The 55,851-nt window shown below is 60.1% G+C and carries 56 protein-coding genes (2 of these 56 only partly in view); 33 read left to right on the top strand and 23 right to left on the bottom strand.

Annotation, left to right across the window (positions count from 1 at the left end; translation table 11 throughout):
- A protein-coding gene (locus GA0061101_RS14640; RefSeq protein WP_037202444.1) for an HAD family hydrolase crosses the window boundary here: on the top strand, positions 1-606 show its 3' portion. It extends 69 nt beyond the left edge of the window; the window shows 606 of its 675 coding nt (coding positions 70-675); the start codon falls outside the window, past its left edge; the stop codon is at positions 604-606.
- Between the two features lie 176 nt (positions 607-782).
- A complete protein-coding gene (locus GA0061101_RS14645) occupies positions 783-1,952 on the top strand; it encodes a retroviral-like aspartic protease family protein (protein ID WP_051964409.1) in 1,170 nt (389 codons plus the stop codon).
- A 103-nt stretch (positions 1,953-2,055) separates the two neighbouring features.
- Here the strand turns inward: GA0061101_RS14645 and GA0061101_RS14650 are convergent, their stop codons facing one another.
- Positions 2,056-3,945, bottom strand: coding sequence for a L,D-transpeptidase family protein (locus GA0061101_RS14650; RefSeq protein WP_037202445.1), 1,890 nt, complete (start codon positions 3,943-3,945; stop codon positions 2,056-2,058).
- 197 nt (positions 3,946-4,142) lie between these two features.
- On the bottom strand, positions 4,143-4,268 hold the full coding sequence (locus GA0061101_RS40760) for a hypothetical protein (protein ID WP_280951429.1): 126 nt from the start codon (positions 4,266-4,268) through the stop codon (positions 4,143-4,145).
- A gap of 84 nt (positions 4,269-4,352) precedes the next feature.
- Between GA0061101_RS40760 and fumC the strand changes: the two genes are divergently transcribed.
- From fumC to GA0061101_RS14665, 3 genes are all read left to right on the top strand, one after another.
- Complete coding sequence (fumC, locus tag GA0061101_RS14655; protein WP_047556772.1) at positions 4,353-5,744, top strand: class II fumarate hydratase; 1,392 nt, start codon at positions 4,353-4,355, stop codon at positions 5,742-5,744.
- Between the two features lie 373 nt (positions 5,745-6,117).
- Complete coding sequence (locus tag GA0061101_RS14660; protein WP_037202453.1) at positions 6,118-7,725, top strand: fumarate hydratase; 1,608 nt, start codon at positions 6,118-6,120, stop codon at positions 7,723-7,725.
- Positions 7,726-7,917: 192 nt separating this feature from the next.
- The gene (locus GA0061101_RS14665) at positions 7,918-8,985 is read left to right on the top strand and encodes a GGDEF domain-containing protein (RefSeq protein WP_092573822.1); all 1,068 of its coding nucleotides are present in this window, start codon (positions 7,918-7,920) and stop codon (positions 8,983-8,985) included.
- Between the two features lie 103 nt (positions 8,986-9,088).
- Here the strand turns inward: GA0061101_RS14665 and GA0061101_RS14670 are convergent, their stop codons facing one another.
- Positions 9,089-10,054, bottom strand: coding sequence for an alpha/beta hydrolase (locus tag GA0061101_RS14670; RefSeq protein WP_092573823.1), 966 nt, complete (start codon positions 10,052-10,054; stop codon positions 9,089-9,091).
- Between the two features lie 45 nt (positions 10,055-10,099).
- On the opposite strand from GA0061101_RS14670, the gene GA0061101_RS14675 reads away from it, so the two are divergent.
- Positions 10,100-10,585, top strand: a complete 486-nt coding sequence (locus tag GA0061101_RS14675; RefSeq protein ID WP_092573824.1) for a MarR family winged helix-turn-helix transcriptional regulator — start codon at positions 10,100-10,102, stop codon at positions 10,583-10,585.
- Here GA0061101_RS14675 and GA0061101_RS14680 read toward each other — a convergent pair.
- Both GA0061101_RS14680 and GA0061101_RS14685 read right to left on the bottom strand, forming a co-directional pair.
- On the bottom strand, positions 10,579-11,778 hold the full coding sequence (locus GA0061101_RS14680) for a low temperature requirement protein A (RefSeq protein ID WP_037202463.1): 1,200 nt from the start codon (positions 11,776-11,778) through the stop codon (positions 10,579-10,581). The two genes, GA0061101_RS14675 and GA0061101_RS14680, sit on opposite strands and share 7 nt — an antisense overlap.
- 36 nt (positions 11,779-11,814) lie before the next feature.
- On the bottom strand, positions 11,815-12,189 hold the full coding sequence (locus GA0061101_RS14685; protein WP_037202465.1) for a gamma-butyrobetaine hydroxylase family protein: 375 nt from the start codon (positions 12,187-12,189) through the stop codon (positions 11,815-11,817).
- 132 nt (positions 12,190-12,321) lie between these two features.
- Here GA0061101_RS14685 and moaA point away from each other — a divergent pair, with 132 nt between their 5' ends.
- Both moaA and GA0061101_RS14695 read left to right on the top strand, forming a co-directional pair.
- Positions 12,322-13,371: a GTP 3',8-cyclase MoaA gene (gene moaA, locus GA0061101_RS14690; protein ID WP_037202467.1), complete on the top strand. Its 1,050-nt coding sequence runs from the start codon at positions 12,322-12,324 to the stop codon at positions 13,369-13,371.
- A gap of 21 nt (positions 13,372-13,392) precedes the next feature.
- The gene (locus GA0061101_RS14695) at positions 13,393-14,175 is read left to right on the top strand and encodes an MBL fold metallo-hydrolase (RefSeq protein WP_037202469.1); all 783 of its coding nucleotides are present in this window, start codon (positions 13,393-13,395) and stop codon (positions 14,173-14,175) included.
- Here GA0061101_RS14695 and GA0061101_RS14700 read toward each other — a convergent pair.
- Positions 14,172-14,570, bottom strand: coding sequence for a VOC family protein (locus tag GA0061101_RS14700; protein WP_037202471.1), 399 nt, complete (start codon positions 14,568-14,570; stop codon positions 14,172-14,174). The genes GA0061101_RS14695 and GA0061101_RS14700 overlap by 4 nt on opposite strands.
- 100 nt (positions 14,571-14,670) lie before the next feature.
- Between GA0061101_RS14700 and GA0061101_RS14705 the strand changes: the two genes are divergently transcribed.
- Positions 14,671-15,378, top strand: a complete 708-nt coding sequence (locus GA0061101_RS14705; RefSeq protein WP_037202473.1) for a helix-turn-helix transcriptional regulator — start codon at positions 14,671-14,673, stop codon at positions 15,376-15,378.
- Positions 15,379-15,472: 94 nt separating this feature from the next.
- On the opposite strand, the gene GA0061101_RS14710 is transcribed toward GA0061101_RS14705, so the two are convergent.
- Entirely contained in the window at positions 15,473-18,025 is a 2,553-nt protein-coding gene (locus GA0061101_RS14710; RefSeq protein ID WP_037202475.1) for a methyl-accepting chemotaxis protein, read from the bottom strand.
- A 334-nt stretch (positions 18,026-18,359) separates the two neighbouring features.
- Here GA0061101_RS14710 and GA0061101_RS14715 point away from each other — a divergent pair, with 334 nt between their 5' ends.
- Genes GA0061101_RS14715 through mobB form a run of 3 tightly spaced genes read left to right on the top strand, consistent with a single transcriptional unit; the run spans position 18,360 to position 20,459 of the window.
- Positions 18,360-19,271: a DMT family transporter gene (locus tag GA0061101_RS14715; RefSeq protein WP_037202851.1), complete on the top strand. Its 912-nt coding sequence runs from the start codon at positions 18,360-18,362 to the stop codon at positions 19,269-19,271.
- Between the two features lie 10 nt (positions 19,272-19,281).
- Positions 19,282-19,932: a molybdenum cofactor guanylyltransferase MobA gene (gene mobA / locus GA0061101_RS14720; RefSeq protein WP_037202477.1), complete on the top strand. Its 651-nt coding sequence runs from the start codon at positions 19,282-19,284 to the stop codon at positions 19,930-19,932.
- Positions 19,929-20,459, top strand: a complete 531-nt coding sequence (mobB, locus tag GA0061101_RS14725) for a molybdopterin-guanine dinucleotide biosynthesis protein B (RefSeq protein ID WP_037202479.1) — start codon at positions 19,929-19,931, stop codon at positions 20,457-20,459. The genes mobA and mobB overlap by 4 nt, the downstream gene beginning before the upstream one ends.
- Before the next feature lie 47 nt (positions 20,460-20,506).
- On the opposite strand, the gene GA0061101_RS14730 is transcribed toward mobB, so the two are convergent.
- Positions 20,507-22,936: an OmpA family protein gene (locus GA0061101_RS14730; protein ID WP_037202480.1), complete on the bottom strand. Its 2,430-nt coding sequence runs from the start codon at positions 22,934-22,936 to the stop codon at positions 20,507-20,509.
- 370 nt (positions 22,937-23,306) lie between these two features.
- On the opposite strand from GA0061101_RS14730, the gene GA0061101_RS14735 reads away from it, so the two are divergent.
- The 4 genes from GA0061101_RS14735 to GA0061101_RS14750 all read left to right on the top strand — a co-directional run bounded on the left by GA0061101_RS14735 (position 23,307) and on the right by GA0061101_RS14750 (position 26,297).
- On the top strand, positions 23,307-24,089 hold the full coding sequence (locus tag GA0061101_RS14735; protein ID WP_092573825.1) for an ABC transporter substrate-binding protein: 783 nt from the start codon (positions 23,307-23,309) through the stop codon (positions 24,087-24,089).
- A 118-nt stretch (positions 24,090-24,207) separates the two neighbouring features.
- Positions 24,208-25,011 (top strand): ABC transporter permease, encoded by an 804-nt coding sequence (locus tag GA0061101_RS14740; protein WP_037202482.1) that lies wholly within the window; start codon positions 24,208-24,210, stop codon positions 25,009-25,011.
- A complete protein-coding gene (locus GA0061101_RS14745; protein ID WP_037202483.1) occupies positions 25,008-25,838 on the top strand; it encodes an ABC transporter permease in 831 nt (276 codons plus the stop codon). The genes GA0061101_RS14740 and GA0061101_RS14745 overlap by 4 nt, the downstream gene beginning before the upstream one ends.
- Positions 25,839-26,030: 192 nt before the next feature.
- Positions 26,031-26,297 (top strand): usg protein, encoded by a 267-nt coding sequence (locus tag GA0061101_RS14750; RefSeq protein WP_092573826.1) that lies wholly within the window; start codon positions 26,031-26,033, stop codon positions 26,295-26,297.
- An 18-nt stretch (positions 26,298-26,315) separates the two neighbouring features.
- Here the strand turns inward: GA0061101_RS14750 and GA0061101_RS14755 are convergent, their stop codons facing one another.
- Positions 26,316-27,041: a DUF2270 domain-containing protein gene (locus tag GA0061101_RS14755; protein ID WP_092573827.1), complete on the bottom strand. Its 726-nt coding sequence runs from the start codon at positions 27,039-27,041 to the stop codon at positions 26,316-26,318.
- A 145-nt stretch (positions 27,042-27,186) separates the two neighbouring features.
- Between GA0061101_RS14755 and GA0061101_RS14760 the strand changes: the two genes are divergently transcribed.
- The 4 genes from GA0061101_RS14760 (at position 27,187) to GA0061101_RS14775 (ending at position 29,644) form a co-directional block, all read left to right on the top strand.
- Entirely contained in the window at positions 27,187-28,011 is an 825-nt protein-coding gene (locus GA0061101_RS14760) for a class I SAM-dependent methyltransferase (protein ID WP_037202485.1), read from the top strand.
- Between the two features lie 130 nt (positions 28,012-28,141).
- On the top strand, positions 28,142-28,834 hold the full coding sequence (locus GA0061101_RS14765; RefSeq protein ID WP_092573828.1) for a glutathione S-transferase family protein: 693 nt from the start codon (positions 28,142-28,144) through the stop codon (positions 28,832-28,834).
- Entirely contained in the window at positions 28,827-29,171 is a 345-nt protein-coding gene (locus GA0061101_RS14770; protein WP_037202487.1) for an ArsR/SmtB family transcription factor, read from the top strand. The genes GA0061101_RS14765 and GA0061101_RS14770 overlap by 8 nt, the downstream gene beginning before the upstream one ends.
- Complete coding sequence (locus tag GA0061101_RS14775; RefSeq protein ID WP_047556529.1) at positions 29,168-29,644, top strand: SRPBCC family protein; 477 nt, start codon at positions 29,168-29,170, stop codon at positions 29,642-29,644. The genes GA0061101_RS14770 and GA0061101_RS14775 overlap by 4 nt, the downstream gene beginning before the upstream one ends.
- A 91-nt stretch (positions 29,645-29,735) precedes the next feature.
- On the opposite strand, the gene GA0061101_RS14780 is transcribed toward GA0061101_RS14775, so the two are convergent.
- From GA0061101_RS14780 to GA0061101_RS14795, 4 genes are all read right to left on the bottom strand, one after another.
- Positions 29,736-30,539, bottom strand: coding sequence for an ABC transporter ATP-binding protein (locus GA0061101_RS14780; protein ID WP_037202489.1), 804 nt, complete (start codon positions 30,537-30,539; stop codon positions 29,736-29,738).
- A gap of 10 nt (positions 30,540-30,549) precedes the next feature.
- Complete coding sequence (gene ssuC / locus GA0061101_RS14785; RefSeq protein ID WP_037202490.1) at positions 30,550-31,386, bottom strand: aliphatic sulfonate ABC transporter permease SsuC; 837 nt, start codon at positions 31,384-31,386, stop codon at positions 30,550-30,552.
- A gap of 23 nt (positions 31,387-31,409) precedes the next feature.
- Positions 31,410-32,585, bottom strand: coding sequence for an FMNH2-dependent alkanesulfonate monooxygenase (gene ssuD, locus GA0061101_RS14790; RefSeq protein ID WP_037202492.1), 1,176 nt, complete (start codon positions 32,583-32,585; stop codon positions 31,410-31,412).
- Between the two features lie 202 nt (positions 32,586-32,787).
- On the bottom strand, positions 32,788-33,756 hold the full coding sequence (locus tag GA0061101_RS14795) for an aliphatic sulfonate ABC transporter substrate-binding protein (RefSeq protein WP_092573829.1): 969 nt from the start codon (positions 33,754-33,756) through the stop codon (positions 32,788-32,790).
- A 268-nt stretch (positions 33,757-34,024) separates the two neighbouring features.
- Between GA0061101_RS14795 and GA0061101_RS14800 the strand changes: the two genes are divergently transcribed.
- Entirely contained in the window at positions 34,025-34,897 is an 873-nt protein-coding gene (locus tag GA0061101_RS14800) for an NAD(P)-dependent oxidoreductase (protein ID WP_047638285.1), read from the top strand.
- Between the two features lie 55 nt (positions 34,898-34,952).
- Here GA0061101_RS14800 and GA0061101_RS14805 read toward each other — a convergent pair whose 3' ends face one another.
- The 3 genes from GA0061101_RS14805 to GA0061101_RS14815 form a co-directional block, all read right to left on the bottom strand.
- Positions 34,953-35,441: an Lrp/AsnC family transcriptional regulator gene (locus GA0061101_RS14805; protein WP_037202496.1), complete on the bottom strand. Its 489-nt coding sequence runs from the start codon at positions 35,439-35,441 to the stop codon at positions 34,953-34,955.
- A 65-nt stretch (positions 35,442-35,506) separates the two neighbouring features.
- Positions 35,507-36,139, bottom strand: coding sequence for a uracil-DNA glycosylase family protein (locus GA0061101_RS14810; RefSeq protein ID WP_092573830.1), 633 nt, complete (start codon positions 36,137-36,139; stop codon positions 35,507-35,509).
- On the bottom strand, positions 36,136-36,711 hold the full coding sequence (locus tag GA0061101_RS14815) for a thermonuclease family protein (RefSeq protein ID WP_092573831.1): 576 nt from the start codon (positions 36,709-36,711) through the stop codon (positions 36,136-36,138). Before GA0061101_RS14815 ends, GA0061101_RS14810 begins: the two co-directional genes overlap by 4 nt.
- A gap of 123 nt (positions 36,712-36,834) precedes the next feature.
- Here GA0061101_RS14815 and GA0061101_RS14820 point away from each other — a divergent pair, with 123 nt between their 5' ends.
- Positions 36,835-38,364 carry a sensor histidine kinase gene (locus GA0061101_RS14820; protein ID WP_047638289.1) on the top strand — a complete coding sequence of 510 codons (1,530 nt, stop codon included), beginning with the start codon at positions 36,835-36,837 and terminating at the stop codon, positions 38,362-38,364.
- Between the two features lie 17 nt (positions 38,365-38,381).
- Here the strand turns inward: GA0061101_RS14820 and GA0061101_RS14825 are convergent, their stop codons facing one another.
- On the bottom strand, positions 38,382-38,774 hold the full coding sequence (locus GA0061101_RS14825) for a diacylglycerol kinase (RefSeq protein WP_037202502.1): 393 nt from the start codon (positions 38,772-38,774) through the stop codon (positions 38,382-38,384).
- Between the two features lie 186 nt (positions 38,775-38,960).
- Complete coding sequence (gene cobT / locus GA0061101_RS14830; protein WP_092573832.1) at positions 38,961-39,977, bottom strand: nicotinate-nucleotide--dimethylbenzimidazole phosphoribosyltransferase; 1,017 nt, start codon at positions 39,975-39,977, stop codon at positions 38,961-38,963.
- Between the two features lie 128 nt (positions 39,978-40,105).
- Here cobT and GA0061101_RS14835 point away from each other — a divergent pair, with 128 nt between their 5' ends.
- The 4 genes from GA0061101_RS14835 (at position 40,106) to GA0061101_RS14850 (ending at position 42,830) form a co-directional block, all read left to right on the top strand.
- Positions 40,106-40,882 (top strand): adenosylcobinamide-GDP ribazoletransferase, encoded by a 777-nt coding sequence (locus GA0061101_RS14835; RefSeq protein WP_092573833.1) that lies wholly within the window; start codon positions 40,106-40,108, stop codon positions 40,880-40,882.
- Positions 40,883-40,901: 19 nt separating this feature from the next.
- Entirely contained in the window at positions 40,902-41,123 is a 222-nt protein-coding gene (locus GA0061101_RS14840; RefSeq protein WP_092573834.1) for a DUF1289 domain-containing protein, read from the top strand.
- Positions 41,120-41,821, top strand: a complete 702-nt coding sequence (locus GA0061101_RS14845; protein WP_092573835.1) for a TIGR02281 family clan AA aspartic protease — start codon at positions 41,120-41,122, stop codon at positions 41,819-41,821. The genes GA0061101_RS14840 and GA0061101_RS14845 overlap by 4 nt, the downstream gene beginning before the upstream one ends.
- A gap of 106 nt (positions 41,822-41,927) precedes the next feature.
- Positions 41,928-42,830: a DMT family transporter gene (locus GA0061101_RS14850; protein ID WP_092573836.1), complete on the top strand. Its 903-nt coding sequence runs from the start codon at positions 41,928-41,930 to the stop codon at positions 42,828-42,830.
- Between the two features lie 134 nt (positions 42,831-42,964).
- Here GA0061101_RS14850 and GA0061101_RS14855 read toward each other — a convergent pair whose 3' ends face one another.
- The 4 genes from GA0061101_RS14855 to GA0061101_RS14870 all read right to left on the bottom strand — a co-directional run bounded on the left by GA0061101_RS14855 (position 42,965) and on the right by GA0061101_RS14870 (position 46,583).
- Positions 42,965-43,726, bottom strand: a complete 762-nt coding sequence (locus tag GA0061101_RS14855; protein ID WP_037202510.1) for an ABC transporter permease — start codon at positions 43,724-43,726, stop codon at positions 42,965-42,967.
- Positions 43,723-44,649, bottom strand: coding sequence for an ABC transporter ATP-binding protein (locus GA0061101_RS14860; protein WP_047556510.1), 927 nt, complete (start codon positions 44,647-44,649; stop codon positions 43,723-43,725). Before GA0061101_RS14860 ends, GA0061101_RS14855 begins: the two co-directional genes overlap by 4 nt.
- 386 nt (positions 44,650-45,035) lie before the next feature.
- A complete protein-coding gene (locus tag GA0061101_RS14865) occupies positions 45,036-45,290 on the bottom strand; it encodes a hypothetical protein (RefSeq protein ID WP_092573837.1) in 255 nt (84 codons plus the stop codon).
- Between the two features lie 105 nt (positions 45,291-45,395).
- Positions 45,396-46,583, bottom strand: coding sequence for an extensin family protein (locus GA0061101_RS14870; RefSeq protein ID WP_092573838.1), 1,188 nt, complete (start codon positions 46,581-46,583; stop codon positions 45,396-45,398).
- Positions 46,584-46,828: 245 nt separating this feature from the next.
- Between GA0061101_RS14870 and GA0061101_RS14875 the strand changes: the two genes are divergently transcribed.
- From GA0061101_RS14875 to GA0061101_RS14900, 6 genes are all read left to right on the top strand, one after another.
- A complete protein-coding gene (locus tag GA0061101_RS14875) occupies positions 46,829-47,218 on the top strand; it encodes an acyl-CoA thioesterase (RefSeq protein WP_037202516.1) in 390 nt (129 codons plus the stop codon).
- 4 nt (positions 47,219-47,222) lie between these two features.
- Positions 47,223-47,813 carry a hypothetical protein gene (locus tag GA0061101_RS14880; protein ID WP_037202517.1) on the top strand — a complete coding sequence of 197 codons (591 nt, stop codon included), beginning with the start codon at positions 47,223-47,225 and terminating at the stop codon, positions 47,811-47,813.
- 120 nt (positions 47,814-47,933) lie between these two features.
- Positions 47,934-49,526, top strand: coding sequence for an SEL1-like repeat protein (locus GA0061101_RS14885; RefSeq protein ID WP_092573839.1), 1,593 nt, complete (start codon positions 47,934-47,936; stop codon positions 49,524-49,526).
- Between the two features lie 57 nt (positions 49,527-49,583).
- On the top strand, positions 49,584-50,654 hold the full coding sequence (locus tag GA0061101_RS14890; RefSeq protein WP_092573840.1) for an SEL1-like repeat protein: 1,071 nt from the start codon (positions 49,584-49,586) through the stop codon (positions 50,652-50,654).
- A 182-nt stretch (positions 50,655-50,836) separates the two neighbouring features.
- The gene (locus GA0061101_RS14895; RefSeq protein ID WP_167669549.1) at positions 50,837-51,646 is read left to right on the top strand and encodes an RDD family protein; all 810 of its coding nucleotides are present in this window, start codon (positions 50,837-50,839) and stop codon (positions 51,644-51,646) included.
- Between the two features lie 118 nt (positions 51,647-51,764).
- Entirely contained in the window at positions 51,765-52,280 is a 516-nt protein-coding gene (locus GA0061101_RS14900; RefSeq protein ID WP_092573842.1) for a hypothetical protein, read from the top strand.
- A 53-nt stretch (positions 52,281-52,333) separates the two neighbouring features.
- On the opposite strand, the gene GA0061101_RS14905 is transcribed toward GA0061101_RS14900, so the two are convergent.
- Positions 52,334-53,584 carry an MFS transporter gene (locus GA0061101_RS14905; protein ID WP_092573843.1) on the bottom strand — a complete coding sequence of 417 codons (1,251 nt, stop codon included), beginning with the start codon at positions 53,582-53,584 and terminating at the stop codon, positions 52,334-52,336.
- Between the two features lie 283 nt (positions 53,585-53,867).
- On the opposite strand from GA0061101_RS14905, the gene uvrB reads away from it, so the two are divergent.
- Positions 53,868-55,851, top strand: the 5' portion of a protein-coding gene (uvrB, locus tag GA0061101_RS14910; RefSeq protein WP_092573874.1) for an excinuclease ABC subunit UvrB. Its footprint extends 860 nt past the window's final position; 1,984 of the gene's 2,844 nt are visible here — the first part of the coding sequence; its start codon is at positions 53,868-53,870; the stop codon falls past the right edge of the window.

The following is a 55,851-nucleotide window of genomic DNA, read 5'->3' on the forward strand; positions in this document are numbered from 1 at the left end:
AGCCTGAACCACACGATCGCCGCGCTCAAGCTTCCACCGGTCAGCTATGACGACGTGACGCACCTCGTCGGCTATGGCGCGCAGGTGATGATCGAACGGGCCTGCAAGCTGCATGGCTATACGCTGACCTCGGAGGAATTGCCCACCCTGATGCAGCGCTTCATTACCCATTATTCAGAGACGATGCCGGGCGTCACGCAACCCTATCCCGGGCTCGTGGCTGCACTCGGCGCGCTGAAGAGCAAGGGCTACAAGCTGGCCGTCTGCACGAACAAGATGGAATCCCTCGCACGCACGCTTCTCGATAGGCTCGATCTCACGCATTATTTCGAAACCATCACCGGCGGCGACACGTTCGCCGTGCGCAAGCCTAATGCCGAGCACCTGATCGGCACCGTCGAGCGCGCCGGCGGCGATATCGGCCGCACCGTCATGATCGGCGACAGCGTCAACGATATTCTTGTCGCCCGCAACGCCGGCGTCCCCTCGATCGCCGTCCCCTTCGGCTATTCCGATGTTGGTATCGAAACGCTCGGCCCGAGCCGCATCATCTACCACTACGACGAACTCACGCCCGAACTCGTCGAGGGGCTGCTCGCCGCCTGAGACTATCAAAATCCCTGTTGGTTCAGTTCGCGAGGTTGCAGAGGGCCTTGCGGGATTCGCGCGATTGCGACACAACTTAGCGACGTTTCGCTGCCTGCTCCAAGACCGCCGGAATGAAAACGCTCACCCGGGATTGGCGTCAAGGCAGGAAGGTAATTCGTTGTTGGAGTGCCCGCTTGCTCACAGCAGATCCCGAAGACCGCAATGGCGGCAGGTTGCCAACCCGCAGGGGATGGCTTGCTCCAATTGTCCGGACACTCATTATTTTCGCCGCATTATGCGCGGGAATTTGGTTCTACATCTATGGTGACCGCATCATCGGCTACGTCGATAACGCGACTTACGCCGCACCCGATCCGGCGCTTCTGGCCGTCTACCAACATTTCGGCATCGATCCCCTGCCGAACGTCGTCGCCGGTCGAGCGACAATGGCAAACTATCTCGATATGCTGCGCCGCGAGCATTGCGACTGGAATGCCGTTTACAAATTTGCAGATGAACTGCAGAAACAAGGTTACCGCCGCGAGGCAGCCAAGGTCTTCATTGCCTTCTCCAACAAGTGCAAGCCCTCTAATGTCGCCCTGAGCGCCGCAGTCAAAATACTTGGCGACCTCAGCGATTTCGACGAAGCGTTGAAGATCTCGAATGACTTGATAGCAATGTCACCGGGAATGCCCGGATATTATTTTCAGCGTGCGCAGATTCGCGAAAGTGCAAAGAAATATCGTGACGCCATCGACGACTACTATTCGGTCATCGGTCTAACTGACAATATCGCGATATTGAATGGCACCGTATTCGAGGGAATCTCGAACAGTTATCGCGAACTTGGCCAGTACTGCGAGGCGATCAGTCCACTTCAGCTCTGGGTATCCACCAATCCCGACCGCAATGACACGGCGGTCGTGCATGGCATTATCAAGGAATACGAAAACAAGGGTAAATGCGCCTCGACCTACGCCACCGGCAGCGATCGGTTCCCGACACAAGGCAAGAACGTTATCCTTGCCAAGGTCTCGATCAATGGCACGGACGGCACGTTTATCGTGGACACCGGAGCGAGCTTCGTAGCAGTGAGCAAGGTCTTTGCCACACGAGCCAAATTGCAAGTGGATGGCAACAATGGAATTTTGCTTCAGACGGCTAATGGCGTTTCTCAGGCCACGCACACCACCGCTGCAACAGTGAAGGTCGGGCGCGTGGAGGCCAGTGACATCACCGCCGTTGTACTCGATAACGACGCGGCGCTGGGCGGCGAGGTCGACGGCTTGCTCGGCCGCTCCTTTCTATCGCGCTTCGACGTGACCTTCGGTAGCCGTGAATGGCGTATCGAGGCGAAGGACTAAAACGATCGTAAAGGCGTCTTGAAGCCAAGCGTGGGGCATATCTGGACAATTGCAAAAGGGCGGCCGATCGGCCGCCCTTTTGTCTCTCGACGTTACGCTCAACTCAAATCTGAGCCGTGCGCGACTTGGTGGTCGTATCGAGCGCCTTCTGAGTCGCCGCGTCGCGGTCGTAGACGTCGTTGAAATATTGGACAACGCCGTCCTTGTTCGGCCAGGCGGTGAAGTAGGCGATGTAGATCGGGAACTTCTGCGGCACGGCGACGGCCTTGTTCTGGCCGTCTGCGATCTGCTTGGCGACATCATCGACCGTGGTGTTCAGGACGGCGGCAGCCATCGCGCGCGGATCGGCAAGGCGGACGCAACCATGGCTGAGCGCGCGCATGTCTTTCTTGAAGAAGCTCTTCTGCGGCGTGTCATGCATGTAGATCGCATGCGAATTCGGAAAGAGGATCTTCAGTTCGCCGAGAGCATTGTCGCCGCTGGGCGGCTGGCGCACGGAGATGTTCTTGGTCGAGCCATACCAGTCGACGCTGGACGATGCCACGGCTTGGCCACCGACTTCGACCTGGTAACCCATGCGATCGAGATAGTTCGGATCGGCGCGCAGCTTTGGCAGCATCTCATTGATGATGATCGATTGCGGAACACCCCAAAACGGATTGAACTCGACGGTCTGCACCTGATTTTCAAAGAAGAAGGTCTGATGCTGCTTGCCGCCGACGACGACGCGCATCGACAGCTGTTCCTGGTTATTGTTGTAGTAATAGACCATGAATGCCGGCTGGTTGATCAGGACGTAGCGCGGTCCGAGTTCAGGCGGCAACCAGCGCAGCTGTTCCATGGCAATGATCAGCTTCTGGATTTTCGTGTCGTTGTTCTCGCCGACCATGGCGCGAACCGAAGACGGGCCGATCACGCCGTCCGAGGTCAGTCCCTTTTCTTTCTGGAAGTCTTCGACCAGCGACACGAGGTCGGGCGTATAATCCGGTGTGCCCAGATAGGAAGCAAGAACGCCGGCATGCGCGGTCTTCAGCGCATCAGATCCGCGATGCTGGATCGCCTTGACGATATTGGCCATCTCCGGCGAGCTGCCGCCCGGCTTCAGAGTGCCGGTCAAAGAGATGGAAATATGGCTACCATCGGAACTGGCCTCCGCCCTGAGCTTCGCAAGCTCGGCCTTCAGCAGTACAAATTGCTGGTTGGAAGGATTGCGGCTGTTGAGATAGGCGGCAACGTCCGGGCTGGCGCGCAGCAGGTCGAGCGTAGCCGGCAGATTGACGTCCTTGCGCTTGAAATCGTGATAGCCGGAGATCCTGTTCGGGTCGAGACGGCCACGGACCGTATCCTGGACGAACATCAGCACCTTGCTGGAGAGCGCCAGCTCGAATTGCGTGAGGGCGCGGTCGCGCATCACCGGGTCGGCGGCGGCGTCGAAGCTCGGCGGCGTCACCGCATAATCCGAGGGGTCGAGACCGACGGAACCGGCGTCGGCGAGAACGGCCATCGCAGCCTTCGCCTTGTCGGTGACAGCATGATCGGCGATCCAAAGCAACGGCTTGTTCTGATCAGCGTAATAGGACTCGATTGCCTTGGCCACATCGTTGGTGGCCATGACGTGGGCATCGGCAAGGTAGCGGCGCTGCGACAACTCGGTATCGACGGCAACCGGTGCAGGCGATGCATCGGCAACGGCTCCGGTCACTACCGGATCGGCAAAATGCGTCGTCGACACCAGACGCATCGCGTCTGCCTTGTAGGTATAATATTTCGGCGCGCTGACCGTGGGAAGCGGCAGCTTGGCCTGCCCGGGCTCCATCATTGTTTGCGCCGGGTTGGCAGGAACCGGAGCAGACACTTGCGTGCTCTGCTGACGCCCCTGACCACCGCGGATGAAATCCATGAGGGTCATGGCGTTCGCGGACGTGACGCCGATGGCGGAAAGGCAACAGGAGAGAGCCAGGACGGATGCTGTGGCTTTGGTGACGAGTTTCATTCTGTAATCAGTCCCTTGTCGAGCGGTAACTTCGAGCTAGCGGTGCTGTTTTCAACCCGGCCGCGATGTCGGAAACATCGTATAACGACTACAATGAAAACGGCGAGACCCCGCCTTTCGTTCAATGCCTCAACTTCACGTTACAAAGCGGAGACGTTTTCCACGATTTAATTCACACAAAATTATGAAATTATTGGTTAATCTTCTATTGAAATTTCCTGAGATTTTTGCGCGACGGAAAAAACGCCTTCAAGAATATCTACGGAGCGTGTTAAAAAGAGCACGCCTGAGCGGGCGCGTGAAAACATGATCACCCCTGTCATGAAATAGCCCCTTCGGTGTTTTCATAAGCGTCGTTCCGGCCTATATGACTGCTATCTATTTCAATGGAAAGCAGGATCAGGAACATGACTTCCACCCGCACCGAAACCGATACTTTTGGCCCGATCGAAGTCGCCAGCGACCGCTATTGGGGCGCGCAAGCGCAGCGCTCGCTCGGCAACTTCAAGATCGGCTGGGAAAAGCAGCCTCTCTCGGTCATACGCGCCCTCGGCATCGTCAAACAGGCAGCTGCGCGAACCAACATGGAGCTTGGCCAGCTGGACCCTGCTCTCGGTAAAGTGATCGTCGCTGCCGCGCAGGAAGTCATCGACGGCAAACTCAACGACCATTTTCCGCTTGTTGTCTGGCAGACCGGCTCCGGCACGCAGTCGAACATGAACGCCAATGAGGTGATCTCCAACCGCGCGATCGAAATGCTGGGCGGCGTCATGGGCTCGAAGAAGCCCGTCCATCCGAACGATCACGTGAACATGAGCCAGTCGTCGAACGACACCTATCCGACCGCGATGCACATTGCCTGCGCCGAAGAGATCGCTCATCACCTGCTGCCGGCTCTGCGGCATCTGCACGCGGCGCTGGAAAAGAAGGTCGCCGATTTCGCCCATATCATCAAGATCGGCCGTACCCATACGCAGGATGCAACGCCGCTGACGCTGGGCCAGGAGTTTTCCGGCTATGCCGCCCAGGTCGCCTCGGCCATCAAGCGAATAGAGCTGACATTGCCGGGTCTCTGCGAACTTGCCCAGGGCGGCACGGCCGTCGGTACCGGTCTCAACGCGCCGATCGGCTTTGCCGAGAAGGTGGCAAACGAAATCGCTGGGATCACCGGCCTGCCCTTCGTCACGGCCCCGAACAAGTTCGAGGCGCTTGCCGCGCATGACTCGATGGTGTTCAGCCACGGCGCGATCAACGCGGCAGCGGCTGCGCTCTTCAAGATCGCCAATGACATCCGCCTGCTCGGCTCGGGCCCGCGCTCCGGTCTCGGCGAACTGGCGCTGCCGGAAAACGAGCCGGGCTCGTCGATCATGCCGGGCAAGGTCAATCCGACGCAGTGCGAGGCGATGACCCAAGTCTGCATCCATATCTTCGGCAACAATGCCGCCCTGACCTTCGCCGACAGCCAGGGGCACTTCGAGCTCAATGTCTACAATCCGATGATGGCCTACAATTTCCTGCAGTCGGTGCAGCTGCTCGGCGATGCCGCCATCTCCTTCACCGACAATTGCGTTGTCGGCATCGAAGCTCGCGAGGATAACATCAGGGCTGGCCTGGAACGTTCGCTGATGCTGGTGACGGCGCTCGCGCCGAAAATCGGCTACGACAATGCCGCCAAGATCGCCAAGACGGCACACAAGAACGGCACGACGTTGAAGGAAGAAGCTTTGGCGAGCGGACTGGTCTCCTCGGAAGAATATGATGCCATCGTCCGCCCGGAAACGATGATCGGGCCGAAATAGGTTCGTCATTCGGTGAGGTCAGGCACACCCGCCGGTGACTCAATTGCCTGCCTGGCCCCTTCCCCCAACCCTCTCCCCGCTCATGCGGGGAGAGGGAGTTTACCGCGTTAAATCACAGACCTTCCATCCGTGTGGAGCGACCGTTGTCTTGCTTGGTCGTCCCCTCGCCCCGCGGTGCGGGGAGAGGGCCAGGGTGAGAGGCCGGGCAAAAGGTCTCGGCATGGGAGGACCCACCCGACCTGCGCATCTTTCCATCGACGATCTGCTGCTTTGAAACTCCTTAGCGGCAGCCAAGCAATTGCTTTTGGTTCGAGCCGGATCTAGATCGTTTCCAAACATCTTCCTCCGCCATCCGGCTTGAAAGGTTTCCCAAATGGCTGACGATCTATTTCCACTCGGCGACGACACGACCCCCTACCGCAAGATTTCCAGCGATTACGTCTCCGTCGACGCATTCAAGGGCCAGGAAATCCTGACCGTCGATCCGGAAGGCATCCGGCTGCTAGCCGAGACAGCCTTCGCCGATATCAACCATCTGCTGCGCCCGGGCCATCTGAAACAATTGGCGTCAATCCTCGAAGACCCGGAAGCGACCGACAACGATCGTTTCGTGGCCTATGATCTGTTGAAGAACGCCAACATCGCCGCCGGCGGCGTGCTGCCCATGTGCCAGGATACGGGCACCGCGATCATCATGGGCAAGAAAGGCCGCCGCGTCTGGACCGAAGGCGGCGACAGCAGTGCGCTGGCCAAGGGCGTGCTCGACGCCTACGAGAAGAAGAACCTGCGCTATTCGCAGCTCGCCCCTATCAAGATGTTCGAGGAAAAGAACACCAAGAACAACCTGCCGGCGCAGATCGATATCTATGAGGAAGGCACCGACGCCTACGAATTTCTCTTCGTGGCCAAGGGCGGCGGTTCGGCCAACAAGACCTTCCTTTATCAAGGCACGCCATCGCTGCTGACGCACGACCGCATGCTGGACTTCCTCAAGGAGAAGATCCTGACGCTCGGCACGGCGGCCTGTCCTCCGTATCATCTCGCCATCGTCATCGGCGGCACATCGGCCGAGATGACCCTCAAGACGGTCAAGCTTGCCTCGACACGCTACCTGGACTGTCTTCCCACGGAGGGCTCCGAAAGCGGGCACGCCTTCCGGGATATCGAAATGGAAAAGGAAATCCATAAGCTCACGCAGAGCCTCGGCGTTGGCGCGCAGTTCGGCGGCAAGTATTTCTGCCACGATGTCCGCGTCATCCGCCTGCCCCGCCACGGCGCCTCGCTGCCGATCGGTCTCGGTGTCTCCTGCTCAGCCGACCGTCAGGCCAAGGGCAAGATCACCCGCGACGGCATCTTCATCGAGCAGCTTGAGACCGATCCGTCGAAATATATGCCTGAGATCGACGAGGCGAAGCTTTCCGAATCGACGGTTCGCATCGACCTCAACAGGCCGATGGCCGATGTCCTTTCCGAGCTGTCGCAGCATCCGGTCAAGACACGCCTGTCCTTGACCGGCACCATCATCGTGGCGCGCGACCTAGCGCATGCGAAGATCCGCGAACGCCTGGAAAAAGGCGAAGGCATGCCCGAATATCTGAAGAACCATCCGGTCTACTATGCCGGCCCGGCCAAGACGCCCGCCGGCTACGCATCCGGCTCCTTCGGTCCGACGACGGCAGGCCGCATGGACAGCTATGTCGATCAGTTCCAGTCGTTCGGCGGTTCGATGATCATGCTCGCTAAGGGCAACCGTTCGCGCGCCGTGCGCGAGGCCTGCAAGACGCATGGCGGATTCTATCTCGGCTCGATCGGCGGTCCGGCTGCGCGCCTGGCTCAGGATTGCATCAAGAAGGTCGAGGTGCTGGAATATCCCGAACTTGGCATGGAAGCCGTCTGGAAAATCGAGGTTCAGGATTTTCCCGCCTTCATCGTCATCGACGACAAGGGCAACGACTTCTTTCAGGAGCTCAACCTAGGGTAACAATATCCAGGCAATCCGGGTCCAAGGAAGGCGCCACTGGCGCCTTCCTTAGTAAAAAATGCTTTAGCTATAAAACATTTGAATAAATCTATATTTGCGAATGAATTTCCACGGTCATCCTCTTAATATTTTTCAAAGAATCTTGGTATAAGTAAAAATAGTGATTTAGTTGACATATAACGGAGCTCACCGATGAGTACGGCGATTGCGCCGAGGGCGCAAACTCCCGACGTGGCAGGGCAGATTACCTACGCCATGCGATCCATGGGGGTCGCAGCTATTCCGCGCAATTACGAGCTATTCTACGAGGCCTATATCGGATCCAATCCTACTCTGACCCGTGAGCTGGCCGCTCTCGGAAGCAACGCCACGCAGGAGGAATTGGATGCGATCGGGGCCAAGTATTTCTCCGTCCATGCGGGCCGTATCTTCGATGACGCGCACGTACGCCTGACCACGGAGCTGGACGCCATCCTTCGCGCGCTGCGGCAGGAGCAGGCCACGCTCGAAAGCTACAACCGGCTGCTCGGCGAAACCACCGAACGCATAACCTCCAGAAGCAACAACAGCGCCGATCTGCTGCGCAACGCCATCGATATGCTCACGGTCGCGACCGGTGACACCATGGCTCAGGGCGAAAAAACCGTTGAGAACGTCGCCCAGCGCAGCCAGGAAATGGATGAGGTTCGCAAGGAACTGGACGAATACAAGCGCATCGCCAATACCGACGCGCTGACGCGGCTTTCCAACCGCCGCGCCTTCGAGGATCGCCTGGCCTCCGTCTTCGGCAACCGGCTGACTCGTCCGACGACGGCGCTCGTGCTGGCCGATATCGATCATTTCAAGAAGATCAACGATACCCACGGCCACCCGGTCGGCGACAAGATCCTTGCCACCGTCGCCTCTATTCTCCGCGCCAATGTCCAGCGTGATGTCTTCGTGGCTCGCGTCGGCGGCGAGGAGTTCGCACTGATTCTGGAAGGCACCACGGTGGAAGAGGTCACGGCGATTTCCGAGCGGATCCGCCGCGCCCTGGGAACGACGCCGTTCAAGAATTCACGAACGAAGATCGACTACGGTCCGATCACCATATCGCTCGGCATCTGCATGGGCTCCGAAGCTTCGGAGCCCGGCGAGCTCTACAAGAAGGCCGATCTCGCACTCTATTGCGCCAAGAATGCCGGCCGCAACTGCAGCAACGTCTACCAGGAAAGCATGCAGAAGGATTTCACCAAAAGTTGGCTCATCTACAAGAACTAGAAATGAAGCCAGCCAACCGCCGGCGCTGCCTTCCCAGGCACGCCGGCGGTTTTGTTTGCCGAAGCGGCTCGGCTGCGCGAATCCGGCGCGGCGCATCCCGTTACTACGATAAGCGCCGTACCGGAGTTCGGTAAAACGACAGCACCGTCCCGTCGCCGTCCTCGTGCGAATTTCCCGTTTTGACCGTCTCCGAAAGAAAGGCACTTATCGCCTCGAGCACCGGAGCGGCGCTGACGATGCGCCGATGCCCGAACCCGTTGGCCCAGAAGAGGCGAACATTCCCGCCCCCGGCGGCATAGGCGCGGGCATGGTCTGCGCTCACTTCCTTGTCGTCCTCGGCATGGACGACGAGAACCGGCAGGCCTGGATTAAGAATGCCGCGCCGTTCGTCATAGGCGGCAAGTGCCCGCCCTGTGACACGCCCAGCCTCCGCCTCCAACGCCATCTGGGTCGCAGAGCCAAGGCCCATCAACTCACCGAAATCCCTGAACAGCCATCCCATGGCACTCGGCGCTCCGATCAATACCAATCTCTCCGTCTGGAGCGGCTCGATCCCAGGCAGAAAGCCCGCGGAGGCAAGCGCCAGCGACACACCGCCGAAGGAGTGCCCGATGGCGGCATCCAGAGCACCGAAGCGGGTGGAGGCAGCCGCGATAGCGGAAACCGCAAGGCGCACATTGAGGAAACGTCCGGCCGAGCGGCCGTGGCCTGGAAGGTCGAGCGAGATCACTTCCGCCCCCGTATTCGCCAGAAAAACGGTCAGCTCAGACATATATTCGCTGCTGGAACCCCAACCATGCACAACAAGGTAGCGCTTGCGTGGCCCCTTGGCTCCTCCGTTGAAACGATAGGCCATCGCCCTGCCGCCCGGAAAGGACAGCATGACCTGTTCGGCCGTAACAAGACGTTGTCTGCCCTCCATATGTGCCGCCCTGGCCTTGGAGCCGCGAGGCCGCCGCGACGGCGTCAGGCAGAAAAGCCTGAAAGCTGCCTTGCCGGCGAGCTCCGGAGAAAGCCTGCCGAGACCGGATAATCCCGACCGGGTGACCTTGAGCGCAAAGGATGGCATAGTGGGAATCCAGAAATGTTCAACTATGAACAATAAAGTACAACGATGAACAAAAATCAATCCCTTCCCTGGGACCATCCGCGTTTTCGAAGCTGGATCGCCGTGGCGCGCGCCTGCCAGCTGATGCAGCAATCGCTCGGTCGCGCGCTCGCGCATCTCGACATCAAGCCGCCGCACCTCGACATTCTCATCAATCTGTTTCGCTTCGAGGGTATCTCCCAGCAGGAGCTAGCGCGCAAGCTGCTGGTCGGCCGCTCCAACATGAGCATGCTGCTGCCGCAGATGGAAAACCGCGGCCTGATCGAACGCCGTGGAGATAAGCAGGACAAGCGCGTTCTGCGCCTCCATCTGACAGAGACGGGCCGGCGCGTCACGGAAGAGGCCATGACCATTCAAACCGCTCTCATCGACCGCATGCTGTCGCATGCACCTATCGAAGAGTGTGAGAGAATGACTGTGCATATGGAGCGTATCGTCAGCCTGCTGATGCAGGACGAGAGCGAACCTCTGGAGACGGTCGGCGATCAGTGATCGCCGGTCGAGCGCGCCGACGGGACGACCCTTGTCAGGGACGCAAACTCCCAGATCGCCACGACGACGAGCACGGCTGTTGCGAGAATGCCGAGTTGGTAGACCACGACCTCCGGCAAGGTGAAAAGCAACAATCCCAATCCGACGAGGCCTACCAGATGCGACAGTGGCGGCCGGCCGGTCGTCACCCCCTTGAACCAGAGATTTCCGATCAGGAACACGGCCGGGCCGCCGAGAATGGCAGCGGCGGTGTGCATATCGGCCTGGTCGTGCGGATGCGCGAACAGGAATTCGTCGCCAACCACGCTCAGGATGATGCCTGCAAGAATAGGGATATGCGCATAGGTAAAGGCCTGCCGCGCAAGGCTGCCGGGCGTGTCGTCATGCTCAATGCGGTGGGCCGCACGCTCATGCCCGAACTGGAAGTAAATCCACCACAAGGCAACAGTGCCGGCGAAAGCGGTGATGAACACCGCGACGATCAAAGGCGAGACCGGCTGTTCGGCAAAGGTCTTGCCGGCCTGAAGGACAGCTTCGCCGAGGCAGATGATGATGAACAACGCGCAGCGTTCGGCGATATGCGCGCCGGATACGTCCCAATCCGCAGCCGTCGACTTGCCGAGACCCGGAACCCGGAAGCCGAGCGCAGGCGCTGAATATTCGATCGCGAGCGCGGCCAGCCAGAGACCCACCCGCATCTCGCCTTCCATCAACGCGCCAACGATCCAGAAGACGCCGGACAGGACCAGCCAGGAAGTGATGCGAAGGAAATTGCGGTGATTGGCGGGGCTGACATCCCTGAGGGCATAGACCGTAAACAGGGAACGGCCAACCTGCATGAAGACATAGGCGCCCGCAAAGAAAATCGCCTTCTCGCCAAAGGCATCGGGAATAGCGGAAGACAGTATAAGCCCGGCAAACATCAGAACGAACAGCATGATGCGCACAGGCATACGGTCGGGGTCGAGCCAGTTCGTGACCCAAGCCGTGAAGACCCATACCCACCATACCGCAAAGATCAGTATGACGGATTCCAGGGCTCCCAGCGGCGTGAAGTGCTCCGCCAGGGAATGCGCAAGCTGGGAAATCGAGAAAACGAACACCAGATCGAAAAACAGCTCGACGAAAGAGACCTTGCTCTCGTTCTTGCCGCCCTTGGCGCGAAGCCAGCTTACCCTACCCCCAAGGACCATGCCTACCTACGTCCTTTTCCCATTGATGCGCCAATGCTAATGTGGCCTTGCAGCCGTGTCGCGGCTGAGACCTTTTTCCTTCAGTTCGGCTTCGTAGGCCGCAAAGAGCTCCGCGCCCTTCTCGCCGAGTTCGCGCAGATAGGGCCAGGTGAAAATACCGGTATCGTGCATATCGTCGAAACCGATGCGCACCGCATAGTTGCCTGTTGGCGTCATCGACATGATGCCGACATTGCGCTTGCCCGGTACGGTGATCTTCTGCCCCGGTCCATGTCCCTGCACTTCGGCGGAAGGCGACAACACCCGCAGCATCTCGGCAGGCAAATCGAAGCTCGTTCCGTCGTTGAAGCTCACCACAAGGTGATGGCGGTCCTTCGTTACCCTCAATTCGGTCGGCCAGACGTCACTCATCGCTTTTTCCATGCGTTTAATGCCTGTTCGAGAATTATGCCGCCGTTCGTTCACGCGCAAGTGCAATCAAAATGCATTTTCCTTGACGCAACAATCGCCTATGCACACATTAGCAGTGTAATGGAGGTTTGTGTGAATAGCATTGTTGGTACGATAGGCAATGGATCGCCGCTTGTGGCGGATGCGTCCCCGATGGTTGACCCTTTCGGACGGGCGGTCACCTATCTGCGCGTCTCGGTCACCGACCGCTGCGACTTCCGCTGCACTTACTGCATGGCCGAGCACATGACCTTCCTGCCGAAGAAGGATCTGTTGACGCTCGAAGAGCTCAATCGCCTCTGTTCCGCCTTCATCGCCAAGGGCGTGCGCAAGATCAGGCTCACCGGCGGCGAGCCGCTGGTGCGTAAGAACATCATGTTTCTGGTCCGCGAGCTCGGAAAGCATGTCGGTGACGGTGCGCTCGACGAATTGACCTTGACGACGAACGGTTCGCAGCTCGCCCGCCATGCCGACGAACTCTACGATTGTGGCGTGCGGCGCATCAACGTCTCGCTCGACACGCTCGACCCCGACAAATTCCGCAGCATCACCCGTTGGGGCGATTTCGCCAAGGTGATGGAGGGCATCGACGCAGCACAAAGAGCCGGCCTGAAGATCAAGCTCAATGCCGTCGCTCTCAAGGGCTTCAACGAGGCCGAAATTCCCGAGCTGCTGCGTTTCGCCCATGGCCGGGGCATGGACATAACGGTCATCGAGACGATGCCGATGGGTGAGATCGATGAGGATCGCACCGATCAATACCTGCCGCTCTCCCAGCTGCGCGCCGACCTGGAGCAACAATTCACGCTGTCCGATATCCCCTACAAGACAGGCGGCCCGGCCCGTTATGTCAAGGTGGAGGAAACCGGCGGAAGGCTCGGTTTCATCACGCCGATGACGCATAATTTCTGCGAAAGCTGCAACCGCGTGCGGCTCACCTGCACGGGCACGCTCTACATGTGTCTCGGACAGAACGATGCCGCCGATTTGCGTACGGCGCTGCGTGCGACGGAAGATGACGCTCTCCTTTATGCCGCGATCGACGAAGCGATCACCCGCAAGCCGAAAGGTCATGACTTCATCATCGACCGTACCCATAACCGGCCGGCTGTCGCGCGCCACATGAGCGTCACCGGCGGCTAGCCGACCTCGAGAAAATCAAAAATGCAGCTTGAGCTCATTCGCAATGCGACGCTGAAGATCAACTATGGCGGCCATCTGCTGTTGATCGACCCCTATTTCGCGCCGCGCCACAGTCTCCCGTCCTTTACCGGCCGCTCTCCCAACCCAATGACGGAATTGCCCCGCGCGATCGACGACATTCTCCAAGGGGTGGAGCTGGTGATTGTGTCGCACCTGCATACCGATCACTTCGATTCCGTGGCGAAGAAACGCGTCCCGAAGGCCCTGCCGCTCCTCTGCCAGCCTGGCGACGAAGGCTCTATCAGGGAAACTGGATTCGCTGATGTTAGACCCCTGAACGAGACTACGGTCTGGCAAGGGATAACGATCACGCCGCGGCAAGGCAGCCACGGTCTCGGCCCGGTCGTGGAGAAAATGGGACATGTTATCGGCTTCAAGCTGGAGGCTGCCGGCGAACCCACTGTCTATTGGGCAGGCGATACCGTCCTCTACCCGCCGGTTGCCGAGACGATCCAGCAGGTCTCCCCCGACGTCATCATCACCCATTCCTGCGGCGCGCGCTGGGACGGAGATCTTATCGTCATGGATGCGGAGCAGACGATCGCGCTCAGCCGCCTCGCCCCGCAAGCAATCGTCGTCGCAACCCATATGGAAGCGCTCGACCATGCGACGATAACGCGACAAGACCTTCGCCAGGCAGCGGATACAGCCGGTATCGATCCATCGCGCCTGCTGATACCTGCCGATGGTGAAACGCTCCATTTGGAGCCGGTGATCCGATCGCGCTTCGCCAAGCACGACTAGCGGGACGCGAAGCGCTTTTTCGCCGCATCGGTCGCCGGCATGTACAGCGAGACCGCGGTTCCCTCCGGGTCGCGGAACTGAAAGGTCTTATTGCCCCAGGGCATCATCTTCAGCTCGTGCACTAGAGGAACCTTGTCCTTCAGGCGCTCGTATTCGGCGTCGATGTCCGCGACCTGGAATTCGATGCAGGCGGTGCGATTGGCGCCGGGCTCGGCGCTTCCCTCTTTCCAAAGAGCAACGGTTTCGACAGCGCCGATGGCCAACGTTGCCGCTGACGTCTGGATCTCGGCAAAGACCGGGGCCAGCCATTCGGCCTGGAGCCCGGCAATCATTTCATAGAAGGCGACCATGGCCTTTATGTCAGCCGCGATGATACGGGTGGAAGCGAACTTCATAGCTGGTCCTTTTGATTGCATACAAAGCCTTTGCGGCTCTGCAGACCCCCTTGTCGCATAACCCTGCTGCCACCATACTGTCAGCAGGAGTAAGTATGCGATGCGCCGTGCCGACCGACTGTTTCAGATCATCCAGATTCTCCGCCGATCGACCCGACCGGTGACCGCGAACGCGCTGGCAGCAGAGCTGGAGGTCTCGAAGCGCACGGTTTATCGCGACGTGGCGGATCTGATAGGCCAACGGGTTCCAATCGAAGGCGAGGCAGGGCTGGGCTATCTGCTTGCCGCAAGCTACGACATGCCGCCGCTGATGCTGGCGCCCGACGAACTGGAGGCGGTGGTGCTGGGCGCGCAGTGGGTCGCGGCCCATTCCGACAAGGTCCTCGCCAACGCGGCGCGCGATGTGGTCGCGAAGATCGCCACTGTTGTTCCCGAGCGCCTGCGCCCCTTCATCGTCGAGCCGACCGTCGGCGCAAGACCGACCAGCGGCAAGCCGGAAGAGCGTGTCGATGGGTCGCTGCTCAGATCGGCAATCCGTCACGGCATGAAACTGCGACTCCGCTACAGCTCCGAGGCAAGCGAGGAGACCGAGCGAACAGTGTGGCCGGTGATCCTCGGCTATGCCGAGACGAGCAGCCTGCTGGTCGCTTGGTGCGAGCTGCGACAGGGTTTCCGCCATTTCCGCACTGACCGGATTGTCGCCGCCGAGATACTTAAAGAACCTATCGGCATGCGATCGGGCGAATTGCGCCGCCGCTGGCAGCGCTGGCGTGAAGAGCAAGTCCGGCTATCCCCGGGCTTGCTATGATCACAGCCCTGTTTAGGTTTTAGCCCAATCGAAAAGCGCCGGCTCATTGGCCAGCGCTTTTCAAATAGTTATGATATTCTACTAATGTAATACTTCAGGCCGCACGATAGCGCGTGACCTCTGCGGGACCATGGTGTTCGTAGCCCACATCGCCGTCCCCCGTGCGGAAGCGATCGATCTTTTCGGACAACGTGTCGACACGCTGGCGCAGACCGTGGATCTCGGCATTGTTCTCCTCGACCATCGCTGCATTCCGCTGCGTGATCAGCTCCACTTCGGCGACGGCTCGGGTCACTTCCTCGATGCTGGTCGACTGTTCGGTGGTGGCCGAAGAAATATCGGCCACTAGCCTCTGCACGCCGGTGACATGGCTGATGATCTCCGTCAATGCCGCACCAGTCTGCTCGACGAGGCGAACGCCATTCTGCACCTGGGAGGAACTGGCCGATATCAGGCCCTTGATTTCCTTTGCCGCATTGGCGCAGCGTTGTGCCAGCTCGCGCACTTCCTGAGCCACCACTGCAAAGCCGCGGCCTGCCTCGCCGGCACGCGCCGCCTCGACGCCTGCGTTCAGCGCCAGAAGATTGGTCTGGAAGGCGATTTCATCGATAACGCCGATGATGGTGGCGATCTTCTCGGACGAACGGTTGATCTCGCTCATCGCGCCGACAGCCTTGGCGACCACTTCACCGGACTGGCTCGCATAGGCCTGCGTCTCGTTGACGGACGTCGCCGTCTGCCGCGCGCGGTCCGCCGTGGAGCGCACGACATCGCTCAGGCGGTGCAGCGCCCGCGAGCTTTCCTCGAGGGCTGCCGCCTGCTGTTCGGTGCGGCGCGCCAGATCGTCGGCCGACGTGGCAAGGTTGCCGGTGCCGCCCTTGATCTCTTCCGCCGTGTAACGGACATCCGTCAGGGTTTCGCGCAGGGCTTCGATGGCATGATTGTAGGTGAAGGCCATTTCGACGAAATCAGCGGAAAGGTCTTCGCGCATGCTTTCTTCCAGATTGCCGTCGGCAAGCTTGGCAAGAACATCCGCCAGCGCGTTCAAGGCCTGCTTCTGCTCGGCTTCGATGCGGGCACGCTCGGCAGCACGACGGGTAGCCTCCTCTTCCGAAAGCGCCCGGGCGCTCTCCGCTTCCCGCTCCAACCGGACGTTCTCCAACGCAGCGTCCCGGAAGACGCTGACGGAACGCACCATGTCGCCGATCTCGTCACCGCGATTGCGTCCGTCGATCGCTACCTCCAGATCGCCGCTCGCAAGCCGTGTCATGATCTCGGTGACGCGCTTCAGCGGTCCGCGCAGGGTTTCCACCAGCATCAGGCCGCCGACGATGGCAAGCAGCGTGCCGAGGATCATCGCGATCACGGAAACATTGGCCGAGCGCTCGCTGTCTTCCTTGCCGAGTTCCTGCGCCTGGGCGACGAAACTGCGAAGCGATGTCATCGCATCGGCCAGCAGTTGGTTGGATTGGACGCGTGTCGTCTTCCAGTCGGCTGCGGTCTGCAGCAGGTCGGCCGATCCGTTCGTCAGGCTGTCGATCAAGGGCTGCATATGGGCCGCGAAATCGCGCATCGTCGCATTGGTCTGGCCGAGCGCCGAAATCTTCTCAGCCGCGACCTGCAGATCCTTGAGATCGGCCATGACAGGCTCGCGCGACGCGGCATCGCGGACATTTTCCATGCGCGATGCGTGCAATGTCAGGCGGTCGGTGATCCCAAGCGCTTCATCGACATGATCCAAAAGCTCCTTCTGACCGTCGATGATCTTGTCGAGGCTGACGAAGCGACCAGCGGCAGTGTCGCTGTTCTTGGCCGACTGCAGCGTCATGTCGCCTTCGATCTTGACGAAGCTCTGCAGGATCGGTCCCATCGCCTCGACCTTCTGATCGGGCGTGTCGGAACTCTTCAATACGGCATCGAGCTTGTCGGCGGCATCGGAGGCGTTATTGACAAGGCCGGCGCCGCGCTTGGAGACCAACGCCTTGGATACCCCCACCTGCTTCAGAATGGCGTCGGCATAGGTGCGCGCATCCGAGACCTCTTCCGTGGAGTCTGCCGCCATCTGCACCTGGATGCGCAGATTGCTCATCTTCTCCGACAACCCCTTATAGGCCGCGGCATCGTAAAGCAGCTCCTTGGCGAAGGTTTCCTTGTCGCTAAAATCCTTGCGGATGATATCGATCTGCTTGGCAGCGGCCTTGCCGGTGGCTTCCACACCCTGCACTGCCTTGCGGATTGCCTCGACATCGCTGTCCTGCTTCTGCCGGATCGCCCAGAGCGTTGCTTCCTGGGTGCGCATCTTAGCCGCAAGATCGCTGACAGGAACGATCTTGGCGCGCTGATCGTCGCTGAGCAGGCCGCTCAGCCGGTGCACGCCCTGCTCCTGCGCATCGATCTTGTCGGCGAGCGCCTGACGCGTGTCGGCGGACGGCGCTCCCGTGAACTCCTGGAGGGCAGCCTGCAAATTCTCGAAATCGCTGATGTTTTCGATCGTCGCACGCGTCACGGTCATGTGGCCGTTCAGAATATTCGCCGTGTGATAGCCGACCAGGCCGACGCCGGCGATGAGGACCACCAGCGGCACCACGAAGATGAGAACCTTGGTCACAATTCGGCGGCTTTGCAGAAGACGGTCAATGAAAAACATGCGGCGCCCCAACTGGATTATCTAAGTCGACGGCGAAGGCGGGATCGTCATTCCTGCTGCGCTGCGGTAGGTGCTTCTGCCTCATGCAAAACCGCTGCGAGCCTCGGGAAATAAGATTGAATAAGAATTAATCGCACGCCTAAAACCCTGCCGTATATGCAAAAAAAATACAACCGACGCATCATTTTACGACTGCTGCGCGAAAATACCATTCCTCTCGGTGACAATTGCGCTGCAGCGCACAATCGAATTCCGCCACCATGAAAAGACAAGCGATTACAATTTGCTGAAAACGGCGCTAATCCAGACTGACAATCCGGAGACTCGTTTTTTCATGCGACTGACCAAGAATATGCAGGGCGCACTTTTCATGGCCGCATCCATGGCCGGCTTCTGCAGCAGCGACGCCCTGTCCAAAACGGTTATCGTCTCGATGAACGCCGGCGAAATCATCTTCATCCGCGGCTTGTTTACGGCCTTCCTCGTCTATCTCCTCGCCCGCAGAATGGGTGCGCTACGTTCCTGGAAGGTCATTCTGCAGCCGATGATCGCTCTGCGCATCGCCTGCGAAGCCATTGCCGCGGCAACCTATATCACCGCACTCGGGATGATGCCGATCGCCAATGCCTCGGCCATTCAGCAGGCCGTGCCTCTGGCGGTGACGCTCGGTGCGGTGGTGTTTCTGAAAGAGCCTGTGGGATGGCGGCGATGGGCGGCAATTACGGTCGGCTTCCTCGGCGTCCTGATCATCATCCGGCCCGGCCCGGAGGGCTTTACCACGGGGGCGCTCCTCGCCATCGCCTGCATGTTTGCGACGGCCGCCCGCGACCTCTCGACACGCTGCATCAGCAAGGACGTGCCGTCGCTGATGGTCACGGTATGTACCGCAATCTCCATTTCCGTCTTCGGTGCCCTCTGCATCGTTCCGCTCGGCGGCTGGCAGCCTGTAAGCATCACGTCTCTCCTCCAGATCCTGCTCGCATCCATTCTCGTGCTGATCGGCTATCAGGCTGTCATCCTGGCAATGCGCACCGGCGAAATCTCCTTCGTCGCGCCCTTCCGCTATCTGAGCCTCATCTGGTCCGCCTTGCTGGGCCTGCTCGTCTTCGGCGAGATGCCTGACAGTTGGGCCATAATTGGCGCCGCGATTGTCATCGCCTCCGGCATCTATACATTCTATCGGGAAAACAAACGGCGGGCCGCCGAGCGCGTCGCGCAGGAATCAGAGCCCCGCGTTCCCGCCTGAGGTCACAATCATGTCCGGCTTCATCGCCAATGCCGACGATATCCCAGTCGTCCTGCTCGCAGGGGGCCGGTCGAGCCGCATGGGTGTGAACAAGGCGTTTGTCTTATTGGGTGGAGAAAGCCTTCTCGCCCGTATCTCGACACGAATCACGCAGCGACAAAGAAAGCCCGTCGCGCTCAACGCCGATCCTGATTGGCCCGACACGCTGGGGTTGACGCTTGTCCCGGACGGGATTCCCGGCAAGCTCGGGCCGCTGGCAGGCGTGCTCACCGCCATGCGGGATACGGCGCTGCGCTATCCGCAGGTTTCGCATGTTGCCACTGTCCCCATAGACAGCCCCTTCTTCCCGCTCGATCTGATCGCGCGGCTGGCGGATGCCATTCAAGGCCGCGACGACATTGCGATCGCCACATCGTTCGACCGTGACCATCCCACTTTCGGTCTCTGGCCCGTCTCCGCCACCGCCGATCTCGAGACGTGGATCGTCTCGGACCCGAAACGGCGCGTCAGAGATTTTCTCGCACGCCATGACGTCCGAACGGTGAAATTCCCCGCGGTCGAAACGCGGATCGGTCCTCTCGACCCCTTCTTCAACGTCAACACTCCAACCGATCTGATCGAAGCGGAGAAATGGCTCGCCGCACTGGAAGGCATCTCATGACAACACCTCGACCGAAGATCTTCGGCATTGCAGGCTGGAAGAATTCCGGCAAGACCGGACTTGCGGTGCGCCTGGTCACCGAATTCACCCGGCGCGGTTACAGGATCTCGACCATCAAGCATGCGCATCATGACTTCGATATCGACAAGATGGGCGCCGACAGCTTTCGCCATCGCGAGGCCGGAGCGCACGAGGTCACCATCGTCTCAGGCACGCGTTATGCCATCATGCACGAATTGCGCGGCGCGCCTGAACCAAGCTTCGAGGAAATACTGGCGCGTCTCGCTCCCTGCGACCTCGTGCTGATCGAGGGCTACAAGCGCGAGCCAATCCCGAAGATCGAGGCACGCCGCCTGGAGGCCGTCAACCGGGAGCCGCTCGCAGCACACGACCCGCATATCGTCGCCATCGCCGCCGACCATCCTGTGGAGGATGCGGGTTCGCTCGAAGTCTTCGACCTCGACGACACGCTGGCAATCGCCGATTTCATTGCCGCAACGGTCGGCCTTGATGAGCCGGCAAAATAAAAGGCCGCCGGTTTCCCGGCGGCCTCGTAAATTGGCTCGAATCCGACTTAACGGTTGGACGCGACCGGACGCACCAGCGGCGTGATGCGGCGGATGGTGACGCGGCGGTTCTCCTGCGACGGTCCGAGCGTGTTCACCTTGAGATACTGCTCTCCATAGCCCTGGGTGACCAGGTTCTCAGCAGGGATGCCATAGACATCGCTGAGCACATTGGCGACCGATTCCGCACGGCGATCGGACAGGATCAGATTGCTTTCTGCCGAGCCGACGGCATCCGTATGGCCTTCGATGAGGAAGGTCTCGGTCGGATCCCGCTTGACGATCTGCGATATCCCGTCGGCAACACCCCGCAGCGAGCTGGCTTGCGACATCGGAATGTCGGCGCTGCCCGTTGCGAAGGTGATCGTGTCGAGGTCGATACGACGGATCTTGTCACGGATACGGGCCGAATACCGCACTTCGTTGACCGAATAGATCCGCTCGACCGGCTCGACCGGCGGTTCGCGCAGGAAGTCGTAGTAATCCGCGTTGCGGTTGGACGCCGTGTCGATGATGTACTGGCTCAGAGGAATGAGCAGGCGCATCGGCGGCAGGTCGTCGCCCGGATCGCGGAAATAGTTGTCGTGGTCGGGCTGCTGCTCGAGCTCAGGCGAGTAGAACAGAACATATTCCCGGCCGCTGGCATCGATACGGGACCGCTGGATGATGTCGCCATAGCGGTTGCGGATGGTGATGACGCGATCGCCGTCCGGCTGGTCGATCGTCTCGCGATAACGATCCCTGGGCAACTGCTCATAGGTGGGCCGTTCACCGCCGCGGACGAAGCGATCAGTATCGTCATGGCGAACGACGTAGTTGTTGTCGACGTTCACGATCGTGCGATTGTCCTGATTGATGATGGTTTGCACCGCCGTTCCCTGCGGCGAGGCAAAGTCCGGCCGGCGATCGATCCGGCGACCCTGCTCGCTGGTCACGGCTTCCATCTTGACGGGCGGTTGCGGCTGGCCGCCAGGAGCCGCGCGCTGCGCCTCGGCGTCAGAGGTCGGTGGCTTCGTATAGGCCGCCGGCGGCTGCTGTGCAGGGGCATTCTGCGCCTGCCCGTTCTGGCCCTGCCCCTTCTGACCCTGGGCACCCGGAGCGCCGGGATTCTGCCCACCGTTCAGATGCTCGCCGCGGCGAACCGCATCCTTCTGGCTGTCCAGAACAGCACTGCCGTTTTGAACAGGCAGGATGACGGGGCCCTTCGCAGAGGCTGGATCTTCCGCAATCTTCTTGCGGCGCTCCAGGTCCTGCGGCGAGATTTGTTCTGCCGGAGGCAGCTGGATCTCGGCACCTTGCTGTGCGCTACCATTGGCCGGCGCGGGTGCGGCATTGCCATTGGCAGGCGCAGGCGTTGCACTGCCATTCGCCGGAGCAGGTGTTGCAGTGCCCTGTGCCGGCGTCTCAGCGGCCTTATTCGGTTGCTGCTTGCCGGGCTGCGGTGCGGCCTGGTTTTGCTCCTGACCCTGCTGCCCCTGGGGCTCGGTCTTCTGAGCCGGCTGCTGCGGATTAGCCGCCGGCTGTTCGCCCTGCTGCTGATTCTGCGGCTGCTTGCCGTGCGTCTTGTCTCCGGCCGGCTTTTGCCCCTGCTCCGCGCCGGGTACTACCTGCGTTCCGGGTTGGGTTTCAGGCTGAACCTGTGTCCCCGGCTGAGTCTTATGACCCTTCGGAGGCTGGCCGGCAGGTGCTAGCGGCTGCTCGGCCGGCTGCTGCGCCGGAGCCTCGGATTGGATCTGTTGCTTGGGAGGGGCTTTCTGTTCAGGCTGCACCTGCTTTTCGGGTTGAGCCTGCTGATTCTGCGGCTCACCAGCGGCAGGAGCGGCCTTCTGAGCCGGGGCTGGCTGCTGCGCCTTCGGCGCGGGCTGGCCCTGCGGCTGCTCGGCGGCAGGCTGCTTATGCTCTGCCTTTGGCTGCGGTGCCGCCTCAGGCTGCTTTGCTTCAGGCTGCTTTGCCGGCTGCTGGGCATTCTGCTTTTGCTGCTGTGTCGCAGGTGCCGGCTCCGGCGCTGCAGCCTTGGGCTGCGGCTTGGCTTCGGGCTGCGCCTGCGGTGCTTCGGCCGGCTGCTTGTGTTCAGCCTTGGGCTGTTCCTGCTGTGCCGGCTGCTGATGTTCCGCTTTCGGCGGCTGCGCTTCCGGCTGCTGCTTCGGCGGCTTCTGTTCCGCGCCGCCTTCATGCTTCTGGCCTTGCGGTTCGCCCTGGCCGCCCTCGCCAGGCTTCTTGTGCTTGAGCTGTTCTTCGTCCGGTTGGGCCGCAGGCGCCGCCTGCTGCGCGACCTCGATGCTCGCATTGCCACCACCCGCGACGACGCCGGCAATGTCATTGGTCAATGGCGCGACGGGCTGCTCGCGCAGTGCCGCAGCCGCCGCCGGCTCGAACGCGAGCGATAGCGAAAGCAGCGGAAACGCGGCACTGGCAAATAGTCTGGATCGCTTACCCATATGGGTCTCCTCTTATGATCTTTGTTCGCCGAATTGCGAATCTCTCAGCGGGCGACGTGATGTCCCACGAAGCAGGCCGAATTTCGGTTCTCGTGAGACTGAATCGCGGCAGGCCGCTATATGTTCCGGAACTATTAGGATGCCGCAATTAACCCTGGCTGAATGCGCCGGACGGCTTCCATTCAGATTTCCCGCGCGCGCTTTCGCATTGCCTCGGGATCGCACGGCAACGATCATCCTCGTAATTCCAGTTGCAATTTTCGAAAAAAAAGTACGAATATCGCCGCAAGGCGGGTCACCCACCCGCTCCACTCGAGCCGGACGCCAATCAACAATAATGAGCTGCCGGCCGCCAACAGAGAGGATCAATATGCGCATCTCCACTCGTCTTCTTGCCGCTGCGTCCTTCGCCGCTATGTCGCTTCTCGCCGGCGCGGCGCTTGCGGACGGCGACACGATCGTCATCGGCACGGACGCCACCTACCCGCCGTTCGAATCGCTCGATGCCGGCGGCAAGTTCGTCGGCTTCGATATCGATATAGCCAATGCGCTTTGCGATCAGATGAAGGTCAAGTGCACCTTCGTGAACCAGGATTTCGACGGCATCATTCCGGCCCTCCAGGCCAAGAAGTTCGACGCAATTGTCTCCTCCATGTCGATCACGCCGGAGCGCGAGAAGATCGTCGACTTCACCAACAAGTACTACAATACGCCGCCGGCGATCGCCGTGCCGAAGGATTCGACCATCAAGGAACCGACGGACGAAGCCCTGAAGGGCAAGTCCATTGGTGCCCAGTCCTCGACGACGCACGCCAACTACGCCTCCGCCCATCTCAAGGATGCCGAACTGAAGCTCTATCCGTCGGCTGACGAATACAAGCTCGACCTCGGCAACGGCCGTATCGATGCCGCCATCGACGACGTTGTCGTGCTCTCCGAATGGGTCAAGTCGGATGCGGGCGCCTGCTGCAAGATGCTCGGCACGCTGAAGATCGATCCGGTCATCAACGGCGCCGGTGCGGGTATCGCCGTTCGCAAGGGCGATACGGCTCTCAAGGACAAGTTCAACGCCGCCATCGCGGCGATCCGTGCTGACGGCACCTACAAGAAGATTCAGGCCAAATACTTCGATTTCGACGTTTACGGCGACTGATCGCCCGTCGATTCCCTTGGAAAAGACGACGGCGGAAGCTTGCTCTTCCGCCGTTTTTGTTTGACAACGAGAATAATATAAGCAGAAACGCGGCAAAAGCCGCTAGGGGAAATACGGCATGAGCGGATTGTTTTCCGCGCTGGGTTCCTTGTGGACCTGGCTGAGTACGATTTTCGACCCGTTGTGTGGTCCGGCCGGTTTGTTCACTGTGTTCGGCCAGAATACGATGCTCGCCTGCGGCGATACGGGCTGGGGCGATGAACTCGCCGGCGGTCTGAAGGTTACCATTGCCGTTGCGGTCCTCACACTGCCGCTCGGCCTGGTCATCGGCTTCTTCGTCGCGCTGGCGCAACAATCGGAGGAGAAGTCGCTACGGCTCGCGGCGGGTGTCTTCACCACGATTTTCCGCGGCCTGCCGGAGCTGCTGACGCTTTTCATCATCTATTACGGCATGCAGATCCTGCTGCAATCGGTCCTTGCCAGATTTGGCTATAACGGACCCATCGAGATCAATGCCTTCGCCGCCGGCATGTTCGCATTGGCGATCGTCTTCTCGGCCTATTGCTCGGAAGTGCTGGTATCCGCTTTCAAGGCAATTCCGAAAGGTCAATACGAGGCGGGCGACGCACTCGGCTTCCACCGCGTCCGTACCATGCGGCTGATCATTCTGCCGCAGCTTGTTCGCATCTCGCTTCCGAACCTCGGAAACCTCTGGATGAACCTGCTGAAGGACACGTCCTACGTCTCGATCATCGGTCTTGCCGACATCATCCGGCAGACGGGTATCGCCGTGCGCGCCACGAAGGCGCCCTTCACCTTCTATTCAATCGCCTGCCTGTTCTATCTGACGCTGGCCGTCACGTCCTCTATCGGCCTCTTCTATCTCGATCGATGGGCCAAACGTGCGGAGGTTCGTCGATGAGCCATGCCGAAATCCTGATCGCGGCGCAACCGGCACCGCCCAAGACAATCAGAAAGCTATCGAAGTCCCGCATCGCCGGCTATTTCTTCCTGACGCTCTGGAGCCTTCTTGGCATTTCGCTGCTGGCGATGATCGTGACCAACTGGGACGTCGAGAAGCTTGATACCTATGGACCGCGGCTTCTCCACGGCCTCTGGATCACCGTCAAGCTGGTCGGCATGTCCTTCATACTCGGGGCGATCCTGTCGATACCGCTGGCATTCGCCCGCATGTCGAAAAACAAGATCCTGAGCACCCTCACCTACTGCTATGTCTATCTTTTCCGCGGCACGCCGCTGCTGGCGCAGATATTCATGGTCTATTACGGCTTCCCGAGCTTTCGCTGGCTCTTCGAGGATATCGGCCTCTGGTGGTTCTTCAAGGATCCATTCTATTGCGGCGTCTTCGCCATGACGCTGAATACGGCCGCCTATCAGACGGAAATCGTCCGCGGCGCCGTCCAGAGCGTACCGAGCGGCCAGCGGGAGGCTGCAAACTCTCTAGGCATCCATACGTGGATCGCCTTCCGCAAGATCATCATTCCCCAGGCGCTTATCGTCGCTCTGCGTCCCTACGGCAACGAGATCATCCTGCTGATCAAGAGCTCGGCTACGGTGTCGATCATCACCGTCTACGATCTGATGGGCGAAACGCGCTACGCTTTCTCGCGCACCTATGATTACCAGACCTATCTCTGGGCGGCGATCTTCTATCTGGCGATCGTTGAACTCATGCGTAACGGTTGGGCCCGGATGGAAGGGCAACTGACACGGCACCTCAAGCGCTGATGCAGCAGCGGCGTCTTAAGCGCCGCCTGCTCACTTGGCAGCACTCGCCCGCATGCGCTGCTAACACATTGATTTTCGTGATGAAAATTTCTTTTACGACACTTTTGTAAAGCTTGGGTTTACTATGAGCTGTTTCCATATCCTTGTGACCCTGAGTCACGAACAAAAAATGGGAACGGAAAGTGAGGCCTCATGCACGAAGACATGCAAAAGCAGCTGCAAGGCTATGGGTTGACGACGGCGCAGATCCTGTACCGCCTGCCCGATCATCCTCAATTTCTCCAGACCTATATCTGGCAGGACTATGACCTCGCCCCGAACTTCCCGGAAATGCGCGGCTTCCTGAGGTTCTGGCAGGAGAAGTTGGACGGACCGCTCCATTCGGTGCGATATGTTCATCGCAAGCTGATATCCGCAACCGAGTGGCGGGCATTGAAGGGCGAATTCATTCTGCACTAGACCGGCTACGCCGATCGTTCAGACATGCGCCTCGCCACGGGTGAAATCACTGTCGTCCGGCCCGCGACGCAGCACGCCATAGAGAATGGCGGCATAAAAGACAGCAACTATCGCAATCACCGGCCAGCCGGGGATTGGTCCGAGCGCCGCGTTGTCGGCAACATAGCTCCACGAATGCGCAAGCTCCTGCGGCGCGCCTTCGCTTTGCAATTTCGGCGTCGAGATTTTCAGGATCCATGCAAGCAGAAGAATGACATACATCCAGCAATAATTCCGCCGCAACCGCCGCCCCATCGCATCGAAATAGCCGAGCAGAAACCGCGGCGCCCGCAAGCTCTTGGCGATGGACAGCGCCCAATCGGGATTGAACTCTGCTTCCGGGGCGAGGATCTGCGCAAAATAGCTGCGTTCCAACTGCCGCACGCGTGCGCGATAAATATCGAAGAAGCGATAGCGCCGCGCCTCGATCATCAGCAGCAGCGAGATCAGCATCATGCCGAACAGCAAGACGCCGTGATGCGAGGTCGGCGAGGACAGCGATACGGACAATAGCGCGGCAACGACGGTGATCGCCCAGTTCGACGTCCGGTCAATGCGGTCCCGCCAACTGGTCATCCGGCCAAGCTCGCCGCGATAATAGTGGCTCAAGGTGTTGGTGATCTCCCCCGGTGTCGAAGGCATCGGCGGCCGTTTCTGATCCGTCGCGCCGTCGATGAGATGGGATGTGGTGAGTTCCGTAGCCATGGTCTCTTCCTCCCTTTTCTTTTTTTGAGCGACAGCCGCATGGCCCGCCGTTGCCGCAAGCCGTATTTTGCTCCTCCAAGGCAAGCATTGCAAAAGCCGATCAAGCGCCTTAATGCCTGCGGGACAAACGAAAGGCGGCTGATCCATGGCAAAGAAGAAGATCGACGAAGACGCGCTGGCGGAAGCTTACAATCGCGCCCTGGCTCTGGAAAAGGCCGGCGATATCGACGCCGCCGTGAGCGCCTATGAGGAAGTGCTGGCCATCGACCCCGAGGACCACGGCGGCGCGGCCGTCCGCATTGCCTCGATGGGGCGTGGCGAAACACCTGTGAAGGCGCCGGATGCCTATGTCGAAACGCTGTTCGACCAGCATGCCGAGGTCTTTGAGGACGTGCTCGTCGAGCAGCTCGGCTATCATGTCCCGGCCCTCGTCCGCCAACGCCTGCAGGCGCTCGGCCTCGGTCCCTTCAAGCGCATGCTCGACCTCGGCTGCGGCACGGGCCTCACGGGAAGCACCTTGCGCGACATCGTCGAGGACATCACCGGCATCGACCTCTCCGAAAACATGGTCGAGGTCGCCCACGAAAAGGACATCTACGAAACCCTCTTCGTTGCCGAGGTCGAGGATTTCCTTGACGATAATGACGAAGAGCCTTTCGACCTGATCACCGCCACCGACGTCCTGCCCTATCTCGGCGCACTGGAGCCCCTGTTCTTCGGCGCAGCTGACAATATGACGCCTGGCGGCCTCTTCATCTTCTCTTCCGAAACCCTGCCGGATGCGATCTTCGCCGGGCGCCCCTATATGGTCGGCGCGCACCAGCGTTTCGCCCACGCAGAGGCCTATGTGCGCGAGCGGCTGAAGGAGACGGGCTTCGAGCTGATCGAGATCAGCGACATCAATGTCCGGATGCAGGAAGGCCAGCCGACGCCGGGCCATCTGGTCATCGCGCGCCGCCTTGCAGACTGACATCACCGAAGCTGGACAGAGGCAATAGTTATCCAAATGGATAACTATTGCTTGCAAGATGACGTCCGAGCCGTTACTTAGCCATTTAGATAAGTTTCAGCTCGAACCTTGATGCGGGAAAGGTCGTCGCATGTCCCTTGTTCTCTATCAGCATCCCCTTGCCTCCTTCTGCCATAAGGTGCTGATGGCGCTTTATGAGAATGGCACGCCGTTCGAAAGCCGGATCATCGACCTTGGCAATGAGGCATCGCGCGCATCGCTGGTGCGCCTCTGGCCCATCGGCAAATTTCCCGTGCTGCGTGACGAAACGCTTGACAGCACCGTTCCCGAAACCAGCATCATCATCGAATATCTCGATCGGCATTATCCAAGTACGACACCGCTGTTGCCGCTCGATCCGACGGATGCCCTATGCGTCCGGCTCTGGGACCGCTTCTTCGATCTCTACGTTCAGGAGCCGATGCAGAAGATCGTTGCGGACATACGCCGACCGGACGACGCACGCGACCCTCAGAGCGTCGCCGAAGCACAAGCGCTGCTGCGCACCGCCTACGGCATGATCGAGCAACAACTCGGCGAGAAGACCTGGATCACCGGCGATAGCTTGACCATGGCCGATTGCGCCGCGGCACCTGCCCTCTTCTACTCCGAAACGCTCGTGCCCTTCGATGAAACACAATCCCGACTGAAGGGATACTACCAACGCCTTCTCGACCGCCCGTCCTTCGCCCGTGTACTTGAGGAAGCGATGCCCTATTTCCACTTCTATCCCTATCACGAGAAACTGCCCGCCCAATTCCGCCCGGAAAAGTCGCATGATTGAAGAGCCGCAGGCACTCGACCGGATGTTTCAGGCGCTTTCCGATCAGAGCCGGCGCGACATGATCGACCGGCTCGGCCGGGGTCCTGCTTCCGTAACGGAATTGGCGCAACCCTTCGCCATGGCGCTGCCGACCGTAATGAAGCATCTGCATGTGCTGGAGGCGAGCGGCCTGGTATTGTCGGAAAAAACCGGCCGGGTGCGGACCTATCACCTTCGCAAGGAGGCGCTGGCATCGGTTGAGCGCTGGGTTGCCGAACGCAAGGCATCGTGGAACAAGACTTTCGACCGTCTCGATCTTTTTCTCGCGGATGCTTCAACGGAGACAACGACCGAATGAGCACAAAATTAACGGAACACAGGACGCTCACCATAGAGCGTCACTTCCAGGCACCCCTGTCGCGAGTCTTCAATGCCTGGGCGATCGCCGAGCAGAAGCGGCAATGGTTTGCCTGCCACGAGGATTGGGTTCCGTTGGAATTCAGGCTCGACTTTCGCGCCGGCGGCAGCGAAAGCAGCCGCGTCGCCTCGACGGACGGCGTCGTGCATGCCTATCAGGCCCGCTACATCGACGTCGTCGAGAACGAGCGCATTATCTATGCCTTCGACATGATGCTAGACGACGTCAGAATTTCCGTATCGCTGGCAACGGTCACCTTCACGCCGGAGCCCGCGAGCACGAAAATGTCCTTCGTCGAACAGGTGGTTTTCCTCGACGGCTACGGCGACAACGGATCGCGGCTGATGGGCACTGAAATCGGCTTCGATCGCCTTCGGCTCTACATCGAGGGCGACGAGACCAGGCCGAATTAGAGCGATTAAGCGTTGCCTAATTGCTCTATTTCGCCGCTTTTGCGTAATTCAGGACGGAAAAAAATCGCTCCACACTTTTCTTGGAATTGCGCTAGCCGGCGCGCGCCTCGCCGAGGATCGCGGCCAGCAGCTGCCCCTCGAGTTCGGCCAGCGCCGGATTGCCGTGACGTCGCGGATGCGGATAGGGAACGGCAAGATCGAGCACGATCCTCCCTTCGTCCAGCACCACGACGCGATCTGCAAGGTGCACGGCTTCGCTCACATCATGCGTTACGAGCACTGCGGTAAAGCCAAGCTCACGCCAGACGCGGTTCAGCAGCTCCTGCATGCTGATGCGGGTCAGCGCATCCAGGGCGCCCAGAGGCTCGTCGAGCGCAAGCACGCCGGGCTTGCTGACGAGTGCCCGGGCGAGCGCCACGCGCTGCTTCTGGCCGCCGGAAAGCCTGGACGGCCATTCGCCTGATTTCTCCGCAAGCTGCACTTCTGAGAGAACCGAAACCGTTGCACCGCGCACTACATCGCGGGGTACACCCTCGCCCAGTCCGACAGCCACATTGTCCGCGACCGAAAGCCAGGGCAGCAAGCGCGGCTCCTGGAAGACGATGCGGGTATTGGGTTCCGTGTCGCTGCCGCCCGCCGCCTCGAAGCGCAGATGACCCCCGCTCGGCTCATCGAGCCCCATCAAGATGCGCAGCAGTGTGCTCTTGCCGCACCCGCTTTTCCCGATCACGGCGACGAACTGGCCGGCAGGAACATCGAGATCGATGCCGCGCAGGACTCGATTGTTCCCGAAGCTCTTTTCCAGCCCCCTGATATGTATGGCGGCAGCACCCGCGGCTTGCGGAGCGGCACTTACGGCTTGCGGTCGAAAACGATCCGGTGCGATCACGCTCATGGCACGCTCCTCAATTCTGATAGGCCGGGTTCCAGCGGAGCGTCTTGCGCTCGATTGTCCGTGCGACGACATCGGCAAGCTTTCCGAGGATGGCGTAGATGACCAGCGTCAGGACCACGACATCGGTCATGCCGAACTCACGGGCATTGTTGGCCATGTAGCCGATGCCCGACGATGCGGCGATCGACTCCGCAACGATCAGCGTCAGCCACATGATGCCGAGTGCGAAGCGCAGTCCGACAAGGATGGACGGCAGGGCGCCGGGAAAGATCACTTTCCTGAACAGCGTCCAGTTGCTCATGCCGTAGACCTTCCCCATCTCGATCAGGCCGCGATCCACATTGCGCACGCCGTGATAGGTGTTGAGATAGATCGGGAAAAGCACGCCGAGCGCCGTCAGGAACAGCTTCGATTCCTCGCCGATCCCGAACCAGAGGATGACAAGCGGCACCATGGCAAGGTGCGGAATGGTGCGCAGCATCTGCAGCGTTGTGTCGGTCAACTGTTCCGACAGACGCGATACGCCGTTGGCGATGCCGAGCAGGAAGCCGAGCGAGCCGCCGACCAGCAGGCCGGCAAAGGCGCGACCGGCGCTGACGAGAATGTTGTTCGGCAGCTGACCGGAAATCGTCGTCTGCCAGAAGGCGGTCACGACTGCTGCGGGTGACGGCATGATGCGCGTCGAGATCCATCCGACCGACGAGCCGAGCTGCCATGCCGCGATCACGACGATGGGCAGCAGGAAGGGCAGAAACCGCTCGATCGAGATGGTCTGCCTTGCAGCCTTGACCGGACGAACCCGGCTTTCGGCGCCGACGCGTAGGAAGGAAGTATCGAATGCCGACATGGGGATCTCCTTGGAAGGATGGCTCACGAGCCGGAAACGACTTTCAGATTGCCGCCATGGCTGCCACCGGCAAAAATCTGCTTCGCGCCGAACTCGTTGCGGAATCCGGCTCGCTGCTCCTCGCGGTTCAATCCGAGTTCGGGGAACAAGAGCTCCGCGACGCGATAGGCTTCCTCCAGATGGGGATAACCGGAGCCGATCACCGTTTCGATGCCGAGTTCCTGATATTCACGTAGCCTTGCCGCCACCGTCTTCGGTGACCCCACAAGGGCCGTGCCGGCACCAGCGCGCACCAGGCCGACGCCCGCCCAGAGGTTCGGCGAAACTTCCAGCTTGTCGCGGCGGCCGCCGTGAAGGGCGGCCATGCGCTTCTGGCCGACCGAGTCGGACTGCTTGACGAACTGCTCCTGCGCTTCGCGGATCGTCTCGTCGTCGAGCTTGGAGATCAGCCTGTCGGCCGCGGCCCATGCCTCCTCATCCGTCTCGCGGACGATGAAGTGCAGGCGAATACCGAAGCTGACCTCGCGGCCCCGCTTGGCGGCAGCGGCCCGCACCTTCTCGATCTTCTCGGCCACCAGCGCCGGCGGCTCGCCCCAGGTCAGGTATTTGTCGACACGGCCGACAGAGAATTCGATGCCGGCATCCGAAGAACCGCCGAAATAGAGCGGCGGGCGCGGCGACTGCACCGGCGGCAGGCCCAGTTTTGCGTTGGTGGCCTTGATATACTTGCCCTCGAAGGTCGAAGATCCCTTCTCCAGCAATTCCTCCCAGACATGGAAGAACTCATCGGCGTGGGCATAGCGCTCGTCATGCTCCAGATGAATGCCGTCGCCTGCCAGCTCCGCCGGGCTGCCGCCGACGACGATGTTGAGCAGCACGCGACCGTTCGAAACGCGGTCGAGCGTCGAGGCGAGACGGGCGTAATAAGCAGGCGATGCGGTGCCGGGACGGATCGCCACCAGGAATTTCAGCTTCTGGGTATGCGCCGAAAGAGCCGCCGCCGTAACGAAGGACTCCTCGCAGGAGACGCCCGTCGGCAGCAGCACGCCCGTATAACCCAGCCGATCGACCGCCTGTGCAATCTGCTGGAGATAGCCGATCTCCGGGCCGCGATTGAGGTCGGTCGTACCGAGATAAGTGCCGTCGCCGGAAGTGGGAATGAACCACAGGAAGTCGATGGGTTTTGCAGTCGCGGTCATGAAGTGTTCCTGCCTTCTGGATGCGCGTGGTCGGGAGCCACTTCCCGATGCTTCGATCGGATAGTGACATAGACTATGAATTATATCGACAATGAAGATTTTCTATTGCCGGGCGTTCGGCGGAATATTTTTCCCCATGCGGCCCCGTCCGCGATGTTTGAGACGCGGGCCGCACGGGCATCTGCAAGCAGGCCGGCAGTGCTCAGCTCGCCTTCGGCCGCCAGACGATATCAGTGACGGTCAGCTTCTTCGGGACGATCCCGAGATTGTAGAATTCGTCGGCCAGCCCCTGCTGATAGGCGACCGCCGCATCGGTAATGGTCGAAACACTGCCAAGATCCGAGCCGGGGCGCGCCAATGTTACCCGCGTCACGTCGGCCGGAACGCCGGTGATCTGAGACAGGGCCGTAACTGTGTCGTCGAGATTGGACTGCGCCGCTGCCCCCACCTTGGCGAGTTCGGCGATCACGTCGGTAATGACCGGCGGATTGCCCTTGGTGAAATCGCCGTTCGCCAGGAAATAGCTGAAGGAGTCGACGATGCCGCGAGCCGTCGCGAGGATGCGGGTATCAGGATCCGCTTCGGCAATGGCAAGATAGGGATCCCAGATCGACCAGGCATCGATGGCGCCTGTCTTGAAAGCGGCCGAGGCATCCGGCGGCGCGAGATCGAGCGCCTGGACGTCGCTGACCGTCAGTCCGCCCTTGCGCAAGGCCTTGACGGTCACGTTGTGAGCGCTGGAGCCGCGCTTGAAGGCGACCTTCTTCCCCTTGAGGTCGGCAAGCGTCTGGATCGGCGAATCCTTGCGGACCAGAATGGCCGAGCTTTCGGGGCTGCCCGTGTAAAGGCCGACATAGAGCAGGTTGCCGTTGGCGGCCTGCGCAAAGAGCGGCGGCACATCGCCGGTCGCGCCGAAATCAAGAGCACCCGCACCGAGCGCTTCGAGCAGCGGCGGGCCGGACGTGAATTCCGACCATTCGACGGAGATGCCACGACCGGAGAGCAGTTTTTCCAGCGCTCCCTTACGCTTGGCGAGCGCCAGAACACCGTTCTTCTGCCAGCCAATGCGAAGGCTCGTCGCCGCAGCGGCACGTGCCGGCCGGAGGGAGGGCAACGCGAAGGCAGCTGCCGTGGCGCCAAGGAGGCCGAGTGTCTGTCTGCGCGAAATCATCGAAGATCCTTTTCATGGCGCCTTGGCGCTTCCTGCGGCCGCCGGCTTGTTTATCGATGCTTGAGCATCGCAAATCCATAGAATATATCGACAAAGGATATATTGAAGTTTCTCACCCGAGACGAAATTTGGTTTCGAAAAACATCATAAATTAGAAATGAAATTTCAAATCCTGTGGCACCGTGACAAGTTAGCCGATAAATCGGTCTTCCGTCCCTCTAGCCTTTCCGCTAAGCCTTCAGTCAAAATCGGTCAGGGAGTAACGAAAATGGCAAAGGTCGCATTCATCGGCATGGGCGTCATGGGATATCCCATGGCGGGGCATCTGAAGGTCAAGGGCGGGCATGACGTCACCGTCTACAACCGGACCATTGCCAAGGCCGAGGCATGGGCCAAGCAGTTCGAGGGCAAGTTCGCCCCCACCCCGGCTGAGGCCGCCGAAGGCGCCGACTTCGTTTTCACCTGCGTCGGTAATGACGACGACCTGCGCTCGGTCACGATCGGCGAAAACGGTATCCTTTCAGGCATAAAAGCCGGCGCGATACTCGTCGACAACACCACCGCCAGCGCCGAAGTGGCACGCGAACTCTACGCTGCCGCCAGGGAGAAAGGCGCCAACTTCATCGATGCGCCCGTCTCCGGCGGGCAAGCCGGCGCGGAAAACGGTGTGCTGACAGTCATGTGCGGCGGCGATGAAGCCGTGTTCGAGAAGGCACGACCTGTGATCGACGCCTATGCTCGCATGGTCGGCCTGATGGGAGCGGTCGGTGCTGGCCAATTGACCAAGATGATCAACCAGATATGCATCGCGGGCATCGTTCAGGGTCTTGCCGAAGGCATCCACTTCGGCAAGCAAGCCGGCCTCGATATCGAAAAGGTGGTGGAGGTCATTTCCAAGGGAGCCGCCGGCTCCTGGCAGATGGAAAACCGCCACAAGACCATGAATGTCGGCAAATATGATTTCGGCTTTGCCGTCGACTGGATGCGCAAGGATCTCGGCATCGTGCTCGCCGAAGCCCGCCAGAACCAGGCCAAGCTGCCGCTGACCGCGCTCGTCGACCAATTCTACGGCGATGTTCAGGCCATGGGCGGCAACCGCTGGGATACGTCATCCCTGCTCGCACGGCTGGACCGGAAGTAACGAAAGTCTATCAGCTGAAATAACGATTCGGCTGAGCGCCCTTGCGAAGCGGCGCTCAGTCCTCGTTCGACTTCGCATTCTCCAGCAGCATGTAATCCAGCGGCAGCTCCGTCGAATACTTGATCTGCTCCATCGCAAAAACCGACGATACGTCGCGGATTTCTATCTTAGCGATCATGCGCTTGTAGAAAGCGTCATAGGCGGCGATATCGGGAACGACGACCCGCAGCAAATAGTCGACATCGCCGCTCATGCGATAGAATTCCACCACTTCCGGGAAATCGGCAATCACCTCGGAGAAACGCTTCAGCCATTCGATGGAGTGGCTGTTGGTGCGGATGGAAACGAAAACGGTGACCTTGGTGTTGACCTTTTCAGGATCGAGAAGCGCCACGCGGCGGCGAATGACGCCGTCCTCTTCCATCTTCTGGATGCGGCGCCAGCATGGTGTCGTTGACAGCCCGACCTTCTTGGCGAGATCGGCCACGGCCAGAGTGGAATCCTCCTGCAGAAGACGCAGGATTTTGCGGTCAAGACGGTCCATTTAAGCATCCCTTCGAATTATATTCTCTCTATAGCCTACTTTAAGCGGGAGAAAAGAAACTTTTTTCAAGAAATCAGGATTTTCACACGTTCTTGTAACGCGGGGAGCAACTCCGCCTCAAACCAGGGATGACGCTTCAGCCAGCCGCTGTTGCGCCAACTCGGATGCGGCAACGGCAGAACGGCCGGCGATCGGCGCGAGAGTAAATAGTGCCGCCATTCCGCGACCGTTTCCGTCATCGACGCCATGCGCTCAGCGCCGAGATGCCATGCCTGGGCATACTGACCGATCGTCAGGATCAGCTCGATCTGCGGCATCGCATCCACGGCCTTCTGCCGCCATAAAGGCGCGCATTCCCTGCGCGGCGGCAGATCGCTACCGGCTGCGTCATAGCCGGGAAAACAGAAGCCCATCGGCAACATGGCGAAATGGTCGGGGTTATAGAAGCTCTCGCGATCGACACTCAACCATTGCCGCAGCCGATCGCCGGAAGCATCGTTGAACGGCAGGCCGCTCTCGTGAACGCGCAGGCCAGGGGCCTGCCCCGCAATCAGGATACGCGCCGTCGATGAGAGCGTCGCGACCGGCCGTGGCTCATGCGGCAGCCGATCCGCCTCGCCTTTCGCCGGCGCGTCCCGACAGAGTCGACATGCGGCAATCGCCGAATGCAGGACCTGCAATTCACTTTCCCGCTTCACTGCGTCCTCCATCCGACGAGTTGCTGCAGATAGTCGATCAGGCCTGTGAGCGGATTGCTTCGATTGGATTGCGCCACATTCTCCTCGCGCCGATAGTCCTTCGGCCGCTCGAAATCACCGGCCCAAACTCCGGCCTTCGCCTGCCGCGCCGCGTGCTCCTCGGCGGTATAGCCGCCGTAGGACAGCGCCATGCCGCTGCGAACCATTTCACCATTGATATCGAGTTCGCCCGCCATGCAAGTTACGAGCAGCCGGCCATAGCGATCATGGTCGCGTCCACGGCATTCCGGTGTGCCGGCGTTAATAAGTGTGTTGAGGGTTCGGCGCGCTTCTTCGCCGCAAGCCCAGTCTATGCCGTTGCGTCGACATTGTTGACGATACTCAGGCGCATCGATGCCAAGCAGTCGGAAGCGCTGGCCATCGGATGAGAGCGTATCACCATCGATAACGAAAAAGCTGCCGGTTTGAATGAGTTCCGGGCGATTATTCATCTTCAACGCCAGCAAACCTAGCACCGCGAGCAGAGCAAATGTGGCCACGCCGTCGCGAAACAGGCGGCAGGACCTCGTCACGCTGCTGCCTCCTTTAAGAATAAATCCTTGGCAAAGATGGCAAACAAATCATTTCGTCGCAGCATCTTCTTAAGATTTGACCGCTAGTCTGTAATCTCACGCAGGCCAAGTTTCAACGTGTCCATGAGAACCGGCGTCAGCACATCGACAGATAAAAACATCGTCGACCGATCGCGCAGTCACCGCAACCGGGCTGTGTCGAAGGCCGTGCGGCAGACGCGCGAGCGCCTGCAAACCGGCCACAGCCGCAACTTCGATCGCGAACTTATGGTCATGCATATCGACACGTTGCTGCAAGGTGCGGCAATCGTGCCGATCTTCGCCATCGTCGTCGCGGCGCTCGGCGTCTATCTGACGCGTGACGTCCAAATCTTCTTCTGGACCATTCCCATCCTGACGGCGCATGCCATCAACATGCTGCTCGGCAGACGAGCAAAGAAGCAGGACATAACCGCCGAGAGCGCCAGGAAATGGCGTCAGATCCTGTTGCTGGGACAGCTGCTTGTCGGCCTCTGTTGGGCAATCTTCGCCATGCAAGGCTGCGCGACCTGCGGTGGCGACAGCTTCAGCCTCTATAAGGGCGCGACATTGCTGGTGGCGATCTGCATCACGGCGATGGCCAACTTCATGCTGCCGCGCGCCGTCCCCTTTTCCTTTGCACCGGCCACGGTAGCTCTTGCCGTAACCGCCATCCTGACACGAAAGCCCTCCGACATCGCGCTGACTGCGGCGGTCTCCGTCGCCGTGATTTTCTTCACCCTCATCACCAATCGGATGTTTCAATCCAATCTGAAGATCCTTTCCTTCCAATCTGAAAAGGATGATCTGATCGTGGAATTGGAAGTCGCAAAGTCCATGTCCGACGAGGCGCGCAGGCGTGCCGAGGAGGCAAACCTCGCCAAATCACGCTTCCTCGCCTCCATGTCGCATGAACTCAGAACGCCGCTGAACGCCATTCTCGGCTTTTCCGAGGTCATGTCGGCTGAGGTCATGGGGCCGTTGAACAATGCGACCTATCGCGAGTACACCACCGATATCCATCGCTCCGGGCAGCACCTGCTCAACCTGATCAACGAGATCCTCGATCTGTCGCGCATCGAAGCCGGCAAATACGAACTGAACGAGGAAGCAATCTCGCTGCTCGATGTGGCGGAGGATTGCATCGGCATGGTGCAGCTGCGCGCCCGCGGCAAGAACATATCCATCTCGTCTCAATTCGAGCCGCAGCTTCCCTCGATATGGGCAGATGAAAAGTCCTTGCGTCAGGTGATCCTCAACCTTCTGTCGAACGCCGTGAAATTCACGCCGCAAGGCGGCGAAATCAGCGTCAAGGTCGGCTGGACGGCCGGAGGCGGACAATATGTGGCAATCAAGGACAATGGGCCTGGTATTCCCGAAGAGGAGATCCCGGTGGTCCTCTCCGCCTTCGGGCAGGGCTCGATCGCCATCAAGAGCGCGGAGCAAGGAACCGGCCTGGGGTTGCCGATCGTGCAGGCCATCCTCGCCAAGCATGACGGTCAGTTCATGTTGAAATCCAAGCTGCGTGAGGGCACCGAGGTCATCGCCATCCTGCCGGCCAGACGCGTGCTGCAAAGCCTGCCGGCCGTCGAGGACGCACCGCTCATCGAACGGCGCAAGAAGAGCTTCGCCTGAGGTTCGTTTTCCGGCGCCTAGCGGAAAAGCAAATGGCTGCCGATAACGTAAAGCATATAGATGCCGGCAGCGACCAGCATGCAAAACACGGCGAAGGAGCCAAGATCCTTGGCATATTTGCCGACATTGGAAATCTCCGGCGAAATCCGGTCTATGACCTCTTCTACGGCCGTATTCATTGCTTCGATCGCAAAAACGCCGAGGAAAAGCACCATGCCGATGACGATCTCACCGAGGCTTGCACCGACTACGATCAGCAGGATCAGTGAAACCGCTGCAAACAGCAGCTCCTGGCGAAAAGCAGCCTCCTGAAGCAGCCGTTGAAAACCACCCCAGGAATAACCGGCAGCGGCAAAGAAATGCCTGAAACCCGTTTCCTTGGTGACTGCTGGTTTCGAAAACTCGGCCATGCCCGCTCCGTCCGCAATGTTCCGATTGCAAATTAGACGCTTCGCGAATACCGCCTCAGCTTCGATGAAGCAAGACGACACTTTCGAACGCCCTCGAAATTCACTACAGATTTATGACGTGAAACGATCGCTCCACAGGAAATTCAGTGGCGAAATGCCTCTCCGGCATCTCGCCACCATATTCGATCAATGCTTGTTGGCGACACCGGCGCTTTCGAACGTCGCCATCCCGGAATGGCAGGCCGCAGCGGCCTTGACGATCCCGGCCGCAAGCGCCGCGCCGGTGCCCTCACCGAGCCGCATGCCGAGCGCCAGGAGCGGTGTCTTGCCGAGCTTCTCGATGGACCTCAAATGCCCCGGCTCCGCCGAAACGTGACCGATCAGGCAATGATCGAGCGCGGATGGATTGGCCGCCTTGAGGATGGAGGCGGCAGCGGTCGCGACATAGCCGTCGATGATAACCGGGATGCGCTCCATGCGTGCCGCAAGAATGGCGCCAGCCATGGCGGCGATCTCACGACCGCCGAGACGACGCAGGACCTCCAGCGGATCGGAAAGATGAGCGCGGTGTAGCGCGACCGACTTCTCGACAGCAGCGATCTTGCGCCTCAGCATCTCGCCCTCGGAGCCCGTTCCCGGACCCACCCAGTCCTCCGCCTTGCCGCCATAAAGCGCATAATGGATGGCGGCGGCGATGGTGGTGTTGCCGATGCCCATCTCGCCGATGCAGAGCAAGTCCGTACCGCCGGCGATCGCCTCCATGCCGAAGGCCATGGTCGCGGCACAGTCGCGCTCACTCAGCGCCGGCTCCTCGGTGATGTCAGCCGTCGGAAAATCGAGCGCCAGATCGAAGACCTTGAGGCCGAGATCATAGGTGACGCAGATCTGGTTGATCGCCGCGCCACCGGCGGCGAAGTTCTCCACCATCTGCTGCGTGACGGAAGGCGGGAATGGCGTAATTCCCTGCTTGGTGACACCGTGATTGCCGGCGAATATCGCGACCAGCGGCCGGGTCACCGCTGGCGGCCGGCCGGTCCAGGCCGCCAGCCAGAAGGCGATCTCCTCGAGCCGACCGAGCGCGCCGGGCGGCTTGGTGAGCTGCGCGTCGCGCTCGCGCGCCGCCACGAGCGCCTGTGCATCCGGCCCAGGCAGGTCGCGCAGCAGGGTGCGGAAATCGTCGAAGGGCAAGCCGGTTACGCTCATGAATGCCGTTCCTTGTCTTTTGGTCTCAAATCAGGTTCTTTGCGTGCGACTCTATTAGTCTTCGGAATCGGCGCGAACAACTCCAAAAGCGTCCGATGCTGTCGCGCCGGTAGCGGGGAGAGGAAGAAATGCGGGAATACATGCGCGACATCGCGCGCGCGGTCGCCTTTTTAAGTCGTATTCCCGTGCCGACCTCGTTTTTCACAGGCTATGACGGCAAGCTCGCGCGGGTTTCCCGCGCCTTCCCCTTTGCCGGATTGCTGATCGCCCTGCCCGCCGCCTTTGTCTTCGGTGTGCTGCTTGCCCTTCACATCGATCCGCTGATGGCAGCGCTGCTGGCTCTCACGTTGCAAACGGTCATGACAGGTGCGCTGCATGAGGACGGTCTCAGCGACACCGCTGACGGATTGGGTGGTGGCAAGGACCGCGAGCGCGCGCTTGCCATCATGAAGGACAGCCGCATCGGCACCTATGGCGCTTGCGCGCTGATCCTCTCCTTCGGGCTGCGCGCCGCGGCATTGGCGGCCATCGGCCGTGGCACCCTGCCATTCGATTCAGCAGCCGCGCTTCTGGCAACCGCCGCCCTCAGCCGCGGCGCGATGGTGTGGCACTGGTATGCGCTCCCTCCCGCCAAACCGGATGGAATCGCGGCTTCCGCCGGCAGGCCGGATGGCGATGCCATGCAGCTGGCGCTGATCGTGGCACTCGGCCTTGCGACGCTCCTCATTTGGCCGAGCCTGGGTATTCCCGCGCTTGTTCCCTGCCTTCTCGTAACCGCCGCCGCGACGTTTCTCGTCACCCGACGCGTGCGCCAAAGACTGTCCGGTCACACCGGCGACACCATCGGCGCGACGCAGCAGATTTGCGAGATCGCATCCCTGTGTACTCTTGCTATGTGCATTTGAAGCATCGATATATGATCTCATGCTGACACCCTGCATCCTTGTCTGTTCCATCGATACGAACACCGGCTATTGCTTCGGCTGCGGACGCACGACCGAGGAAATCGGTGCTTGGATGACGTATAGCGACGACGAACGCCGCGAGATCATGCAGACCCTGCCCGAGCGCCTGACGAAGGTCGAACGCAAGCCTCGCAGGGAAACCCGCCGCCAACGGCTGGCGCGGGAGCGCAGTACCGCATGAACCGCCTGAACATCGTTCTCGCCATTCTCGGGATCGGCCTTGCACTGCTCATCTTCAACAACAGCGGCGGCACGACCTTCGGCATGCACAATGACGACTTCGCCCGCATCGTCTATCTGTTGCCGATCGCCCTGATGATGAGCGCCGCAGTCTGGGCGAGCCGACAGACCGTCAGCCAGTCGCTGCGCAATCTCCTGATCTGGCTGGTCGTCATCATGGCGCTGGCGACCGTCTATATCTATCGCCACGACGCCGAGCAGGTTGGAAACCGCGTCTTCGCCGGATTGATGCCGGGACATGCCGTCGTGGTTACCACAAGCGAAGGCGGACAGGAGATCATCCTCCACAAGCGCTCGAACGGGCATTTCGAAGCGGAAGTGCTGATTAACGGACAGCCGATCGATATGCTCATCGACACCGGCGCCAGCACCATCGCGCTTTCGCAAGAAGACGCCGAACGCGTCGGCATCATCCCGGAAAACCTCACCTATTCCATGACCGTGCTGACCGCCAATGGTCGCGCCAAAGCCGCTCCCGTCGAGCTCGGCTCGGTCGCCATCGGCCCGATCAAGCGCCGTGACGTCGAGGCGACCGTCGCCGAGGCAGGCAGGCTCGACCAGAGCCTGCTCGGCATGAGCTTCCTTGAGACTTTGGGCTCGTTGCAGATGCAGACCGACGAGCTTCGACTCAGGGATTGAGCGAGGCGAACGACGGCAATCGATAGTTCGGCCGGGATCGAAGCATTCCTCGGTCCCGTCACTCTAAAAGACGGCAGATCTGAACCGTACAAAGAGTGAAATGCGCATGGCGCCCGCAAAGACCAACATAACGACAGAGTTGCTGCTTCTCTTGATCCTCGCGACCTGCTGGGGCGCGTCCTACAGCTTTATCCGCGTCAGCGTGGCGACCATCCCGCCAATCACGCTGATTGCCGCCCGCACCTTGATCGCCGGCCTCGTTCTCCTTGCGATCATTCGCTGGCGCGGCCTCCACCTGCCGAGAGATGCGGCGACCTGGCGGCGCTTTCTCGTTCAATCCTGCCTCAACAGCGCGATTCCCTTCACGCTGATCGCCTGGGCCGAACAGACGCTCGACGCCGGCCTGGCAACGATCCTGAATTCCACGACACCGATCTTTGCATTCCTGCTCTCGGCAATCCTTCTTCGCAGCGAGCGGTTGACGGGACGCAAGCTGTTCGGCGTCGTGGCCGGCATGGCAGGAATTTGTCTCATCATCGGCCTTGATGCATTGAATGGAGTAGGCCGGCAACTGCCCGCGCAGCTCGCCGTCATCGCCGCATCGGTCTGCTATGCCAGCGCCGCACTGTTCGGGCGCAATTTCAAGGGACTGGATCCGATGATGCCCGCCGCCGGCTCGTTGCTATGCGGCGCCGCTCTCCTTATCCCCGCCAGTTTGTTTTTCGAGCATCCTTGGCAGCTCACGCCATCAACGGCCTCGATCCTGTCCCTGCTCGGCCTGTCGATCGTTTCGACCGCCCTCGCCTTCAGTATCTATTTCCGGCTCATTCAAACTCTGGGTTCGGTCGGCACCACCGCGCAGGCCTACTTGCGCGTTCCCATCGGCGTCGGAATAGGCGTGATCTTCCTCGGCGAACCCGTATCCTCGACGGCAGCCGCGGGTCTTGTCTGCGTCGTAGCAGGTGTCATGGCCATGACGATCGCACCGCGCAAGATGGCAGCCGGTTGAACGCGGCGTGGGGGCTGAAGAGACATCAGGTCAGCAGCGATAGATCGCCCCGGACGAAATGAGATTGTCGGAGCGCCGGACCGCGTCATCCGCAATTGCCTGCCATATCGAGATGTCCGACGATAGCGGCGTGCTTAGTTTCTCAATCGGTATCCCGTCCTGAAAATCCATCCGAGAACGCCCAGACAGATGACCAGGAAAAGCGTGATCATGGCAAGGCTCAGCACCGGATTGACGTCGGCGATACCGTAGAAGCTCCAGCGGAAGCCGCTGACGAGATAGAGAACCGGGTTGAGGTGGCTGACGGCCTGCCAAAAGGGTGGCAGCATGTTGATGGAATAGAAGCTGCCGCCGAGGAAGGTCAGCGGCGGCACGACGAGCATGGGAATAAGGTTCAATTGCTCGAAATTCCCGGCCCATATGCCGATCATGAAGCCAAACAGGCTGAAGGTCACCGCCGTCAGCACGAAGAAAAGGATCATCATGAACGGATGCTGGATGGTGATGTCAACGAAGAAGTTCGCCGTCAGCAGGATGATCAGGCCGATCATCATGCCCTTGGTCGCCGCCGCGCCGACATAGCCGAGAACGATCTCGGTCATGGCGACCGGAGCGGACAGGACTTCATAAATCGTGCCCGTGAATTTCGGGAAGTAGATGCCGAAGGAGCCGTTGCTGATGCACTGACCGAGCAGCGTCAGCATGATCAGGCCCGGCGTGATGAAAGCGCCGTAGGAAATGCCGTCGACCATGTGGATGCGCGAGCCGATGGCGGCGCCGAAGACGATGAAGTAGAGCGAGGTGGAAATCACCGGCGAAACGACGCTCTGCAGCAGCGTGCGGCGCGTGCGGGCCATCTCGAAGGAATAAATGGATTTGATCGCCTCGAAGTTCATTTGCCTTCTCCCACCAGCGATACGAAGATGTCCTCGAGCGAACTCTGGCGCGTCGAGAGGTCCTTGAAGTGGATCCCTTCGGCTGCCAACCGCGACAGAAGCACTGCGATGCTCGACTGTTCGTGCTGGGCATCGAAATCGTAGATCAGCGTCAGACCGTTCGATCCGAGCGAAAGCCCGTTACCTTCGAGGCAGTGCGGTATGGCATCCAGCGGCTCGCTGAGATCAAGGATCAGCTGCTTGCGGCCGAGCTTGGCCATAAGCGCCTTCTTCTCCTCAACGAGCAGCAATTGGCCGCCATTGATGACGCCGACACGATCGGCGATCTCTTCGGCTTCCTCGATATAATGCGTCGTCAGGATGATCGTGACGCCGGAGCCTCGCAAGCGCTCGACCACGTGCCACATGTCCTTGCGCAGCGTGACATCGACGCCGGCGGTCGGCTCGTCGAGGAAAAGGATCTGCGGTTCGTGCGACAGCGCCTTGGCGATCAGGACGCGCCGCTTCATGCCGCCGGACAGCTGGCGAAGCGTGTTGTCCTTCCTGTCCCACAGCGAGAGGTCACGCAGCACCTTCTCTATGTGTGCGGGGTTCGGTTTCTTGCCATGCAGTCCGCGCGAAAAGCTCACCGTATTCCACACGGTCTCGAACTGGTCGGTGGTCAGCTCCTGCGGCACGAGGCCGATCATGCTGCGCGTGGCGCGAAAATCGCGCACGACGTCATGGCCGCCGACCATCACCGAGCCACCGCTCGGATTGGCGATCCCGCAGACGATCGAAATCAGTGTCGTCTTGCCGGCACCATTCGGCCCGAGCAAGGCAAGGATTTCTCCCTGCTCGATATCGAGATCGATACCTTTCAGCGCCTGGAATCCGTTGGCATATGTTTTCGTAAGACTGCGGATGGAAATGATCGGAGCCATGATGCAAGTAAAGTCCGGTCTATATGATTAATTTCGCGGCGTTTGCCCGCTATATAGCCCGTCTTGTGCTTTTACCATCCCGCGGAGCTGAAACACAGCGTTCGCTTATGCCAAATAAGCTGTCATCAAATCGTGACCTTCGTCGGGCATATAAGCCCTTAGGTGAGCAACGTTTGTCGCAACTCCGCCCAACGCCTCTTGGCGACTTCGTCAGCGCCGACAATACTCCATAGTTTATTGCCGCCACATTGATATTGCATCGCATCATTGCAACATGAAATTGTTTTTTGGAGCAGGCAAGGATCCCCGTCGTTGCCATGCGCCGCTCAAGCCGGCCCTCGCCGGCTTTTCTTTTTTTCGCCAGCTTACGACCGAAGACGCGCCGATTACCAACTGCCGTTTACACCGCAACCGGCTGGCGGCAGCGTCTTGTGCTCGAAACGGGCTTTCAACATCTCGCAGCCCTTGTCGCGTATGGGTCCGGGCATCATCGTATTGAGACCGATGCCGACTTCATCGAAGGGATCGTCCGCATAGGCGACATAGGCGTACCAGCGCCCGCCGATCACGACGACAATGGCGACCAGAGCAGCGAACAGCGCGCGCCCCAGGCTTCTTTTTCTTCTCGGTGCTTCTTCCATGAAACCCTCACTCGCCCCGGTCGTCGCAATTAACAGCGATTTCCCTGTCAGATAAATCAGCTTTCGTCGCCGGCAAGGGTGTATGCGTCTCCGGCGAACCGCCAATCAAAGGCTGCAATAACGCCGGCCGCCATTGCGCTCCCTGAGGTCGAAGTGGAAGTGATTCCAATGTTCAGGGTTGCTGCCCGGCCCCAGTACGGTATCGAAATAACGACAGCTGTCGATGCGAACAGCCTTGAGCAGCCGACCCTCTCGGAAGGAGAACAGGCCCTTCTTGCGCACGTCGATCACATGGCCATTCTTCAGGATGAAAGTGCCGACATCGATGGCATTGCCATGAGCGTGCTCCGACATCGGATTATAACGTTGCCGGCTATTGTTCATCCGGCGGCAGGAATAGCCGCCGAGCGGCACGATAGTGCCGATGCCGGTCCAGTAGCGGGTGCGTGCTGCCGGCGCCAGTTCGTTCTTCACCCATTTGGCGAAGGCCAGGGTGACCTGACAATTCAGCGTGACGGCCGGCCTGACGGCGATATTGCCGGAAAGCCCGCCCAGCGAAACCGGATAGGGAACTTGGCAGGCAGGGCCGTTCGAAATCGCCGGCTTATCGACATAGACGACGCCCATGCGCCTTAATTCCTGCCGGCAGGCGATTTCGGAAGGCGGCATCATACCTGGAGGCGATTGGGGCGCCTCGAACTGATCGATGCGCGGCATCGGATTGTCAACGCGTGGCAGCATGGCCAGTTGCGTGCCCGGCTGCCGCCGCGGTACGGGTGATTGATTGAGCTCGGCCTGGGCTGCCGGCCGCTGAAGGATCGAACGATTGGTCTGCACCGGCGCGTCCGAGCCGATACCGTCGACAACAGGCTGGTCGGTTTCGCCCTCGGCAATGTTCTGCTCTTCCTCCTGCGCCAGTCCGACGACAGATGCTGATCGAGCCTCTTCGCTCGGTCCGACGCCAAGTTCCGCATCCATATTGACGCCTTGAGACGGAACATCCGATTGCCGAGCAAGGCCCGCCTCGACATCGGTCGTGGTCACGGCCTCTCCGGTTCCGGCAGAACGGCCATTACCATTATTATAATTGCTGGAGGCTGAAACGACGGGGTCCTGCGCCCCTGGATAGGCAAATTGCCGCTGCGCCACGCTGCGATGCGGCTTGATCGAGCCAACGCGCGCGGTGCTGTCGACATTCGACGGCGGCACGAGGCTATCGGCCGTGCATGCGACCAGCGCCGACGACAACATCAGCGGCAGCAGAGCCCGCCGTAGAATGGGTAAATAGGCCATAATCCTGATCCGTTGCCCCAGCCACGGTCGGTAACGATGACAAATCCTAAACGGGAACGGTGAACGAATGCTTACCGCGGCAAATCGCGGTGTATCGGGACAACACCAGGAGCGGGCAGAAGGCTCGAATAAGGCCGAGCACCCTGCGAGTTCCCAGGAGGAAACACGGACAAAGTCTTTCCCATCGCGGTCGGATTGCATAGGTTGGTCACGGGAATCGGTGTGCTGGCAATAGGAGCAAATGGATGAATGACAACGTCAAACCGAAAGGCGAGCTGACATTGCGCACGCTGGCCATGCCTGCAGACGCCAATCCCGCCGGCGACATTTTCGGCGGCTGGGTCATGGCGCAGATGGATTTGGCAAGCGGCATCCGCGCGGCTGAGCGGGCTCGTGGCCGCGTGGTCACCGCCGCCGTGAAGGAGATGGCTTTCGAGCTGCCGGTCAAGATCGGCGATACGCTGAGCGTCTTCACCGACATCGAACGCGTCGGCCGCACGTCGATCACGCTAAGGGTCGAAGCCTGGGCACACCGTTCGCGCTACAATGCGATGGAGAAGGTGACGGCCGGGACATTCATCATGGTAGCCCTCGACGAGAACGGGGCGCCGAAGGCGGTGCCAGCGGAGACCTGATGTGATGGAAGCCGCGCATTCGCCGGAAGTTTACGGCTATATCAGGACGGTCATGAGCATGGTCATCGGCCTTTCTCTTGCGCAGCTTCTGACGCGCCTTGCCGGCTTCGTACAATCGCCCGGGAAGAACCGCGTCTATTTCGTCCACATCGGCTGGGTGCTGTCGATGTTCCTCTACATCATCCATTTCTGGTGGTGGGAATATCGGCTGCAGTCGCTGCAGGTGATCACCTTCGCGGTCTATCTTTTCCTGATCTGCTTCTGTTGCCTCTTCTACTTCCTCTGCGTACTCCTTAATCCACCGTCGATCGACGAATATGGCGGTTTCGAGGAATATTTCATTTCCCGCCGGCGTTGGTTCTTCGGCCTGCTTGCCGTCACCTACGCCGTCGATCTCATCGACACATGGCTGAAGGGAGGAGCCTATTTCCACTCGCTCGGCTGGGAGTATCCGACGCGCAACGTCGTCTACATCGTCCTTTGCATCGTCGCGGCCATGACGGCCAATCGGCGGTTCCAGGCGGCATTCGTGACGGTCGGGCTGATCTACCAGATCACATGGATCTTCCGCCTCTATGACGTGATGCCGGGATAGGGATTGAGATCCAGTCGCCTTAAAACCACTGCCATTTCCATGCTCTACAATTCTTGACCAAGACATCGCCATATTGTTCAGATCGATTGACCTCTGGAATATGGGTGGGAGACTCAAGCCTTGAAAACAAAGAGCTATGCATTGGGATTGGCGCTCGCTCTTTCGTTGCCCTGCCTTGCCTACGCCGAAGATCCCGCACCGGGCCCGGCAAATACTACCATCGACCTGAAATACTGGATGGAGTTCGCGAAGCAAGGAAACGCCGCAGCGCAATATGGCCTCGGCTATCGCTACGCCAACGGCCAGGGCGTGGAGCGTGACGATGCACAGGCGGTCGAATGGTATGAGAAAGCCGCCGCCCAGGGGAATGCCCAGGCCCAATACGCCCTCGCCTACATGTATTCGAACGGCCGCGGTATAGATGCCGACCAGAAACAGGCGAACGATTGGTATCTGAGGGCCGCGCAACGCGGCAACGCCGACGCGCAATATGCCATAGGCTATTCGTTGGCGAACGGCCGAGGCATGGATGCCGACAACGAACAGGCCGTCAACTGGTACCAGAAATCCGCAGCCCAGGGCCAGGCGCAGGCGCAATATGCCCTCGGCTACATGTATGCCAACGGTCTCGGCGTTCAGCAGGATTACGCCATCGCCCTCGGCTGGTATCGCAAGTCTGCCGACCAGGGCCGTACCGATGCTCAATACGCGCTTGGCCATATGTACGACAACGGCCAGGGCACGGCAGAAGATCAGGCAGGAGCCATAGACTGGTATAGAAAGGCTGCCGATCAGGGATACGCGCAGGCCCAATATGCTCTCGGCTACGCCTATGCCAATGGTAGGGGCGTCGAACGGAGCGATGCCGATGCTTATTCCTGGTACAGGAAAGCTGCGGACAAAGGTCGCGCCGACGCACAATACGCGGTTGGCTACAGCCTCGCGAACGGATTGGGTGTCTCGCGGGATTATAGACAAGCGCTGCAGTGGTATCGAAAGTCAGCCGATCAAGGGCGCTCCGACGCGCAATATGCTCTCGGCTACCTCTATGCCAACGGTCAGGGCGTCAAGGCCGACGAAAGCGCGGCGGTGAAATGGTATCGAAAATCGGCTGATCAGGGCGACGCACAGGGTGAATACGCCCTCGCCTTCATGTATTCAGGCGGTCGCGGCGTTGCGAAGGACTACGGCAAGGCGCTCGAATGGTATGGCAAATCCGCCGATCAAGGCCAGGCGGACGCGCAATATGCCCTTGGCTACATCTATCAGAACGGCCAGGGAACCGCACCGGACAAAACGGCCGCGGCAAGCTGGTATCGCAAGGCAGCCGACCAGCACAATTCCCAGGGTCAGTATGCGCTCGCCTATCTCTATTACCAGGGTGAAGGCGTTGCGAAAGACTATGGACAGGCCGCCGATCTGTTTCGAAAGGCCGCCGAGCAAGGCGATGCCCGCGCTGAATACGGTCTGGGATATATGTATTATAACGGCTATGGGGTGCCGAAGGATTCCGGAATCGCCGCCGACTGGTTCAACAAGGCGGCCGCCAAGGGGTTGCCCGAAGCGCAGCACGGTCTCGGCTACATGGAAGCCAACGGTGAAGGCCCGATCAAGGATCTTGGACCGCTGGGTCAAGGGCGCTCCGCCGACGGCGGCACCGGCGATTCCCTTGGCTGGATCACCCTTCGCCTGCTGATGGCGCTTGTGCCGTAGCATTCGCAAAAAGTTCGGCATTGATAATTTAATGGATCGTCGATTGAGGGGTAGATCGTGAATTGGAAGAAGGGGGCCGTCGGATTGCTCTTCGCGCTGGCATCCATGGGCGTGGCACATGCCGATATCGGCCAGAACGCCCATGACCGCGGAGACTTCAAATCGGCATTGGACTATTGGCGCCCACTGGCAAACAAGGGGGATGTCGCGGCCCAGATCAAGCTCGGCCAGATGTATGAGGAAGGTGACGGCGTCCCGAAAAATCTCACGCAAGCCCTTAGCTGGTACAAAAAAGCAGCCGACCAGGGCAATGCCGAGGCGCAATTCAATGTCGGCACCATGTATGACCAGGGTGAAGGCATCGCCACCGATAAGAGCCAGGCGGTCCTGTGGTACCGAAAGGCTGCGGCACAGGGAAATGCCAATGCGCAATACAATCTCGGTGTGATGTACGACACTGGCGAAGGCCTGCCGCAGGACAAGTCGCAAGCTTTCGCCTGGTATAACAAAGCCGCCGAACAGGGTGATGCGGATGCAGAGTACAATGTCGGGGTCATGTACGATCAGGGAGATGGCACGGGCAAGGATAAGAGCCAAGCCGTCGCTTGGTATCGAAAGGCCGCCGACCAGGGCAAGGTCGAGGCAGAATATAACCTGGGCATCATGTATCGCGATGGCGAAGGTGTCGCCAAGGATGGTGCCGAAGCCCTGTCCTGGTTCCGCAAGGCGGCCGATCAGGGAGATGCCGACGCCCAGTACAATATCGGCGCCATGTATGCCGATGGTGACGGGATCACGCAGGACGATACCCAGGCGATCGCATGGTTCCTGAAAGCCGCGGCACAAAATGACGTCGAAGCGGAATACAATCTCGGCGTCATGTTCCGCGACGGAGAAGGCGTTGCCAAGAACGCGGTTCAGGCCGTCTTCTGGTTCGAAAGAGCGGCCTCGCATCGCTATGCCGACGCGGCCTATAACCTCGGCATCATGTACCGAGATGGCGATGGCGTTCCGGCCGATCCGGCCAAGGCTCTCGAATGGCTCCGCAAGGCCAAGAGCCTTGGTTATGATGGCGGCTCGGATGACGAGCAGGACGAGCCGTCGGACGGGAAGACCATTCCGATATGAGACGACCCGTACAGGTCAGCCGGCGCCGCTCCATTTTGTCGACGGCGTCTCATCCCTCTCCAGCGAATCGCCGCAAACCATGCTACCTCCTGCAACTCGAAGTACGTCATGCTGCGCCTGACGGCTGCAACGCCGACTGAAAAGCGGGGGAACACATGAGTTTTGCAGCCTCGGATCGCCAAATGGCTTCCTTGCCGCCGCGCCATTTCTGGCGGCGGCTCGGTGCCTATCTGGTCGACATCATTATTTTCCAGATCGTTTTCACGTTTCTGTTTCTCGCCGTGTCGAAGGTGACCCCGTGGGACATGACGCTGCCGTTTCTCCAGAACCAGCAGTGCACCGAAACGACCTCGGGACCGCTCATTCCGAAGATAGAAGCCGAATGGCCGCTGCAGCCGGGCGAAACGAGAAGCAACCAGCTGTGCCACATATCCTGGCTTGGCAGCAAAGGATACACCGTCTTCGTTTCGAAAGTCGTTTCGCAGCAGGGAACGGGAACGTCCATACGTGCCGTCTCCGCACCGGTAGACGACAATGGAAATCCGATCGATCCAAGCGTTACGATGCGGCCATCATCCAGCATCGTTCTCCTCCTCCTGCCCCTTGCGTTCGCCTACGCCTCAGCCAGCGGGAAACGAACGCCAGGCAAGCGATTGCTCTCGTTGCGCGTGACGACCGTCGAAGACGGTCCGCTGGCCCTCGGTTTGGCGGCAAAGCGCGAGATATTCAAGTTTCTGCCGTTTGTGCTGATCGCGATCTTCAATCTCGTCAGCCTGTTTCTCCTGCCGTCGTCCTTGCCGCCCTTCGAACAATTGATCCAGCAGGCCCGCGATCCCAACCTTTTCACCGCCAGCGGCCTCTTTGCCCTGACCGGCGCGCTGGCACCGATGCTGTTCGTCTTCACGCTTATTTGGTGGCTCTACCCGCTGATCGTATGGCGTGGCCAGACCTTCTACGACCGCTTCTGTGATACCAAGGTCGTCAAGGGCTGAGCCACTTACCCGCACAGTGTCTCGACGATGGGGGATTGCCTTGGCGGCGGAAGACATGAAAGACTGCCGCAGGCCGGGACATGTTTTGCTGCTTCTTCTCATCAGAGGATAGATCGCCGTGAATCTGAAATATGCCGTACTTCCCTCCTCGTTTTTGCCATCCGTTCGCATGGCATTGCTCGCCTCAGCCATCATCCTGCCCCTGTCACCGCTGCCGATCGCAGCGACGCCCGCCGAGGCCGCGCCTGGCTCATGCTGGTCGCTGCTGCAGAGCAAGTTCGGTCCGCAGATCGAGAAGTCGGTGAACGAAGCCGATCCCTGCAAGAAGCTGCCGGGTGTCGATCACAAGGAAAAATTCGAGGTCAAATCGCTCGATGTCTGCGATGGCCCGACCGGCGACGTGCAGATCAACGCGCACGCCGAAATGGAATGCAAGTCGCATGGCCTGTTGAAGACGACGATCAAGGGTCAGCTAGACGCATCCATGACCGTCGATGTCGGCGCCTGCCACATCACCGACCTGCGCCTCGGCATCAACGGCCCGATCGGCGAGCTGATATCCTCCGTCGGAGGATTGCAGGACCTCGCCCGCGGTTTCGCACAGGCGAAGATTTCCGAGATCTGCGGCAAGTAGATCAGAGGCCGGCGAAAACCGCCGGCCTTGCTTAAACGGGATGGCGAGCCGGTTCAGCTTTGCACGGCGCCATCTGCGTCGGCGGCGGCCTTATCGCCAAAACGAACCCCCTTCTTTTCGAAGCCGAAGCCGGCAAACAAGGCCACCACGACCGCGACGACGCAGGCGACGATCAGCAGCGCCGTGGCGTAGTCACCATTCCACCGCTTTGCCAGTCCCGCCTGGATCGAGGCGTTGCCCGACGCCAGCAGGTTGCCGAGCTGATAGGCAAATCCGGGGAATGTGCCGCGCACTTCATCCGGCGACAATTCGTTGAGATGCACGGGCACGATGCCCCAGGCGCCCTGCACGAAGAGCTGCATCAGGAAAGCGCCGATCGCGAGCATCACCGGCCCTTGCCCGTAGACCCAGAGCGGCGCGACGGGGATCGCCAGAAGCGCGGCGATGATGATCGCGCGTCGCCTGCCGATGCGCTGCGACAGCACACCGAAAGACAGACCGCCGACGATCGCGCCGATATTATAGACGATGGCGATGGCGCCGACCGTGTAGGAATCATATTGCCGCTGGGCTTCCAGGAAGGTCGGGTAGAGATCCTGCGTGCCATGACTGAAGAAATTGAACGCAGTCATGAGAAGCACCGCCCAAATGAACAACGGAATATTCTCACGCAACACGGTGAGGAATGGCCGTTGCGGCTTGGATTGCCGCTGCACAAAGGCCGGCGATTCCTGCACGCTGCGGCGGATATAGAGCACCAACAGCGCCGGCAGTGCTCCCACGACGAACATGCCGCGCCAGCCGATGATCGGAAACAGCAGGAAGAAAACGATCGAGGCGATCAGATAGCCTGAGGGGTAACCCGCCTGCAGGATGCCCGAAACAAGGCCGCGCGAATCCTCCGGTATGGTCTCCATGACAAGCGATGCGCCGACCCCCCATTCGCCGCCCATGGCGACCCCGAAGAGGGCGCGAAGGACGAGGAACATCGTCAATCCCGTCGAAAAACCCGTCAGGAATTCGAAGACCGAGTAAAGCAGCACATCCACCATGAGCGTGACGCGCCGGCCGTAACGGTCGGCGGCGAGGCCGAAGATGAGCGCACCGATCGGTCGCATCGCCAGGGTGAGGAAGATGGCGACGGCAACCGCCGGAACATCCGTGTGAAACTCCTCGGCTATGTGCTTGAGAACGAAAACCAATATGAAGAAATCGAAAGCATCGAGCGTCCAGCCCAGATAGGCTGCGATGACGGTGTTTCGTTGCTGGGGGGACAAGGAACGTAAGCTATCCAATGCGGTCATCATGATCCTCCGACCGGATGGCGGCGGCGAGGCGGGCAATTCCGGATGCCGTCGAAGCTGGGGGAACCCGGCGCTGGCCGGGCATGTCGACGTTGCGGTGGTTCCTCCTTCGGCGCCTGTGAGGATTGCGCTATGCGGACTTTCGGATCGGCGATAACGCACCAGCCGCCTCTGGGTTGTAACACATTCGACATCATCGACGAATGGAAAAATCCGCTACGCTGTTTCCCTTTTGTACTCTTTGCCCCTTCACATCGGCGCGTTCTGTCGCCATATTCGCCGCATGGCCAGATCACCGAAAAAATCCCCCGCCCCGTCCGGTTTCGAAGAGGCGCCGCAGGCATCGTTTGAAGGTGCGCCGCTCAGCGGCGGCGTCGCCGATTGGGTGAAGCAGCTGGAAGCCGATGCCGAAATGTCTGGCGTCGAGACGCAGCGGCAGATCGCCTCGAAGGCTGGCAAGCACCGCAAGAAGGTGGAAATCGCCGCCTCCAAATCGGCGCGCGGCACCTCCATGGGCGGCTCGACCGATCCGAAGACGCGCGCCGCCGCAGGCTTGAACCCGGTCTCCGGCATGGATACATCGCTGGAAAACGCCGCCAATGCCGGCACCGCGGTAACGGCAACGGTCGAGGCTTTGTCGGCGCTGATCGAAAGCGGCAATCCGCTTTTCAAGGACGGCAAGCTCTGGACGCCGCACCGCCCTGCCCGGCCGAACAAATCCGAAGGCGGTATCCCGATCCGCATGGCGTCGGACTACGAGCCCGCCGGCGACCAGCCGACCGCCATCCGCGATCTCGTCGAGGGCCTGGACAATGGCGAACGCAGCCAGGTGCTGCTCGGCGTCACCGGCTCGGGCAAGACCTTCACCATGGCCAAGGTGATCGAGGCAACGCAACGCCCTGCCGTGATTCTCGCGCCGAACAAGACGCTGGCAGCTCAGCTCTATTCCGAGTTCAAGAACTTCTTCCCCGACAATGCGGTCGAGTATTTCGTCTCCTACTACGACTACTACCAGCCGGAAGCCTACGTGCCGCGTTCGGACACTTTCATCGAGAAGGAATCCTCGATCAACGAACAGATCGACCGCATGCGCCACTCGGCGACGCGCTCGCTGCTGGAGCGCGACGACTGCATCATCGTTGCCTCGGTTTCCTGCATCTACGGTATCGGCTCGGTCGAGACCTATACGGCAATGACCTTCCAGATGAATGTCGGCGACCGCCTGGACCAGCGCCAGCTCCTCGCCGACCTTGTGGCGCAGCAATACAAGCGCCGCGACATGGATTTCATTCGCGGCTCCTTCCGTGTGCGCGGCGACACCATCGAGATCTTCCCCGCCCACTTGGAGGATGCCGCCTGGCGCATCTCCATGTTCGGCGACGAGATCGACGCCATCACCGAATTCGACCCGCTGACCGGCCAGAAAACCGGCGACCTGAAATCGGTGAAGATCTACGCCAATTCGCACTATGTCACCCCGCGCCCGACGCTGAACGGCGCCATCAAGGCGATCAAGGAAGAGCTTAAAATCCGGCTCGCCGAACTGGAAAAGGCCGGACGTCTGCTCGAGGCGCAGCGCCTGGAGCAGCGCACCCGCTACGACGTCGAAATGCTCGAAGCCACCGGCTCCTGCGCCGGCATCGAGAATTATTCGCGCTATCTCACCGGCCGCAATCCCGGCGAGCCGCCGCCGACGCTGTTCGAATATATCCCCGATAACGCGCTGCTGTTCATCGACGAAAGCCACGTCTCGGTCAGCCAGATCGGCGGCATGTATCGCGGCGACTTCCGGCGCAAGGCGACGCTGGCCGAATACGGCTTCCGTCTGCCCTCCTGCATGGACAACCGGCCGCTGCGCTTCGAGGAATGGGACGCCATGCGCCCGGATACGATCGCGGTGTCGGCGACGCCGGGCAGCTGGGAGATGGAACAGTCCGGCGGCGTCTTTGCCGAACAGGTCATCCGTCCGACCGGCCTGATCGACCCGCCGGTCGAGGTCCGCTCGGCCCGCAGCCAAGTCGACGACGTGCTCGGCGAGATCCGCGAGACAGCCGCCAAGGGCTATCGTACGCTCTGCACCGTGCTGACGAAGCGCATGGCCGAGGACCTGACGGAATATCTGCACGAACAGGGCGTGCGCGTGCGCTACATGCACTCCGACATCGACACGCTGGAGCGCATCGAGATCATCCGCGACCTGCGCCTGGGTGCGTTCGACGTGCTTGTCGGCATCAACCTCTTGCGCGAAGGTCTCGACATCCCTGAAT

It is taken from the genome of Martinezella lusitana, from assembly GCF_900094565.1.
GTDB lineage: Bacteria > Pseudomonadota > Alphaproteobacteria > Rhizobiales > Rhizobiaceae > Rhizobium > Rhizobium lusitanum.

What these genes read in the sequence shown, in the direction of transcription:
- GA0061101_RS14800 (WP_047638285.1), top strand. Translation starts at nt 34,025, where the DNA reads ATGGCAAAGGTCGCATTCATCGGCATGGGCGTCATGGGATATCCCATG.
- GA0061101_RS14795 (WP_092573829.1), bottom strand. Translation starts at nt 33,756, where the DNA reads ATGATTTCGCGCAGACAGACACTCGGCCTCCTTGGCGCCACGGCAGCT.
- GA0061101_RS14755 (WP_092573827.1), bottom strand. Translation starts at nt 27,041, where the DNA reads ATGGCTACGGAACTCACCACATCCCATCTCATCGACGGCGCGACGGAT.
- GA0061101_RS14660 (WP_037202453.1), top strand. Translation starts at nt 6,118, where the DNA reads ATGGCTGACGATCTATTTCCACTCGGCGACGACACGACCCCCTACCGC.
- ssuC (WP_037202490.1), bottom strand. Translation starts at nt 31,386, where the DNA reads ATGTCGGCATTCGATACTTCCTTCCTACGCGTCGGCGCCGAAAGCCGG.
- ssuD (WP_037202492.1), bottom strand. Translation starts at nt 32,585, where the DNA reads ATGACCGCGACTGCAAAACCCATCGACTTCCTGTGGTTCATTCCCACT.
- mobA (WP_037202477.1), top strand. Translation starts at nt 19,282, where the DNA reads ATGTCCGGCTTCATCGCCAATGCCGACGATATCCCAGTCGTCCTGCTC.
- GA0061101_RS14780 (WP_037202489.1), bottom strand. Translation starts at nt 30,539, where the DNA reads ATGAGCGTGATCGCACCGGATCGTTTTCGACCGCAAGCCGTAAGTGCC.
- GA0061101_RS14735 (WP_092573825.1), top strand. Translation starts at nt 23,307, where the DNA reads ATGCGCATCTCCACTCGTCTTCTTGCCGCTGCGTCCTTCGCCGCTATG.
- GA0061101_RS14845 (WP_092573835.1), top strand. Translation starts at nt 41,120, where the DNA reads ATGAACCGCCTGAACATCGTTCTCGCCATTCTCGGGATCGGCCTTGCA.
- GA0061101_RS14675 (WP_092573824.1), top strand. Translation starts at nt 10,100, where the DNA reads ATGAACAAAAATCAATCCCTTCCCTGGGACCATCCGCGTTTTCGAAGC.
- GA0061101_RS14875 (WP_037202516.1), top strand. Translation starts at nt 46,829, where the DNA reads ATGAATGACAACGTCAAACCGAAAGGCGAGCTGACATTGCGCACGCTG.
- GA0061101_RS14715 (WP_037202851.1), top strand. Translation starts at nt 18,360, where the DNA reads ATGCGACTGACCAAGAATATGCAGGGCGCACTTTTCATGGCCGCATCC.
- GA0061101_RS14670 (WP_092573823.1), bottom strand. Translation starts at nt 10,054, where the DNA reads ATGCCATCCTTTGCGCTCAAGGTCACCCGGTCGGGATTATCCGGTCTC.
- GA0061101_RS14750 (WP_092573826.1), top strand. Translation starts at nt 26,031, where the DNA reads ATGCACGAAGACATGCAAAAGCAGCTGCAAGGCTATGGGTTGACGACG.
- GA0061101_RS14695 (WP_037202469.1), top strand. Translation starts at nt 13,393, where the DNA reads ATGCAGCTTGAGCTCATTCGCAATGCGACGCTGAAGATCAACTATGGC.
- GA0061101_RS14805 (WP_037202496.1), bottom strand. Translation starts at nt 35,441, where the DNA reads ATGGACCGTCTTGACCGCAAAATCCTGCGTCTTCTGCAGGAGGATTCC.
- GA0061101_RS14650 (WP_037202445.1), bottom strand. Translation starts at nt 3,945, where the DNA reads ATGAAACTCGTCACCAAAGCCACAGCATCCGTCCTGGCTCTCTCCTGT.
- GA0061101_RS14705 (WP_037202473.1), top strand. Translation starts at nt 14,671, where the DNA reads ATGCGCCGTGCCGACCGACTGTTTCAGATCATCCAGATTCTCCGCCGA.
- GA0061101_RS14865 (WP_092573837.1), bottom strand. Translation starts at nt 45,290, where the DNA reads ATGGAAGAAGCACCGAGAAGAAAAAGAAGCCTGGGGCGCGCGCTGTTC.
- GA0061101_RS14855 (WP_037202510.1), bottom strand. Translation starts at nt 43,726, where the DNA reads ATGAACTTCGAGGCGATCAAATCCATTTATTCCTTCGAGATGGCCCGC.
- GA0061101_RS14775 (WP_047556529.1), top strand. Translation starts at nt 29,168, where the DNA reads ATGAGCACAAAATTAACGGAACACAGGACGCTCACCATAGAGCGTCAC.
- GA0061101_RS14895 (WP_167669549.1), top strand. Translation starts at nt 50,837, where the DNA reads ATGGCTTCCTTGCCGCCGCGCCATTTCTGGCGGCGGCTCGGTGCCTAT.
- GA0061101_RS14745 (WP_037202483.1), top strand. Translation starts at nt 25,008, where the DNA reads ATGAGCCATGCCGAAATCCTGATCGCGGCGCAACCGGCACCGCCCAAG.
- GA0061101_RS14825 (WP_037202502.1), bottom strand. Translation starts at nt 38,774, where the DNA reads ATGGCCGAGTTTTCGAAACCAGCAGTCACCAAGGAAACGGGTTTCAGG.
- GA0061101_RS14850 (WP_092573836.1), top strand. Translation starts at nt 41,928, where the DNA reads ATGGCGCCCGCAAAGACCAACATAACGACAGAGTTGCTGCTTCTCTTG.
- GA0061101_RS14710 (WP_037202475.1), bottom strand. Translation starts at nt 18,025, where the DNA reads ATGTTTTTCATTGACCGTCTTCTGCAAAGCCGCCGAATTGTGACCAAG.
- GA0061101_RS14700 (WP_037202471.1), bottom strand. Translation starts at nt 14,570, where the DNA reads ATGAAGTTCGCTTCCACCCGTATCATCGCGGCTGACATAAAGGCCATG.
- GA0061101_RS14665 (WP_092573822.1), top strand. Translation starts at nt 7,918, where the DNA reads ATGAGTACGGCGATTGCGCCGAGGGCGCAAACTCCCGACGTGGCAGGG.
- GA0061101_RS14730 (WP_037202480.1), bottom strand. Translation starts at nt 22,936, where the DNA reads ATGGGTAAGCGATCCAGACTATTTGCCAGTGCCGCGTTTCCGCTGCTT.
- GA0061101_RS14860 (WP_047556510.1), bottom strand. Translation starts at nt 44,649, where the DNA reads ATGGCTCCGATCATTTCCATCCGCAGTCTTACGAAAACATATGCCAAC.
- mobB (WP_037202479.1), top strand. Translation starts at nt 19,929, where the DNA reads ATGACAACACCTCGACCGAAGATCTTCGGCATTGCAGGCTGGAAGAAT.
- GA0061101_RS14740 (WP_037202482.1), top strand. Translation starts at nt 24,208, where the DNA reads ATGAGCGGATTGTTTTCCGCGCTGGGTTCCTTGTGGACCTGGCTGAGT.
- GA0061101_RS14820 (WP_047638289.1), top strand. Translation starts at nt 36,835, where the DNA reads ATGAGAACCGGCGTCAGCACATCGACAGATAAAAACATCGTCGACCGA.
- GA0061101_RS14685 (WP_037202465.1), bottom strand. Translation starts at nt 12,189, where the DNA reads ATGAGTGACGTCTGGCCGACCGAATTGAGGGTAACGAAGGACCGCCAT.
- GA0061101_RS14905 (WP_092573843.1), bottom strand. Translation starts at nt 53,584, where the DNA reads ATGACCGCATTGGATAGCTTACGTTCCTTGTCCCCCCAGCAACGAAAC.
- GA0061101_RS14870 (WP_092573838.1), bottom strand. Translation starts at nt 46,583, where the DNA reads ATGGCCTATTTACCCATTCTACGGCGGGCTCTGCTGCCGCTGATGTTG.
- GA0061101_RS14880 (WP_037202517.1), top strand. Translation starts at nt 47,223, where the DNA reads ATGGAAGCCGCGCATTCGCCGGAAGTTTACGGCTATATCAGGACGGTC.
- GA0061101_RS14765 (WP_092573828.1), top strand. Translation starts at nt 28,142, where the DNA reads ATGTCCCTTGTTCTCTATCAGCATCCCCTTGCCTCCTTCTGCCATAAG.
- fumC (WP_047556772.1), top strand. Translation starts at nt 4,353, where the DNA reads ATGACTTCCACCCGCACCGAAACCGATACTTTTGGCCCGATCGAAGTC.
- GA0061101_RS14680 (WP_037202463.1), bottom strand. Translation starts at nt 11,778, where the DNA reads ATGGTCCTTGGGGGTAGGGTAAGCTGGCTTCGCGCCAAGGGCGGCAAG.
- GA0061101_RS40760 (WP_280951429.1), bottom strand. Translation starts at nt 4,268, where the DNA reads ATGACAGGGGTGATCATGTTTTCACGCGCCCGCTCAGGCGTGCTCTTT.
- GA0061101_RS14760 (WP_037202485.1), top strand. Translation starts at nt 27,187, where the DNA reads ATGGCAAAGAAGAAGATCGACGAAGACGCGCTGGCGGAAGCTTACAAT.
- GA0061101_RS14840 (WP_092573834.1), top strand. Translation starts at nt 40,902, where the DNA reads ATGCTGACACCCTGCATCCTTGTCTGTTCCATCGATACGAACACCGGC.
- GA0061101_RS14835 (WP_092573833.1), top strand. Translation starts at nt 40,106, where the DNA reads ATGCGGGAATACATGCGCGACATCGCGCGCGCGGTCGCCTTTTTAAGT.
- GA0061101_RS14770 (WP_037202487.1), top strand. Translation starts at nt 28,827, where the DNA reads ATGATTGAAGAGCCGCAGGCACTCGACCGGATGTTTCAGGCGCTTTCC.
- cobT (WP_092573832.1), bottom strand. Translation starts at nt 39,977, where the DNA reads ATGAGCGTAACCGGCTTGCCCTTCGACGATTTCCGCACCCTGCTGCGC.